This window comes from Alcanivorax borkumensis SK2 (assembly GCF_000009365.1).
Taxonomy (GTDB): domain Bacteria; phylum Pseudomonadota; class Gammaproteobacteria; order Pseudomonadales; family Alcanivoracaceae; genus Alcanivorax; species Alcanivorax borkumensis.
In genome coordinates this window covers 1,214,086-1,271,756 of sequence record NC_008260.1, presented here as the reverse complement: position 1 = coordinate 1,271,756, position 57,671 = coordinate 1,214,086, and the positions used below count along the sequence as shown (strand labels likewise).

Sequence of the window (57,671 nt, the reverse complement as noted above, 5' to 3'; positions counted from 1 at the left end):
TTGCCCAAATTACGCCCCACCGGGCCCGGAGCACTATTTCGCCTCCCTTTGCCCCTCGGACAACAGGTCAGTAATGACAGCAGTCGTCGAAGAAAAAACCGCAATCGAATTCAAGGGCCGCATGCTAATGATGACGGTCCTCCAGCTGAAAAACCTGGATACCAACGTGCTTCACCAGCAGGTGAGCCAACGTCTGGAGGATGCCGCCCAGTGGCTGCAGGATGCCCCTGTGGTGATTGATGTCAGCCCTGAGCTGGACAACGACCCTGTGGCTCTGATGGCGGCCGTAGACACCCTGCGTAGCTTGGGAGTCAACCTGGTGGCTCTGGCCCGCAGTGAACATATAGATGCAGATACCGCATCGATGCTAGGCCTAGGCACCCTAAGCCTAGCAGGCGGCCGTGATATACCCCGACGCACTGAACCTGCACCGGCCAGCAACGAGGACGCTCCCGAAGCCACGCCCGCAGCACAACACGTTGAAACCATGGTGATCGACCAGCCGGTCCGCTCCGGTCAGCAGGTTTACAGCCGTGGCGATCTGATTGTGCTGGCCCCGGTTAGCACTGGTGCCGAAATCATGGCCGACGGCAACATCCACGTTTACAGTAACTTGCGTGGCCGCGCCCTGGCCGGTGTTCGCGGCAACACCAGCGCGCGTATTTTTTGCCAGCAACTGAATGCCGAACTGGTATCCATTGCCGGCCATTACCGGGTAGCCGAAGACCTGCCCGAGTCATACCGTAACAAGCCTGTGCATCTATGCATGCAGGGCGATGCGATGCATTTTACCGCGCTGAACTAGCGTGTATGAAACATGAAGGTAAGGAGAAGAGCGTGACGAAGATCGTGGTCGTGACATCCGGCAAGGGTGGCGTCGGCAAAACCACCACCAGTGCAGCGCTGGCCACAGGCCTTGCCCTGCGCGGTTTTAAAACCACTGTGATTGATTTCGATGTAGGCCTGCGCAATCTGGACCTGATCATGGGGTGCGAACGCCGTGTGGTCTATGATCTGGTCAACGTGATTAGTGGCGATGCCAACATCAAGCAAGCACTGATCAAGGACAAGAAGGTGGACAACCTGTTCATCCTCCCGGCCTCTCAGACTCGCGACAAGGACGCCCTTACCATCGAAGGTGTGGAAAGCGTACTAAACGCCCTGCGTGACGACATGCAGATGGATTACATCATCTGCGACAGCCCCGCCGGCATCGAAAAAGGCGCCCTTATGGCCGCCTATTTCGCCGACGAAGCCGTCGTCGTCACCAACCCGGAAGTCTCCAGCGTGCGGGACTCCGACCGCATCATCGGCATCCTTGCCAGCAAGACTCGCCACGCCGAACAGGGTGATGGGGATATCCCTGCCCGCCTGTTGCTGACCCGCTACTCCCCGGAACGGGTGGAAAACGGGCAGATGCTCTCGGTGGAAGACGTGCAGGAAATCCTTGCCATCGAGTTACTCGGCGTAGTGCCGGAATCCCAGGCCGTACTCAATGCCAGTAACGCTGGTAGCCCGGTAATTCTGGACACGGATTCCGATGCAGGAAAAGCGTATAGCGACGCCGTGGCCCGTTTCCTCGGCGAGCAATTACCGCATCGCTTTATCACCACGAATAAGAAAGGTCTATTCGGCCGTCTGTTTGGAGGCTAACGGATGAGCATCTTTAGTTATTTGCTTCCCAAAAAGCAGAACACGGCATCAGTGGCGAAAGAGCGCTTGCAGATCATTGTGGCCCGCGAACGCTCCACACGCGGTGGCCCAGATTATCTGCCGCAGCTTCAAGAAGAGCTGCTTCAGGTGGTCCGCAAATATGTTCCTGTGGACCAAGACGCCGTGAACGTCCAGGTAGACCGGGAATCCGGGTGTGAAATTCTAGAGTTGAATATCACCCTGCCGGAAGGCTGATTCCTAAAGCAACCGCCCCTGTTGTAGGCTACTACTACTGCACAGGGGTGCTCGCTACTCGCGTCTCCCTGCCCTGTTTACTTTCGACGAAACCGCTAAACCTTTCTCGGCGGCAACACCTGCCACTGCGGCTCGTCGTACTCGCCGATTACGCTGACCTCAACCACCTTGGCGTGCTTTTCCAAAATCGCTTTTACCTTTGCGCTACGGCTATCGTCTTTAGCATCACGGTGTGCCTTGCTCTCCCAATGAGCGATGGCCAGCACCGTATCAGAGTGGCCAATTTTGCGGTGCAGGTAAGTCCCTTTTGCCCCAGCACTTTGCTGAATAATTTCACTGGCCTCCACCCAACCCTTAGCATACTCATCCACGCTAAAGCCAGGCTTCACCCTCACTTCGAATATAAACTTCATTATCGCTCTCCCTGCCGATAGAACTGGGCCAACAAGCGGTACAGCGCCGGCCAGTCCTTGTAAAGCTGATCCGGCCCTTCAAAAAACGCCTCGCTACACACCGCAAAAAATTCACCCGGGCCGGTCAACGCATAGGCATCCACCGGCATGTGCCGGTGGTGCTGATAATCGCTCAGCAGCTCTTCCCAGCATGCGGTAAAGGTTTCATGCCATTGCTTCGGGTTCATCCCGGTATGCAGTGGCGGCCTGCCGTTGGCACCATTGCGGCGCATATCCAGTTTGTGGGACATCTCGTGAATCACCACATTACTGGCTTGATTGCTCGGGGCACAAGCCTCCTCAATCGCGTCCCAAGAGAGAATAACCGGCCCCTGGTGCCAAGCCTCTCCAGCCAACACCGGACCTCGAGTATGAACAACGCCATCCTCACTGAAATGAGGGCGATTAGGAATGAACGCGTCCTCATACAAAATCACCGTGTACCAACCGTCATACCAGTCCAACCCTAGGTAGAGAATCGGCACGCAAGCCATGGTGGCCACTTTCAGGCACATGGCATCGGTATAGGCAAAGCCGCCGCCAGACGCAATGCTTTTGCGGGCCAGAAAACGCAGCGACAGATCAAACAATGCCTGCCGCTCTTGCCCCTCAAATCGAACCATTAATGGCCAGTCCGCCACAGCGGCCTCCCACTCCTCGCGGGTATAGCCCATTTTCTTAACGCGTCGGGCATCACGCCAGTTTTTCCAGGCTGCAAACATCCATTGTCCTCGTACAATCGGTCATTTGTGTTGTGCGACGCCACCTACTCTGACCATCAAAGCGACATTTCACCAGCCATTACCCGCCAACACGCCTGTGCTACCATCGCCGGTCTGTCTCAACTGCGAACCCTGCTCAGTGACTATCCGCCAAGCTTATAAAGCCGACCTGCTGCTTCTAGTGGTCACCCTTCTGGCTGCCATCAGCTGGATGTTCTCCAAAGAAGCCGTACTGGCCATGCCTCCCTTGTTGTTCATGTCACTGCGCTTTCTGCTAGCCTCTGTGCTGCTAGGCTGCATAGCCCATCGCCAGCTGCGCCGGCTGTCGCGCCAGCAGCTGATACGCAGCGCGCGCGTGGGGCTGGTATTCGGCACCGCGATGAGTTTCTGGATTGTCGGCCTAGCGGTGGGTGATCACGTGGGCGAAGGCGCCTTCCTGACCAGCTTGGGAGTGGTGCTGGTGCCAGTGATTGCCCGTATTGTCTTTGCCGAAACGGTGCCCACCAGCACTTGGCTGGCCTTGCCTGTCGCTGCCGGAGGCTTGGCCCTACTATCACTTGAGCAAGGGTTGCATCTAGATGTGGGCCAGCTCTGTTTTGTGGCCGCCGCGACCATCTTTGCACTGTACTTCAACCTCAATACTCGCGCGGCCAATACTATCGCCATCCAATCAGCCAGCGGTGAGAGTATCGAACACCCACGTATACCGGCCATGGCACTGACTACCGTCGTGTTGGCCGTGGTGGCTCTGGTGACCGGTACGCTGTCAGCCTTCAGTGAACCCTGGGTTCCGGTGTTTACGTCGATGACCCCCACTCTGGTGATGTGGATTGTGCTCAGTGCCAGCATTGGCACAGCGCTGCGTTTTCTGGTTCAGACCTATGCACAAAGCCTTTCCCTAAACAGTCACGGTGTAGTGATTATGGTGCTGGAACCCATGTGGACAGCATTAATTGCGGCAGCCTGGTTCGGCGAACACATGACCTGGATCCAGCTGGCGGGGTGCGCTTTAATTTTTATTTCCTTGCTGGTCAACCGTTGGCGGAGGGTACGGACTTTGCTGAAATCACTGATCGCACCGAAATGCCCCTAACAGGCGCTCGAATGCACCTAGCGTGCTCAACCTCTATGCGCCAACGTCCGACGCTAGAAGCACAACACCCTGAAAAGACCCGTTAGCGGGGTAAAAACGTGGACAAATACTTGGCCGCGGGATGTGCAACGGGTTACGACAAAACAAACCCTAAAGGCAATACAGGCTAGGGAATAGCGGATGGTGAGTGCATGACGCACTCACCACGGTAAGCAATCAGCTTTTATGGCTTTTCAACAAAGCGTCCACCTTGTCGATATATTTGCCTTTGGCTTCGTCCGCACTCAACCCTTTCAACTTGGCCCAAGCGTCATACTTGGCACGTCCCACCATATCCATCATTCCTGGGCGCTTGCCAGACACATCGCCCGTGCTGCCCTGCTTGAAATGGGCATAAAGAAACAGCAAGTCATTATTGGACGGTTTGCTATCAAGGGTTTTAACATCTTTCTGGGCTTGTTCAAATCGGGCAGTATCGGTCATGATGTTTCCTGTCAGATGTGGGCATTGTTGTATAAGGTAGCACTAGGGAGCGATTAAAAAACCCATAGTATGCGCCTTGATTCCAGTGGAAATAGTGCGCTGTGATCGTATCGGAATCAACATAAGCGCGGGCAACAAAAACATAACAAAGAATAATCAGGTTACGTCATGAACGACGCAGAGCAATTCCAGACCGATCAGACCATCGACCCACAACAGGAAAGCATTCTTCGCGATGCACTCAATACCTTTATGGTTCAGTTTGATCGCGACCTAGAACAACGCTATAAGCAACACTCTCATGACCGCACACTGGATCTGATCAATCGCTCAATCTATCTGATGCTTGGCCTTTACCTGCTCGTGGTAGTGCCCGTTACCCTAATAGTAAAAACACCGGAAATGGCAGCCTGGCGCAATTATGGTGTGTACCCCATTGCCGTGGCTTTGGTAGGCCTCTGGTCCTGCACCCGTTTAGACTGGTTGCGCCCCTACGCCATTATCGTCATGTATCTGGCTTTGTGGTTGTCACTCTCAGGCACCATTCTGGGGGGCATTCGCTTCAATAGTAGCTTCCCAGGGCAAGTTTCATCCTTTGAAAGCATCTACCTACTTATTATCGCGTTCTCTATTCTACGCTTGCCACCACGGCAAACCTTAATTACCGCCATCATCGCTGCGGTGTTTGCCCTCGCGATTAGCGTGATTACAGCGCTCAACATTCATCTTCTGTTAATAATGCTATCCTTCTCCATTCCACTGATGATCTGCACAGTGAACGGTTATATTCTCGACATCAGCGCCCGGCGTAACTTCGCCAACAATTTGTTGCTAGCACACGAATCTGCACAACTGAACCGCTGGCGCGCACAGGCAGAGAAAGACGCCAACCGACAGCAGCAGCTCAATCTCTTTATGGGGCAAATCGCCGGTAATCTGACTCCCTCGCAATTACTCGAACGGGTGCTGGGCTATTTAGTACAGCACGTAGGTGCGAAAATTGGCGCAGCCTACATGCTTGAAGGTAATCAGCTTATTCGCAAAGCCAGCTGGGCCTTAAGTGGCGAAGCGCAGGCCAGAGAGGTAGTACCCTCCGATGAAGGGCTACTCGGCGCCGCTCTGAATCAACGTTTGCTCATACAACAACATCAGGTCCCAAAACATTATCTGGATTTGGAAACCGGGCAGGGGAAAAGTCCTCCAGGAGCTGTGCTACTCTGGCCACTGATCCAAGGAGACCACCCTCTGGGCATCATAGAAATTGCCAACTTCGAAGGTTTCGATCAGGAACAGCAAACACTTATCAGCGAACTACATCACCCCCTATCCTTTTCGCTACAATCCGCCCAGCACCGCCAGCATCTCCTTGATCAGTCCGGCAAAACTGCCAACGTCTGAATCAATCAATGCCGCGAGCAGCTTTTTCCGCTTTCAGCGGGGCGGATAACTGCGCAGGTTTGCGCGGAACAATATCCGCCAACGACGCGGTCATTCGCGCCATATCAGCATCAATATCGCCCGTCGGCAGAAAGCAATCTACAATCCGGACCTGCCGGCGCCGGTAACAGAAACCTAACACGACAATCGGCACCTGCATTTGCTCAGCAATACGGTAAAACCCGGTTTTCCAACGCTTGGCGCCTTTACGCGTCCCCTCCGGCGTTAGCCCAAGCCAAAATGGTGTTTCCCCCATCACCGACGTCGTCTGGTCCACCACATCCCTGGCACTTTCTCGATTCACAGGGATGCCGCCCAGCCAGTACATGAACCGCCCAAGACGACCTTTAAACAACGTGTGCTTACCCATGAAGCGCACATCCAAGCGCAAAGACTGAATAGCACTGATACCAATGACCCCGTCTATGTTCGACGTGTGTGGCGCCACCGCCAAAACTGCCCGAGGCGTATCGGGCAAATCACCAACAATACGCCACCCCATAACAGTCAAAATCAGCCGCCCTAGCGCCGCCAACAGCCAGTGCCCACGACGAGGCACTTGCTTACCTAAAGTCCGCGCCGTGAGTGGCACCAGTTCCGATTTCATGCAAATACCGTAAAGGTTTGTCGACTCAACGCCACAGCCTTACCCGCAGCATCCCAAACCACCGCCTGACTTTGACCATAGCCATCACTGCATTGGTCCGTGTTTACCCGATATTGCCATAAAGTCTCCGGCGAGTGGACACTAGGGTCATCCAAGAGCTCCATGGTCCAGGTCAAGGAACTGGCGGGTGCTGGCCCTTTGAGCAGAGGTAAAACTGAAGGCGCCCAGGTATCCACCAATGCAATCAGCGCTGCGGTGCTCATGGTTTCCGGCGGCACAGTAAACCCCATGTAACCACCGTAATCGGGCTCAGAACTGCCACTGAACGGCGGCATGCCTTCTGCGTAATGGATATTAAAATGGGAAAAAAAATCCGGCGTCAATCCTTTGATAAACGGTACCGAAATACTCTGCTCTGGAGATTTCATCACTGGGGCCGATGGCCCTTCTACCACTACACTGGATTGGCGACTGGCCCCAAAGCTGGCCAACATAACCGCCACCACCTGCCCTCCTTGACGGGCGGAGACCATGGCCTGCATAACGGATTTGCCTTCCCGAAACACAGTCTCGTCTAGTGCCACCGGACCCGGCACCGCAGGGGCGACAAAAGAGAGAGAAAAACTACGTAGAAACCTCCCGCGAGCCACGGTTTTTTCTAAATGTTCAAACAGCACCGCCCCCACCAGGCCACCAAATAAGGTCCGGCCCTGCCCCCACCCTTCTGGAAACGTGGCGTTACCCTGGCCATCAATCGTGGCTAGAATCTCATCGAATGTCATGGTCTCTCACTTCTGCGTGTTTTGAATTTGCGGTGCTTTATTTACCATTCCTGCGAAGCCAGTAAAAGTCATTATGCCGGCTCAAAGAGGATTAACGGCGCCATAACCAGCAACAATGCACATAAAACAGCCAAAAAATGTGTTTTCCCATGCGCTTGTTCCTCCTTGCCGGTAGCATAGGCGCCCCTTTTTTAGTTTCGCCAGTATGGAGACAATGACATGACCTGGTTGAAATCCCGACGTCTGCAGTATCTGCTGGCCATCACCGCCCTCTTTTTCTCGTTGATGGTTGTACTACGTGTCGTCTTTTATTTTGGCTTTTCAGAAATTCCATCATCAACGACCGTAGACTCTGAAGCCGTGCTTAGCGCCTTGGGCATTGGACTGCGTTTTGACTTGCGACTCGCCCTGCTGATAATGCTGCCGTTAGCCGCCTTGGCATACCTGCCACGGTTTAACATACTAAACAGCGGCCTGATGCGGTTTCTTGCCCATAGCTACCTGATCATTGTTTTGGTCCTGCTCGGTCTCACCTACGTTCTTGATTTTGGCCACTATGCCTATTTAGGCGAACGGCTCAACGTGACTGCCCTGCGTTTCTTGCAAGACACTCGAGACTCCACCTTGATGGTCTGGGAAAGTTATCCGGTAATCTGGATCACCTTGGGCTTAATTGCCGGCGTGGCGGCTTGTTATTGGCTTGCCAGAATAGCCGAACACAAGTTACTGCAACGACCCGCCACAAAAATTTCTTGGCTACAGGCCACTGCCGGGTTTTTGGTTTGCTTCACTCTTTTCTTCTTTGCCATTCTTGGTCGAGTCAGCAACATCAACATTCTCAACCCGATTCCGCTTCGCTGGAGTGAAGCCTTTGTCTCCGGAGACCGGGCTATCGGCGCCTTGGGTCTCAATCCTGTTCTCTACTTTCGCGACACGCTGGTCATTCCTGTTTCCCCCTTTGATGAGGATAAAGTTACCGAGTATTACCCCCTGATTGCCGATCACCTTGGCATCCCCGAACATCAACGTCAGGATTTGAATTTTACGCGCATGATGGATGTACAGAGTCACAAGCTTGATTATGACCGCCCCCCTAATGTGGTCTTCATCATGCTTGAGTCACTGGGCGCCAGCCGTGTAAGCAGCTACGGTTTACCCGTTGAGAGCACCCCGAACCTAGATCAACTGGGCCACGATGGCTGGCGTTTCGAGCATTTCTATGTCCCAGTAACTGGCACCGCCAAAACGATATGGGCCACGTTTACCGGTATCCCAGATGTGGCTCCAATTGAAAGCGCCAGTCGCAACCCTCTGACCAGTCACCAACGCACAGTGCTGAACGCATTTGAGGGATACCGAAAATTCTATTTCATTGGCGGGAATGCCGGCTGGGCAAATCTGGATGGCTTCGTACAGCAAACCATCGACGGACTCGAACTGCATGAAGAAGGTGACTGGCAATCCCCGGACGTGGACGTCTGGGGCATTTCCGACCTGAACCTATTCCGGGAATCTAACCAAATTCTCGCTGAGCTACCGGAAGATCAACCCTTCTTTGCCTTTATCCAAACCGCAGGCAACCACCGGCCTTTCACCATTCCTGAGAATAACGGTGACTTCCAAGCCCGCACGGACCTATCCGATGAAGAGCTGGCCAAATTTGGCTTCCGAAGCGCAGCCCAGTTCAACGCAGTACGCCTGTTGGATTACAACGTGGGTAAATACATGCAATGGGCCAAAGAAAGCGATTACTTCGACAACACCATCTTCGTATTCTTCGGCGATCACAGTAATCGAATCACCACCTTGCCACACATGCCGGCCATGGATCAGCTGGAATTAGAAAGCAACCATGTGCCACACATCCTGTATGCCCCCAAGTATCTTAAACCCAGGGTCATCAAGGAATCGGTAGGCCTAGTGGACGTGCTCCCCACCATAGCCGGTATGCTAGGGCTGCAATATCCAAACACCACCCTTGGTCGGGACTTCCAAATTCCTGCTCCCGAAGGCGATCGCGCCAATTTTGTGGTGCTGAGGGAAGGCCCCAGTCCAATCTACGGCATGGTGACAAAAGATTTTCTAGTCCGGATGAATGCTGATGGCAGCAATGCCACCTTGCATGATCTGCATAGTGACACCCCCAGCCATGACGAAGCCGCGCAACATCCTGAAGCCTTTAAGCAACTATTTGATCTTGCCCGAGGCCAATACGAAACAGCGCGCTACATGTTTTACGATAATGTGGATAAGTGATAGGCAACACTCATCCAACATGCAACATCTGCAATAAATGCGCGTATTAATACTAAGAAGCCGCACCCAAACCAGGGTGCGGCCATCTCTATTTCGCTTTTTGACCACGCCAGTCCCCCACAGCAGGACTCCCCCTCGCCATACTAGGGTCAGGTTTAGCCAGTAATCTCAGCCAACCCTCTTCTGAAGTGTAGCCCAACGCTTTCTTGCTGCAGACGTGTAACTGTATTCGGGGTGCCTCTGGAAAATGGTTTGTAGGCTCAATCCGATGACTTACCACTGCACATCGGGCAAACAAGAAAAAGCTTCCCGTAGTCCTTGCGACCATGCCTCACCCAGGGCGCGAAAATTCGCATCGTTCTCCGTAACATTGTGGTGATTATTCAGGCTGAGGCTGTCTTTCTGGTAGAGCAACACATCAAGGGGTAAGCCAACCGATAAGTTAGAACGGATAGTAGAATCCAAGCTAATAAGTGCACATTTTGCTGCATCTTTTAGCGAAAGCGAATAGTCCACCACACGGTCCAAGATTGGCTTGCCATACTTGGTTTCACCAATCTGGAAATAGGGAGTATCCCGAGTGCTCTCAATAAAATTGCCTTCCGGATAAACAAGAAAAAGGCGTGGAGCTTCGCCTTGTATTTGGCCTCCAACAATGAAACTGCTGCCAAAATTTACGCTGCTTTGGCTTTGCCCAGAATCACGCATAATCACTTCCCGGCACGTGCTGCCCACCACACTGGCAACATCATACATGGAAGACACGCCATGAAGATTAGGCCGATCACTACCCAAACGCATATTAAGCAGGCTGATCACACTCTGAGTCGTTGCCAGATTGCCCGCGCTGAGTATCACAACAGCGCGCTCGCCTGCTACTTCAAACTTGTGAAGTTTACGGTAGGTAGCGATCTGATCTACTCCGGCATTGGTTCGTGAATCAGCCGCAAAGACCAACCCCTGCTCCAGTCCCATGGCCACACAATACGTCATGCCGAGCTACTCCGTGTCATCACTGAGATTGTGAAGGCACGGTCTCGCTAACCCATGCCACAGCTTCGAGCGACTCTACCCCACCCCCGAAGCGGACGCCACGAACAGGACAAGCATCTAGGTAATCCATGCCCACCGCCAGTTTCAAATGCTGGCGCGGCAAACAGGTTTGATTGGTAACATCGAAGGTATGCCAACTGTCATCATGCCAAACTTCAGCCCATGCATGGCTAGCCACATGCTCTGAATCGCGACTATACAGATAACCGCTAACGTAACGCGCAGGCATTCCCAGTGCACGGCAACACGCCAAAAATACGTGGGTATGATCCTGGCACACCCCTTTCTGCAAGCTCCAGGCGTCACTGGCACGGCTTCCTACGTGTGTTGCCCCTGGTGTAAAAGGCATGCCACTAAGTATTGCTTCGCTCAGATTTTCCAAATGGCGCTCCGCTGACATGCCATCATATCGGTGAGCTAGCTCTTCCAGACAATCATCCGCCTTTGTCAACGAGGTATTACGTGTAAAGACCAGCGGAGAAAGGCGCTGATCGGCATCTTCGCTATCCTCATCCGTAATCTCAACCTGTCCATGTACCGTCAGATTAATAGCCTGGTGGGGCCTATCCAGAGTAAGCACGTGGAGGATATTGTTATACCCATCGGATACTTTCTCCGCATGTTCAGGCAAGTCCATTGTCCAGTTCAGCACTTTTTGTCGTAGCGAAGGTCTGGGGGTCAGCCGCAGGTACTGGGTACTGTGCTTAACCCGTTCCGAATAACGATATTCCGTGCTATGTCGTATTGTTAATTCCATACCAGCTCCAGGTATTCACTCTGAATGGTGTCAGCCAGTTCATTAATCCGGCGCAAGAAATCAGTCAGGTAGTTATGCAGTCCAATCTCAAGAATATGCCCCATGTCGCCATATTGAAGACGAGCAAGTTGCACAGCAGCTAAGCGTTTAGCCTCAAGTCCCGCCTCTCCTTCAATGGCAGGCAGAAGCTCACACAACATTTGCAGACACGATAACAACGACCGGGGAACTTCCGGCCTGAGAATCAACAACTCGGCAACGCGCTCGGCATTAATAGTTTCACTAAACATTTCGCGAAAAGCTTCGTACCCTCCCAATGAACGTAGCAAGGCATGCCAACGGTAATAATCCACCGTGGAGTCACTCTCCGATTCTTCTTCCCGGTGTTTAACATCGAGAATACGAGCGGTGTTATCCGCCCTTTCAATAAAGGTCCCCAAGCGTAAAAAACGAAAAGTATCGCTTCTCATCAGGGTGCCATAGGTAGCCCCACGGAACAGGTGTGATCGATTTTTCACCCACTCAAAGAAAGCGGTTTCGCCATAATTCTGCAGCCCGGTTTGACTGATTTCCTTGAGCTCTAGCCAAGTACCGTTAACGCTTTCCCACATTTCTGAAGTGATTTTTCCTCGCACCGCATGAGCACTGGCTCGGGCCTGGCGAAGACAGGAATAAATGCTGGCTGGGCTGTCAGGGTCAAGGGTAAAAAAGTACAGCACATTATTCGTGGTTACCTTGCCATAACGGGCGCTATAGTCATCCCAGGTACCGGTAATGGACAATGGCGCCGTAATTTCCTGCTGGGTATCGACCGCGTAACGAATCAGTGACAGATTCCACACCACGTCCAGCACCCGGGCGGTATTTTCTGCCCGTTCGACGTCACGTGATAGCCAGTATAGGTCGGATGCCGTACGACTCAGCATGTGCTGTCCTCCCCGCTCTCCAAAACCCAAGTATCCTTGGTACCACCACCCTGTGAGGAATTAACAACCAAGGAACCGGGCTTAAGCGCAACCCGTGTCAGCCCACCGGGTACGACTCGGGGTTCGTTACTGCTGAGCACAAAAGGTCGCAGGTCAATGTGTCGAGGGGCAATACCTTCGTCAACAAACACCGGGCATGTAGACAATGACAAAGTGGGTTGTGCAATGTAATTATCGGGATCCGCTAACAGCCGCGCTCGAAACGATTCAATTTCTGTTTGACTGGCTGCTGGCCCCACCAACATCCCGTAACCACCGGCGCCATGAACCTCTTTAACAACCAGTTCCGGTAATTTTTCCAACACTACCTTCAGATCGTCCTGTTTTCGGCATTGCCAAGTAGGGACATTGGAGAGAATCGGTTCCTCATCAAGATAGAATCGAATCATATCCGGCACATAGGGATAGATAGATTTGTCATCGCCCACTCCGGTACCCACCGCATTGGCCAGCACCACGTTCCCCTGACGGTAAACCGAGATCAATCCGGGAACGCCGAGCATGGAATCCGAACGGAACGCGAGTGGATCAAGAAACGCATCATCGATACGCCGATAAATCACGTCCACCTTCTGCGGGCCCGCGGTAGTCCGCATATAGACATAACCATTCTTTACAAACAGATCAGCGCCTTCTACCAATTCGATACCCATCTGCTGGGCCAAAAAGGCATGCTCAAAATAAGCACTGTTAAACTGCCCCGGGGTAAGTAACACAACGCAGGGATGGCTGTGAGTGGCGCTTTGCTGCAATGTCTCCAGCAACAATGCTGGGTAGTGCTCAACTGGCGCCACGCTCTGCCCGGCGAACAATTCAGGAAAAAGGCGCATCATCATGCGCCGGTTTTCAATCATGTAGCTTACCCCCGAAGGGGTACGTAGGTTGTCCTCCAATACAAACCAAGATCCTTCACCATCCCGAATAAGATCGACCCCGCTGATTTGCGAATAGACCTGATTGGGGAGGTCAACATCCTGCATACAGGGCTGATATTGGGCATTACCAAAAATCTGCTCTGCGGGAATACGCCCGTCGCGAATAATATTCTGGTCGTGGTAAATATCATGCAGGAATAGATTCAGTGCCTGAACACGCTGAATAGCACCGCGTTCCAACAAACTCCACTCACTGGCAGGTAAGACACGCGGCAGGGTATCAAACGGGATAAGTCGTTCGGTGCCGCTCTCCTCGCCGTAAACATTGAACGTAATCCCAACACGATGAAACTGCAGCTCTGCTTCCTTGCGCTTACGTAGCAGTAAGCTTCGGTCCTGTCGGAGCAACCAATCATGGTAGCTCGTGTAGTGAGGTCGCACCTCACCGCCCGGCGCTATCATCTCATCGAAACCGGGCACTGCCGGCAACTGTAATGAACGCATGGCATCGTCCCTGTTAATGAAGCACGCTAAAAGCATCGTCCTTTTTGTATTGCTAATGCATAAAGCAGCAAGTCCTGTGCCAAAACATGCCCCCATTAGCCTGTAAAAAATCACCACAGAGGCTTACCAAGGGCCAATAAAGTGCAAAGCAAAAAAACACATGGCTTTAATGCACTATTCTGGCCACCATCATCACCATTACCAGGCTGGTGGCGAAGTGATTGATGCGGGCTCTATACCCCTTCGAACTCGCTTAAGGCCTGGCTGTGGCTAGGAGGCAACGCCCTGCCCTGCTCCATCAAAATTGCTAGGAACAAGATAATCCCTGCCGCGGTACAGGAAACGGCGAGTTGAACCGAAAATTCAAGGAACCACACTACATCAACGCCATGACAGGGAGATATCAGCGAGCGTGCAAGACACACAATGGTGATCACGCAAACAGTAACAACGGAACGGGATCTGACTCAGCACCGGTAGCGTGAGCGTGCTGCATAGCGAACACTCCCGCATTGTCGATAGCCACCCCCTTCGGCAGAGTAGCTTTGCCCAAGAGGCACAAGAGGTGTCGCGCTACTCAAAAGTAGCGCGAAATTGCTCCCGGGCCGAAGAAACGGCCCAGGGACTGGGTGGCCACACTGGCACAGGTTAAACGTGCTGCAATAGCGATAAGCTGGTCGCCAGCCAACGCGCTTAACCTTTGCCCAATCTCCTCCAAGCTAGCAGCATACCGGACACCAGTGCGGCAAGGATCAGCAACACCAGAACCACCATTACGGCATCTCGCTGCGGGGGGGATAGGCCTAGGCGGCCCACGAAATGGTACTTATGTAAATTGATGAAATGCAGTGCACGTAGAATGGAAGAAGGAGTGACTTCGTTAGCCATATGGCCACTGCGAGTTTCCACCAGCATGGCCAGCTGCGGCTGATTCACCAACGACAACTTGCGCACCGGTAAACGCTTGTAGACACTAGGATAATCAAAACGAAATTTCGTAAGTAGCTCTGTGTCTCGGACCTCAACGGACTCACCCACAAAGCGCTCTACCAGTTTCTTCGCATAGGCTTCATCGGCACCGGTCACCTTCTCGCCCTTCACGGCATTAACATACTGCAGTGCCGTCACGCCGTTCTCACCCTGTTGTTGGAATTGCCACAACACGTCGTCACCCACTTGCACCGGCCGTACCGCCACTGCACGATCCATTAGCATCAGCGGATTCGTCGCCAATGAAGATACTGCTATTAGCGTGTCATCCCGAAAATCTATCCATTGCGGCGGATTCAATTTATCAATCGCCACATGTACACCACTGCTGGCAAAGCCAAACAAAGAGAGCCCACCGACCAGAGTCAACCAGCGATGCCAACGACGCACGCCATTGCCCTTGTTTAAATGGCGCCAGCGCCGAACGAGCAGTATCAGCCCCCCCAGTGACATCAATAGCAAGGGAACGGAAAACAGCAGCACCACGGGAGTACGCGCGGCGTGCGGCAACCAGTGCCAGCTATGGAACCAAGAAAATGCCTTGAGCGCTTGTCGCCGACCCCAGGTAGCCGCACTGGCTAGCCGCTGCTGCTCCGTATCCAAGTACAGTGTTAATCCGTCCTCACGCTCTAGTGCCACCCGCCAAACGGGCAACAGACGGTTAACTTCACGGTATTCATTGCTGAACTGCTCTAACGGTATGGCAGAAAGAATGCCCGCATCAGGATCATCCACCAGCATTCTGGCCAGCCAGATGGCGTGCAAACGATCTCCATGGGCGATTTCTTCACTGCTATCGGCATGAAAGTAACGCGGTTGAGTATGTCCCGCCTCCACTACCCGGTATTGCCAACCTCCGTCGATTTGTTGCAGCTGAACATTCGTGACCGCATCAATGTCCTTCTCCTGCAGCAAAACATCAACCGGCCTGACCTCAGCCGCGCTAGGCAGCAAAGGCCTAACAATTTGGTGGCCCTCCATAGGCGGCTTCAACACCCACGCCATCAAGGGATGTAACAGCCCGCTCAGTAACCATAACATCAATGGCACCGCGACTAACCAGGCTGCGCGGCGATGCCAAGTCATCAGAAAACGCATCACAGACGATACTCCGCGCCGACATAAAGTGAGCGGCCAATACCGGGGGTAACGCTGGCCACTGGGTTGGGATTAAACGGAGAGGCTAACGCCGGTGCCGTGCTGATACTGCCGGTGCTGGCATACACTTTATCGCCCAGATTGCGGCCATCGAAATATACTTTCAGACCGTTGTTGAACTCACGACTCAAGCGCAACCCCCAAACCGAATAGCCCGCGGTTTCCCAATAGCGGCCACCGCTGTTGGTATAGGTGAGCGGATAACCACTGACATAACGCAGATTCGGCTCAACCAAAACCTGGGCAGAAGGGCGCCACTGCAAGGCGGTAAAAATAGTGTGCTCAGGAATGCCGGGTAGTTGATTGTCTCCGTAAATCGGATCGTCATCAAAGGTGAAATCGGACCAATTGTAGACCGTCTGCAGCGCCACATTTTCTTTGCCGGGAAGGCGCCAAGTGATACCCGCTTCGAGCCCTTGGTGAATTGTATCAGTGGGGGAATTGAACAATGCTGTCACATCGTTTACTTCAATATTAAGCAGCTCATCTTCAACATTGGCGTGGTAAAGCACCATATCCCAGTCCAGCACATCACCCACGCCACGCCAACCAAGCTCGATGGTGGTGGCTTCCTGCTGCTCCAAGCGTAATCCGGGCACAGGCTGTGCCCCTAGCTCTGAGCCGGAGGGCATACCGATACTCTGTGCTACCTGAACGAACAGGGTTTGCCCTGCTAACGGGGTAAAGCTTAAGCCCAGCTTCGGGGAAAAGCCCCCCATATCCACCGTATAACTGTCGTCCACAGCCTCACCGGAAGGCTGCGGAAAGAATGGGCAGTTACTGCACAATGGCGGCACGCTGGCTTGCAGATCATCCAAACTACGTTCGGACTCGACCCATTGCGCCCCCAGCGCTACCCGCCAGCGATCGCTGACTTGCCATTGCTGTTCAGCATAAGCCTCCACCTGTTTCACACGAAACACATCATCGAGGAACTGATTTCCCTTTTGCTTACCGTTCTGTGCATGTTGGAAGCGAGTGTTATCGTCATGGCCATAGGAATATCGCAGCCCCGCCAGCAAGGTATGCCCTTTGCTCCAGTGCTTTCGATAATCCACTGCGCCACCAATAGACTCACTGCTGTTATCAATAATCCCCACAAAAGGGGTCGGCAAATGATCAAGGTTAGTCCGGTTATAAAAGACACTGGCCACAAGTTGTTGATCCCCCGCCAGAGGAATCAGAGTACGGTTGGCCAAACGGATTGCGCGCCAGTTTCGATCCGTATCGAACGATTTATTAAATGCCCCAGCCTCCTGACTATCGTCTTCAAGGCGGTCTCGGCGGATACTGCCAGGCAACTCCAGCTGAGCGTCATCCGAAGAAAAATAGGTCCGGTTTTCGATACCGTTATCGAAAAGCACACCGAAGTTACCAGAGGCACGTTTGTTATACTGGCTGGAGTGATCGCGGTAACCCCGGTAATCAGACTGACTCAAGGACAGGTAACCATCCATATTGCCTTTCTTGCCCCCGAGGGTAATGCGGTTGGCCCGCCAGCCGTAATCACCCAATTCGGTACGCAACCGAATACCCGGTGCGGTGCGGCCTGTCTCACTGACATAGTTAATAGCACCACCCAGAGCCGATGCGCCAAGCGTCAGTGCACTGGCGCCCCGGTACACTTCCACATAACGGTAAGACAACGGATCGATTAACTGGTTGGTCGTGCCATTATCCAGCCGTGATAGGGGCACCCCATCCTGATAGCTAACGATACCCCGGCCAAAACTGGTCGTGGACAGCCCTGAGCCCCGGATAGACAGAAACACATCATCGCCGCCATTCTGATTAGCAACCCAAACACCAGGGGTCCGCTTGAAAAGGTCTTCCTGATTAGCCACATGGCCATCTTCAATGCTCTCCACATCCAGCACCCCCACTGAACGGCTTTCTACAAACAACTCACTACGGCGAACTTCAGGAGAGACAGAAAGCGTATTGTGCTCTGGCTGGTCATTCACGAGCACGGGATCCAGCTGGTTAGCCCAAGCGGGTGCCGTAAGGCAAAATAATAATAAAAACGGCTTTCTCATGACCTTCCCCGAAATAACAGTAGGTCGCGAGTATAGTGGTTCATAAGGAGGGTCTAATGCGGCGAATTGTCGCGGCAGAACGGTTGTTGTCGCGATTAGCGACGCAACAAAAAACGGGACAAACAATGCCTAAACCTAGCGATGACGCCCCATCACACTGCCAGCAAGTCGAACCGCCCAACGTTCAGGCAGGCAACGTGTTATGAACGTCATTAAACGGTAAAGCCAGCCGGGGATCACCACCGCCTTCCCTTTGGCAAGGCCTACCAAACCGGCACGAGCCACCGGGCTCACTGCCATCATGGTTCTCTGCAGCGACGGATCCATTTCCCCACGGGCCTTGCTGGAAAATTCGGTGCGGGTACCACCTGGACTCAAGGTAGTGACGACAATCCCGCAAGGCTTCAATTCTTCGTGTAAAGCACGGCCCAGTGTTTGCACAAACGCCTTACTGGCAGCATAAGTCGCCATACCAGGAATCGGAAACCAAGCAGAGACAGAACTGATATTCAAAATCCATCCCTCACCCCTCTCCGCCATGGGCTCAGCAAATAACCGGGTGAGAGCCAGCAAAGCGCGGTCGTTCACCTCTAGCATGCCGAGTGTTTGTTCCAGCGATAACTCCAACAGGTTTTTCTGATACCCATAGCCCGCATTATTAATCAGAATATCCACCTTCAGACCACGGCGGGCCACCTCATCAAACAGCTGCTGTGGCACCAAAGGGTCGGCCAAATCTGACGTAATTACGCAAACAGACACCCTGCATAATTCAGCCGCAAGCGCTTCCAACCGCTCAGTACGGCGAGCCACCAAAATCAGGTTACATCCCATCGCCGCAAGCTGACGAGAGAGCTCCTGACCAATGCCGCTGGAGGCACCGGTGACCAGTGCCGTTTTTCCATTGAAAATTTGCATTGCTTTGCTCTTGTAGCTTTCAACCTGCCCAGAAGAATGAGTTCAAGATTCAAAAACGCGAAACCGCCTTACGGTATGTGGGTGTTCCGCCCACATTCATACTGTTATTTATAACGAGCAACAATATTGAATCTGAAATAACCAATAACCGTTGTTCACACTTTTGGATCCAATAGCCACGATTGTATTTTGCCCAACGTCAAAAACAAAAAACCCGGCACAAGGCCGGGTTTTTTTTGGTGCGGAAGGCGCGCTTTACAGCTTGCCGTCCAGCTCCGGTACTGCTTCGAACAGGTCAGCCACTAGGCCGTAGTCCGCCACCTGGAAGATGGGGGCTTCTTCGTCCTTGTTAATAGCAACGATGACCTTAGAGTCTTTCATACCGGCCAAATGCTGGATGGCACCGGAGATGCCCACAGCAACGTACAGGTTCGGCGCAACGATTTTACCGGTCTGACCGACCTGCATGTCGTTAGGAACGAAACCTGCGTCAACGGCGGCACGGGATGCACCCACGCCAGCGCCCAGCTTATCAGCCAGCTTGTACAGAATTTCGAAGTTTTCGCCGTTACCCATGCCACGACCACCGGAGATTACGATCTCGGCAGAGGTCAGCTCAGGACGATCAGACTTGGCCAGCTCTTCACCCACGAAGGAAGAAATGCCAGCGTCTTTAGCAACGTCGATGTTCTCAACAGAAGCAGAACCGCCTTCTGCTGCAACGCCATCGAAAGAAGTACCACGCACGGTGATCACTTTCTTGGCATCGCCACATTTAACGGTCGCAATGGCGTTACCAGCGTAGATCGGACGCTTGAAAGTATCCGCATCGATCACGTCGGAAATCTCAGAGATCTGAGCCACGTCCAGCAAAGCCGCCGCGCGAGGCGCGAAGTTCTTACCGGTGGTAGTGGCAGCAGCCAAGATGTGGCTGTAATCGCCAGCAACTTCAGCAACCAGATCGCCAATGTTTTCAGCCAGCTGATGCTCGTAGGCATCGTTGTCTGCGCACAGCACTTTGGAAACGCCATCAATTTTAGCGGCTTCCTCAGCAACAGGGCCACAGCCTTTACCAGCTACCAGCACAGTGATGTCGCCGCCAATTTCTTTAGCAGCAGCAACCACACTCAGGGTGACCTTGTTGAGCGCGGCGTTATCGTGTTCGGCGTAAACTAATACACTCATCAGATCACCTTCGCTTCGTTCTTCAGTTTCTCGACCAGCTCGTCAACGGAGCCAACGATAATGCCAGCCTGACGCTCAGCCGGAGCTTCCACTTTTTCAGTGGTCACACGCGGAGTCAGGTCAACGCCCAGATCAGCGGCTGTCTTGGTGTCCAGCGGCTTTTTCTTGGCTTTCATGATATTCGGCAGAGACGCGTAACGCGGCTCGTTCAAACGCAGGTCAGTGGTAACCACTGCCGGCAGGCTCAGCTCAACAGTCTGCAGGCCACCGTCGACTTCACGGGTAACCTTCACTTTACCGTCAGCCACATCCACTTCAGAAGCGAAGGTGCCCTGCGGCATGCCAGCCAACGCAGCCAGCATCTGGCCGGTCTGGTTGTTGTCGCCATCGATAGCCTGCTTGCCAAGAATAACCAGCTCGGGCTTCTCTTCATCAACGATGGCTTTCAGTGCCTTAGCAATGCCCAGAGGTTGAACCTCTTCATCGGTTTCGACCAAGATGGAGCGGTCGGCGCCCAGAGCCATGGCAGTACGCAGCTGTTCCTGAGCGGCCTTAGGACCGACGGTAACGGCAACAATTTCGGTAACCACACCCTTTTCTTTCAGACGCACTGCTTCTTCTACAGCGATTTCACAAAAGGGATTCATGGCCATTTTAACATTGGCGAGATCAACGCCAGAGTTGTCGGCCTTCACGCGAACCTTGACGTTGTAATCAACGACTCGCTTGATGGGTACAAGAACCTTCATAGGATCCTCGGAATGTTCCATTGGGTGACTTGTAGAAGGAGGCGACATGACGCCGTTGCCGGGTCCACCCCCGCGAAAGAGCCGCTATCTTGAACGCTCGCCCACAACAGGTCAATAGCCCAAAAATCCGTAAGGAGATGATTTTGCTGCAAATAGACCACATACATTGTCGGCTTTTCGTGACCTGCCAGTCGGTGATTTTCTTGTAAATCAACCATCTAGCAAGAGATAATCTAAACACTTGTTTGAAAGTGCCCTGCGCCGGTTCAAAAGTTGACACAAGTTAAGGTCCGCAGGGTCAACCCCAGTAGTGGTGTGGTTTCTTCTATCTCTATATACTCCGCGCCACCCTAAGATAGGTCTCGGCCGGCCATTGAGAAAGATTTTCTGTTACCGCAAATGTCAGAACATCTTTCTCAGTGGCTTGCGGGCCAAACACGCAATTGATAGTGAGGAGACAGGCTGTGGAACGCGAATCTATGGAAGTCGACGTAGTCATCGTTGGCGCCGGTCCTTCCGGTCTGGCAACCGCCTGCCGTCTGGGGCAAATTGCCCAGGAAACCGGTCAGGAAATCAGTGTTGTTGTTGTAGAGAAAGGCTCTGAAGTCGGTGCCCACATTCTTTCCGGTGCCGTGCTTGAGCCACGCGCCTTGAATGAACTGTTCCCCAACTGGCAGGAACTGGGTGCGCCGGTGAACACCAAGGTCACCGGTGATGAAATCTTCTTTCTCACCGGCCCGGAAAAAGCACAGAAAGTACCCAACATGTTCGTTCCCAAAACCATGCACAACGAAGGGAACTACATTATTTCCCTGGGTAATCTGTGCCGCTGGCTGGGTGACCAGGCCGAAGGCCTTGGCATCGAAGTATTCCCAGGCTTCGCCGCTAGCGAAGTGCTATACAACGAAGATGGCTCTGTAAAAGGTATTGCCACCGGCGATTCCGGTATCGGCCATGATGGCGAGCACAAGCCCAGCTACACCCCTGGCATGGAGCTGCACGCCAAGTACACCATATTCTCGGAAGGCTGCCGTGGTCACCTGGGTAAGCAGCTGCAGGAAAAATTCAACCTGCGCGAAGGAACCGATCCGCAGCACTACGGCATCGGTATCAAAGAGCTGTGGGATATCGATCCGGCCAAACATCAAGAAGGCCTGGTAGTTCACACCGCTGGCTGGCCGCTCACCGAATCCGGTTCCCCGGGTGGTGCGTTCCTGTATCACATCGAGAACAACCAGGTTGCCCTGGGCCTGATCACCGACTTGGCCTACTCCAACCCGCACGTCTCGCCGTTCGACGAAATGCAGCGCTGGAAAACCAACCCGGAAATCAAAAAGCATCTGGAAGGCGGCAAGCGTGTTTCTTACGGCGCCCGTGCTATCTCCAAAGGTGGCCTGCAGTCTCTACCCAAGATGACCTTCCCCGGTGGTCTGCTGGTAGGCTGTAATGCCGGCACCCTGAACTTTGCCAAGATCAAGGGCACTCACACTGCCATGAAATCCGGCATGATTGCCGCTGAAATTCTGGCTGAAGCACTTAAAGGTGGCCGTGGCAGCGACGAGCTGACCGAATACAAAGACGCCTTCGAGAAAAGCTGGGTTTACGAAGAACTGCACGCCCAGCGTAACTTCGGCCCGGCCCAGCACAAGTTCGGCAACCTGATCGGTTCCGCCTTTGCCTTTGTGGACATCAACTTGTTCAACGGCAAACTGCCCTTCACCATGCGCGATACCACCCCGGATCACGCCACCCTGAAGCCGGCGGATCAAAGCAAGAAGATCGACTACCCGAAGCCGGACGGCAAAATCACCTTCGCCAAACTGGACAGCGTATTCCTGTCCAACACTAACCACGAAGAGGATCAGCCCTGTCACCTAACGCTAAAAGATCCGAGCGTGCCGCTGGAAGTTAACCTTCCTAAGTGGGACGAGCCGGCTCAGCGCTACTGCCCGGCTGGTGTATACGAAGTGGTGGAAGACGAGAACACCGGCGACAAACGTTTCCAAATCAACGCCCAGAACTGTGTTCATTGTAAGACCTGTGACATCAAGGACCCCACCCAGAACATCAACTGGGTGGCACCTGAAGGTACCGGCGGCCCCAACTACCCGAACATGTAAGTTGGGCTCACACGGTTTCCGTGTCGCAAACAAAAAAGGCGCCTTTTCAGGCGCCTTTTTTGTTATGGCCGCAGCAGCCACCTTCATTCAGGTTTCAGGCTAGAGGACGTTGTAACCGCTGAATAATCTGAGCACGGTGCTGCGCGCGGTTCTTGCGCAGGCGATACCACGCCAAGCGGATGCGGTAATCCAGCGCATCCATCATTGCCAACGGTGGCATAGCAGGCATGTGCAAGTCTGGCTTGCGCGATTGAGTCCTTACCGGGGCTGCAAGCCTCTGGGCTTCGTTATGCTTCATGGTCTCCTCCCTGTCCGATGACAATATGGCGTGGCTAGGCTGTGATTGGCCCCCATGATGCAATCGGGTTTATGATCAGTAAATCGAAAAGAACTGCATCCACTGTTCAAAATTTCTGAAAGGTCAGCCATGCCGTCCCCTGCCCCCCTCCAACCCTTACTGGATACGGAAATCCTGCGCAGCTTCGTGGCCATTGCCGAAACCGAAAGCTTCACACAAGCCGCCAGCGAGGTCTTTCGCACCCCCTCCGCCTTAAGCATGCAGATCAAGCGGCTGGAGGAACAGGTGGGGCAGCGGCTGTTCCTACGCGAAGCGCGGCGGGTCAGCCTAACGGCAGAGGGCGAAGCCATGCTTGGCTATGCCCGACGTCTGTTGAAACTGAACCAGGAAGCCATTAGCCACTTCACTGCCCCGGAGCTGGAAGGCACCGTGCGGCTAGGCACACCCGATGATATTGGTACCCGCATCTTGCCTCAGGTGCTGACACAATTTTCTCGTTCTCACCCCGCCGTTCAAGTCAATGTGCTGGTTGGCCGCAGTGCCGACATGCTGCAACAATTCGATGCCGGAAAGCTGGATTTGATTATGGTAACGACGGGTAAACAAGGGCGGCCAGCCCGAGGGGAGGTGGTGCATAACGAACCTCTGGTATGGGCCGGAGCACAAGGCGGCATCGCGGTCACTCAGAGTCCTTTGCCCCTGGCGCTGGCCAGCCAGGGTTGTCCGTGGCGCAAGATAGCACTGGAGGCGCTGGACCACAGCCAACACCGCTACCGCATTGCCTATATCAGCGAGCACTGTGCCGGCCAGGAGGCTGCCATGCAGGCTGATTTGGCCATTGGCCCCTTTCCTCTCAGCCTGACCCAGCCACCGTTGCAGCAACTAGGTGACGAATACGCCTTACCCGCACTAGGCGACTACCAAATCGCCATGCTGTACCGCGGCGAAGAAGGGTCCGCCACCCAAGTACTGGCTGGCCACGTCCGCGCAGCTTTCCGCGCGCGGCGACGCTAACAGCAACCTCCTGCCCTGACACAACCTCAAGACAATGCAGGCGAAACACACTCACGGCTCAAGCCAAAGACAACCGCACTTTACTCCACTGGCTCTGGATCTAAAGCCGTTTGCTGCTCTGCCTGGGTCAGCTCCCGGCTTTCCCCCGGTGCCAGGTAAGCGTCCAACTGAATGCGGCCTACGGCCAAACGGTGCAGCGCCGTTACCTTCTTCCCAGTACGCCCAAACATTCGCTTAATCTGGTGATACTTGCCTTCGTGAAGCCATACATCCGCTTCAAAAGAAGAACGAATCGTTAGCCTGGCCGGCTGGGTGTAAATTTGCTCGAAGTCGAACCACATACGTTGCGAAAATGACACTACATCTTCATCGCTCAACGGTTTATCAACACTCACCCGGTAATGTTTCCAGAGGCCCGTTTCCGGCAAGCTCAAGCGACGCGACCAGGCACCATCATTGGTCAGCAACACCAACCCTGTGGAATTAAAATCCAACCGCCCGGCCAGATGCAGCCCTTCACGCTGGCCCCTTGGCAGCAGCTCCAGCACCGTGGGGTGGTGCTCATCTCGGGTAGCGCTGACGACCCCCGCAGGCTTGTTAATCATCAAATAACGCGGCCGGTTCGCCTGCAGAATTTCACCATCGCACACCACCGCATCAAAAAGGCCAATTCGCCGCTGCCGATCCCGCTCCACCTGCCCGTTTACCCGCACGCGCCCGGCAGCCAGCAACAGCCGCAGATTGCTTCGGCTCATTTGCAGTCGGGCGCTGAGAAAACGGTCTAGGCGATGGTGTCGAGAAGTCATCAACACATGATAACCGAGCACACAGATTTCCCGTAGCCGGAAGCGACATACCCATGGCTGGCAAGCTCAATCAAGCATCACTCTTACACTTTTCTCACGCTGTCCTCTGCGCTGTTACGGCCACTCTCAGCGTCACACTGATAACGCCCGATGATCCGGTAGCTAAATAAAAAACCGATTCTCAAAGCGTGCACCGCGCTGCTGTTATCGACGGCCAGCGAGTTGCCTATCCGCCATCTTGCCGTCTTGCTGTCTTGCTGTCTTGCTGTCTTGCTGTCTGGGAGACCTGAGCGGGCGCCTAGCGACTGCGCTGTACTTTTATCGCAGCGCAACTCAATGCCCAAAAGCCATCCACAAAAAAAGGGGCAGCTTAGGTTGCTGCCCCTCGTTCACACATTAACGCAAGCCTCCCTCAGGCCTCTACTTCTACCTCCGCCTCGGCTTCGGCATCGGCATTCGCGCACACAAACTCATAATCCGTGGACTGCACGTTGCGCGTTTCCAGCCAGTAGCGCAACGTGGAGCCCGGCCACAGAGCGAAATTCTTACCATCGTCCTGTTGATACCAGCTGGTACAACCGGAGGTCCAGGTGGTGCCTTGCAGGCGGCGCTGCACGTTGGCATTAAAAGCTTGTTGCGCTTTGGGCTTCACATCCAAATAATCCGCGCCCTCCTCTCGCAGCAGCGCCATGCATTGCAAGGCGTATCTCACCTGGCACTCAATCATGAACAGAATGGAATTATGGCCCAAGCCAGTGTTTGGCCCCACCAGCATATACAGGTTCGGGTAACCACTGACGGTAATACCATAATGTGCTTCAGCAGATTCGGCCCAGTCCTTATTCAGATCATGGCCCGGCAAACCGGTCAGCGGAAAGTCTTTCATGTAGATACGTGGATCCACCACAAACCCTGTGCCGAGAATAATACAATCCGCGTCATGCTCTACCCCATCTTCCGTCACCACACTGTTGGCTTTCACCTCGCGGATACCGGCAGTAACCAGCTCCACATTGTCACGGTTGAACATGGGGAACCACTTGTTGGAAATCAGTACCCGCTTGCAGCCGAAGGTGTAATCAGGTGTCAGTGCCTTCGCCAGCCTCTTGTCTTTCACTTGCAGGCGGATGAACTGTTTACAAAGGGCACCCAGCAGCCGTGCGGCTTTAGGGCTGGAGGCTGGCGCCACCCGAGACTCATTGCCCCAGTAAAGGCGCGCCCGGTGCAGTTTGCGCAGGGTCGGGAAGCGCTTGAACAACCGCCGTTGAATACCCCAGTAACCGCGTTCATCACGGGGAATAACCCACGCCGCGCTACGCTGGAACACCGATAGCTTCTTCACCTTGGGGGCAATTTCCGGGCAATACTGAATGGCGCTGCCACCCGTACCGATGGACACCACCTTCTTGCCCACCAAGTCATAACCATGATCCCATTCGGCTGAATGCATCACCTTGCCTTTGAAACGCTTGAGTCCCTTGATGTTCGGCACATTCGGCACATGTAACGGACCGGAGGCGAGCACAAAGTGGCGACAATCAATGGTCATGCCCGCGGCGGTGCGCACCGTCCAGCGGCCAGTGGTTTCATCAAAATGGGCTTCGTTAACTTCCTGGTTAAACTGGATAAAGGGCCGTAGCTGATACTGCTCCACGGTATCGAGAATGTAGTTCTCAATTTCGTCCCGAGGCGCATAACGCTTGGTCCAATCCGCCTTGGCGGCGAAGGAAAAGGAATACAAGTGCGACTGCACATCGCAGGCGGCCCCCGGATAGCGATTGAAATACCAAGCACCGCCCACCTGCGCAGCCTTCTCCAAAATAACGAAATCCTCATTGCCCGCTTCGCGCAGCTTGATCGCCATGCACAGCCCGCCGAAGCCAGCCCCTACAATGGCCACATCCACCGACACCGTCTTGGCGGGAATCTTGGCTTTACTAGTCATGTCACTGCCCTCCTCAGGCGGCTTTCAGCCGGTTGACGCGAAAGGCGGCGACTTCCTCAATCAGCGCCTCGGTCTGGTTTAAAAATTCTCGGTTATCATGCATCCAGGGGTGAAAGCCTGGGCGGAAGAAATCCAGCCAATCCGGTATAGAGCGTCGCAGCACCCCCGGCCGACCCAACGTCAGGTTGACCACCTTCCTCCAGCCGTTCAGGTTCAGCAGGCCGCCCCCCTTCGCCACCATTATCGTGTAGAAGGGCACGTAGAGACTCCAGAACAGCGCATTAACCAACAAGAACGCTCCAGCACGTAACCCATAGGCTTTGATGCCTCTGCCCAGCATTTGCTCGAAGGCATCGAAACAGACCGCTTTATGTTCGGTTTCCTCAATGGCATGCCAACGCCAGATCGCCGAATAATGTGGGTCCACTCCTTCCAGCAATTCGGGGTTACGAAGCACCATGTCACCCAGCACTGCGGTAAGGTGTTCCAGCGCCACCGTGGCCGCCAACTGCACCGAGCGCGGCGCCTTCTTCACCAGCTCCAGCAACCGCACCACCAGCGCATCCAGAGCCTCAACAGGCATCCCTTCCGCCTGCAATGCGTCGTTGTATTCCTCATGCTCGCGGGTGTGGAAGCCTTCCTGGCCGATAAAAGCCGAGATCTGCTCCTTCAGTTTCGGATCAGTGATTTCCTTAGCGTAGTTGCGCACACTCTGAATAAAGAAGCGCTCCCCCGCCGGAAAGAAAATCGACAGGGTGTTATAGAACTGTGAAACATGCAGCCCGCCGGGGTTCCAGCTCAATGCCTTGCCGGCGGGCAGCCCGAATTTGAGATTCCGGCGTACCGGATCAACCTGAATTGTCATCATCTTGCCCCTTAAGCAGATCGAATTAATCGGATGCTAAGGCCACAAAGGTGACACCCTCAACGGTTACATTGAACAATGTAACCGTATATTGATATGGGTCAAATTGAGCAAGAAATAGGATACAAAGAAGAAAACTTTGTTTACTTTAAAAAATGAAACGAGACCGGCACCCTCGACTTCAGCGCTCCCCCGAGAGGAAAGAGCCCCCCGGTGGGAATAAACACATACGTCACCCAAATATCAGACCCCATACCCATAGCGGCCCGACTACCACAAGCGTGCTAACCCCTACTCATGCAGGCAGTTAAAAATGGGGGGATTACACAGGCAAGAAGTTAAAAAAGCACCAAGCAGAGGGCTGGAGGCTCGCTCGTACAAATCTGCTCTAATTGACTTTGATATATCTTCTAGCATATTCGTCAACTGATTCCTGTAAACGACTTGGTCTCGCGCTTTTCGCGTGTACCTACTTGTTATTTTTCGGACGCTTCAGGTGCACTGCAGCGTGTCAAAGTAAAGAATTAATTGCGTGGCGTAATCTTCACCTATTGGCACAGAAATCCACTCATAGTTATTTATCGTATATGCATTAGCTTTATCAGCAGCGACCCATTCATCAACACCTACGGCACCGTTCTTAACATCTCCATGCACAGTCAAGCCAATTGGAGCGACATACTTTCTGTCTTTCACCATGATATGACATTTCCCGTCACTTACCGCTGCCTCGGCGGACGGCTTTGAGTAATGCTTAGAGGTAGTGGCTCTGGGGAAATTCTCACCAAACTGCGCCGGGCTCATTGACGTGGCGCAAGCAGTAATTAGCGCCATCAAGCCTGTGACTATGATTAATCGACTCACTTTACGCCCCACTGACATTCCAGATTCTGGAAACATAACAAGCATTAGGAAGCCCGCTCGAATATCCAATGAACGCGCCGACTTTATATCCCATTTATCAAATTTGCATAACCACCGATAAAAGCAGAAACCTCAACAGGTTACAACGGCGCCCTTTCCAGGCGGCTGTGATATGAGGAAGGCGGCATTTCCTTATAGGCGCTTGGCGCAGGCTTCTTTTTTACCTGTCTGGGCACAGTTGTCTAGCGAGGGGGCGATTTGGGCGAGGTTGTTCGCGGCTCAAGCGCCGTATTCGCTTCGCTCACCCTTCGGGCCGCACTACGTGCGTTAGTTCGCTACGCTACGTTCCTACAGCATACTTCTGACCGGGAAGTGCAGGCAGGGCCGGGCGGCCCTGCCCTGAGGGTTTAGTCTTTCTTTTTCCAATCCAAGCTATAAAGATCATCCCGACGATCGCGCAGGTTGGTTACCGAGCCTTCCCGGTGCAGCAGCTTCAGTTTTTCCAGATCCACATCGGCAAACATCAGCATTTCGGTATTGGGGACCGATTCACTGATGATGGCATCGTGGGGAAAGTAGAAATCGCTGGGGGAAAATACCGACGATTGTGCGTACTGGATATCCACCGCATCCACCCGGGGCAGGTTGCCCACCGAGCCGGAAATGGCCACGTAGCATTCGTTTTCGATGGCGCGGGCCTGGGCACAGTGACGTACGCGCAGGTAGCCGTTTTTGGTGTCGGTCCAGAACGGCACGAACAGGATGTCCATTTTCTCGTCGGCGAGAATCCGGCCCAGCTCAGGGAATTCCACGTCGTAACAAATCAGGATACCCACCCTACCTGCGTCGGTATCGAACACCTGCAATTTGTCACCGCCCTGGATCACCCAGTCACGGCGTTCGTGGGGGGTAATGTGAATCTTGTACTGGGATTCCACCGAGCCATCGCGACGCATCAAGTAGGCCACATTGTAGACCTTGTCATCTTCAATCACCGGCATGGAGCCGCCAATGATGTTGATGTTGTAGCTCACGGCCATATCCGCCAAGGCATCGCGTACTTCTTCGGTGAAGCTGGCGAGGAAGCGCACCGCTTCCACGGAGTTCAATTCTGGCCGTAGCCCCATGAGCGGCGCGCTAAAGAATTCCGGCAGCACGGCAAAGTCGGCGCGGTAATCGGATAGCGCATCAATAAAAAACTCCACCTGATTGAGCAGATCTTGCACGTCGCGGGCAGCACGCATACGACGCTGCACTACGCCCACACGAACCACGGTGCGGCGTGGCCATTCGGCGTCGTCGTCTTCCGGTTCGTAGAGAATGTTGTCCCATTCCAACAGCGTGGCATAGCCGTGAGAATCTTCATCTTCCGGCAGATACGCCTTCATAAGACGTTTCACGTCGAAGCCGTTGGAAAGCTGAAATGACAAGATAGGATCGTAGATGGCGCGGGCTTCTACCTGCTCGATGTATTCGGTCACCGGCATCTGGTCAGCGTAGTTGGTATACCCCGGCAGGCGACCACCCGCCAAAATCGCACGTAGATTCTCTTCCCGGCACAATTCTTTGCGAGCTTCGTACAAGCGGCGGCCCAGGCGATAGCCGCGGTATTCCTTGTCTACAAATACATCTAGGCCGTAAAGCGCATCGCCCTTGTTGTCGTGGGAGCGCACTTTGTCGTCGGTAATCAGGTCTTCGTAGCGATGCGGGTTGGAGAACCGGTCGTATTTAACTTTGATAGTCAGTGCCGTGGCCACCAGTTCGCCGTTGTCTTCAATCACCAGCTGCCCGTCTTGAAAAATGCGGATCAGGGTTTTGATGGTGTCTTCTGGCCAGGCGCCACCAATATCGTGATACACCTGATTCATCAGGCGCGCCAACGCGGGATAATCCTCGTGCGTCAGCGTTCGCAAACGTAACCGAGTGGTTTCTTCTGCCATGAATAACTCCTTGTGTTGACGCTTCACGCACCACGGCGCAACGCGAAAAAACGCTACTGCCTTCACCACCGCATCCCCGTTTCAGCAGGCTAGTCTACGGTGGGTTTGCTTTATCGTGATGCGCGGTTAAGCATTAAGCGGCGGAAAGGAAATCAGCCAGCACATTTGTTGATTCTGCAACGCATGCATGCCACTGGGATAGAGGGCCACGCCATCCGGGCGAATAAAGAGAACCCCGCCTTCATTCAAGCCAACAAACCCGGATTGATGCTCTTGAACAAAACCACATTCTTCGCTCCATTGCGGCTGCAATGGCGCTGGAATGGTTTCGTAGCCAATGACACCATTGGCCAGAGGGTCGTCGATGGCGACCCGATCGCGATACAGGCCAACGGCGTCCTCGCCCACCAACAACACCATGCCCTGATGAAAATGCAGCAGGGTCACGTTGCCGCGCGGGGGCAGGCTAAGGTTTTCCTGTTGATCGATAATGGTGTCCATAGAGGCTTCCAAGAATAGGGGTGTAACGGGATACAGGGTACTTAAATGGCTGAAAACATTGTAATACTTACTGGCGCCGGAATCTCGGCGGAATCGGGTATCAAGACCTTCCGAGCAGCAGACGGCCTGTGGGAAAACCACCGGGTAGAAGATGTCGCCACCCCCGAGGCGTTCTTGCGTAACCCCCTGCTGGTGCAAAACTTTTACAACCAGCGGCGCCGGCAATTACTCACAGGGGCAATCAGGCCCAATGCAGCCCACCAGGCGCTGGCCACGTTAGAGAAAGCTTTGCCGGCGGGCAAGGTGTTGTTGGTTACCCAGAATATCGACAACCTCCACGAGCGCGCCGGCAGCCGTAACTTAATCCATATGCACGGCGAGCTACTCAAAGGGCGCTGCCAAACCAGCGGCGGCCTGGTCGATCTGGACCATGACCTAACGGTGGCCCTGCCCTGCCCGTTGTGCGGGGCAAAGGGCTGCCTGCGCCCCCATGTGGTCTGGTTCGGTGAAATGCCCCTGCAAATGGAAGCGATCTACCGCGCCCTGTCTCAATGCGATCGTTTTATCAGCATCGGCACCAGTGGCAATGTCTACCCCGCCGCCGGCTTCGTGGAAGAAGCCAACCGGCACGGGGCGCACACGGTGGAATTGAATTTGGAGCCCTCCCAGCAGCTCACCGCTTTTGCCGAACATAGGCGTGGGCTGGCTACTGAACTGGTGCCGAGGTATGTGGAAGAACTGATCGCCGGGGTATAATCCCGTTCGTCATACTTGCATCACGAAAGACCGCCAGCATGGCTCCCCGCCCTAGGTATGATTGCCCCACCCTATGGCGCAGACAGGCCCCTTGATATTTCTATAGCCGCCTGATTCCGCTAGACTGCTGAACCTCTACAAAAGGAGTGTCAGCCAGAGCCCGCCGCGCAAAAATAGGGCACGGGGCCTCCAGCAACTACAGGTAGCAAAGCACATCATGACCGACAAGCAGGTAGACGACCTTAATATCGCCTCGCAGGACGTATTGATTACGCCCAACGCGCTGAAGGAAAAACTGCCCCTCAGCGATAACGCCCGCCAAACCGTCATCAGCGGCCGCGAGACTATCCGCAATATTCTGGACCGCAAGGACCACCGCCTGTTTGTGGTGATCGGCCCCTGCTCGATCCACGATACGGACGCCGCCATGGAGTACGCCACCCGGCTGAAAAAACTGGCCGACGAGGTGAGCGATACTATCTACTTGGTGCTGCGTGTTTATTTTGAAAAACCGCGTACTACCGTGGGCTGGAAGGGCTTGATCAACGACCCTTACATGAACGATTCCTTCAAGGTGGAAGAGGGCCTGCATATCGCCCGTAAGCTACTGCTGGATGTGGCGGAACTTGGCTTGCCCGCCGCCACCGAAGCGCTGGACCCGACCACCCCGCAATACCTGCAGGACCTAATCGCCTGGAACGCCATTGGCGCGCGCACCACCGAAAGCCAGACACACCGGGAAATGTCTTCCGGCCTGTCCAGCCCTGTGGGCTTCAAGAACGGCACTGATGGCAGCCTGGATGTGGCAGTGAATGCCATGCTCAGTGTGCAACATCCCCACCGCTTCTTGGGCATCGACCCGGAAGGCCGCGTGGCGCTAACCACCACTAAAGGTAACCAGTACGGGCATGTTGTGTTACGCGGTGGTGGTGGCAAGCCGAACTACGATTCCGTGTCCGTTGCGTTGGCCGAGCAGGCATTGGAGAAAGCCGGTGTGTCTACCAACATCATGGTGGATTGCTCCCACGCCAACTCCAACAAGGACCCGGGCCTGCAACCGCTAGTGATGGAAAACATTGCCAACCAGATTCTGGAAGGGAATGAATCCATTCTCGGTTTGATGGTGGAATCGCACCTGAAATTCGGCAACCAAAAGATCCCGCCGAACCTGGATGATTTGGAATACGGTGTGTCCATCACCGATGGTTGTATTGCCTGGGACACCACCGAAGAAGCCATCCGCAGCATGGCCGACAAACTGCGCGACGCGCTGCCCAAACGGCAGAAATAACGCCCCGCAGTATATAAATACGCCTTAAGGGCTGCTGTCCTGTACGTTTGGGCCGCCACAAATAGAGCCTCATTTGAGGCTCTATTTTTTTGTCTGGCCGGTTACGCTCGCGCTGCTGGAAACACCCTGGCCATGACTAAAGCCCCCCGGCGATGTTGAGTAACGGGTGAGGTAAAGTAAGGCTCTGTGAGGGATTTTGGCTTAAGTAGTCATCACTGCCTGAACAAGCCACAATATGCCCGGCTTTGTTCATTCATGCTTAAGGACACAACCCACGTATGGAAAACCTGCGGCAACGCTGGCAGCACATTATCTTCGGCACCGACACTCCCGCCGGGCAGCTATTCGATATTCTATTGATTGTGGCGATTCTGGGCAGTGTGGTCGCGGTCATGCTCGACAGTGTGGCCAGCCTGCACGAACAATACGGCGAAGCACTGTACGCCGCAGAATGGTTTTTCACTATCCTGTTTACCATTGAATACAGCGTTCGGTTATGGGTTAGCGAGCGGCCATTGCGCTATGCCCGTAGCTTTTTCGGCATCGTAGACCTGTTATCGATTATCCCTACCTACCTTAGTTTGCTGGTTCCTGGCTCCAATTACTTGCTCACTATCCGTGCTCTGCGAGTACTGCGTGTGTTCCGGGTAATGAAGCTGGCCAAGTTTATGGGCGAGGCGAACCAGCTGGGCATCGCCTTGATCCGCACTCGGCGCAAAATCGCTGTGTTTATGTTCTCCGTGTTTGTGGTGATTATTATTTTTGGCAGCCTGATGTATGTGGTGGAAGGCCCGGAGCACGGCTTTACCAGCATCCCTCAAAGCATTTACTGGGCTATCGTGACTATTACCACGGTGGGCTACGGAGATATTTCACCGCAGACCGGCTTTGGCAAAATGATTGCCTCACTGGCCATGATTACCGGTTATGCGATTATTGCGGTGCCCACCGGGATCGTCACCGCAGAGATTTCTGCTGCTCGGGTGAGCATGCGTTATGAACGTGAATGCCCCAACTGCTACCGGCATTCCCACGACCCCGACGCCCGCTTCTGTCAGCAATGCGGCGAAGAACTGCCCAAGCTTTCCCTGAAAGGGCCGGATGATTAAAGACAGCGGCAGATTGCCAGCTTCTAGCTCGTAGCTAGAAGCTGGCCCCTGCTGTTAGCCGTCAATCAGCCCTTTCTCTTTTAACACTTGAACAAACAACGCCGGTTCCGGGCGTATTCGGTAATTATCGGTTAAGTGTTGATACACTAGGCGCCCTTGTCCATCGACGATTAACACCGTGGGCATCACCGTATCGCTGTCATAACCCAACGCTTCCAGGCCAGCGGGAGTGCCCCCTGCATCAATAATACCCAAGGCGCGCGCCGCACGATTATCGTCATCGCGAAGGTACTCAAAATCCACATCAAACTGCTTGGCTAAATCCCCAGATTGGCTGTGAGACTGCGGGCTAATCAACGCCACCCGAACCCCCTGGGACTGCAACGACTGGTATTGTTCAGCCACTTCACGAATCTGCGCCATACAAAGCGGGCACCAATTACCCCGGAAGAACAACATCACCAACGGCTGCCCCGCATAGCTCGCCACCGTTACCGGCTTAGCATTCAGATCGCTAAAGGTAACGTCAGGCAGGGGCTCACCTATCACCACATTCGCTTGTCGCACACCGTAACGGCTGTACCAACGAATATAGGCGTGCACACCAAGCAAGTTAATAATAGCCAGGCTGACCATCACCATACTGGCTTGCCCAGCCAGCGCCAGGCTGATCACCGCGAGTGAGCCAAGCAAGGTCGGCCAGAAGACGCCTGGCAGGTTCGCACTGGTGCGGGCAGGCTTGAACAGAAACAGATAACTGAAGAACAACACCGAGGGTACACAGGTGAACAACAACACCGCCCAGGGCCAGCCGCCACCGGTAAATAACTGCCAAAACGCTATGCTGGAGGTACACACCGCCAAGGCAATAAACCCGGAGATAAACAAAGATTTGAGGCTTTTCATCATCATTCCTATTTCGAATCAGATATTAAGATGCGAAATAAACGCCTACGTTACAACCTCACTCGCGCAGGCAGCCAAATAACCCTCATGTGGTACACGTTTCCAATAGGCCGCGCAGTTCCGGAATGCAGGAGCCACAATTGGTGCCTGCCTGGCAGCATTGACCAATGGCCTCCACACAGTCGGCACCCTCCTCCACAGCGCCCTCAATGGTCTTCTGGCGGACCTGAAAACAGCTACAGATAACCGGCCCCAGGTCTGGGCCAGCATCGGCAGGTTGCCCAGCGAGAATGGTCATGTGTTGAATATCGGCGCCCTGCGTAAAACAGTCGGCCAACCAATCCACATCGCACAGCGGCAGGGTTTCGCCAATCGCCAGCCAGGCCAGTAAACGGCCATCCTTGTCCAGCGCGGCACGCCGGTAATGGCCCGTGGCAGGATCGTTGAGCGCCAGCCACTGCGCGGCCTGGGGCAACCAGTCGTGGAGCTGTTGTTCGGTTAGGTCCGCATCGCCGGCCAGCCGATAACGCTGTACTTGGCCCGCCTGCAAAAATGCATCTACAGGAACGCGGGCCCAGTACTCCACAGCGGGTGGAGACGCCGCCGTGAACAACCAGCCATGCCAACGGGGTTGCCAGTCGCTGACATTAACCGGCGTATGCTTGAACGCTGGCTGGCCGGAATGCGGATCTAAACGTGCCGGCACGAGGGCATCCACCCGAGCGCGGCGAGAAAATTGATCGGTCCAGTGCATGGGCATGAACGCGGTACCCGGCCGCTGCCCGGTGTCGCGGGTCACCCGCACGAGGGCATCACCGACACGGCTGGTCAGGCGTACAAAGCCCCCCTCCTGCAGTCGGTAACGCTCAATATCCTTGGGATGCAAGGCCGCAAAGGGCTCGCTAAGGTGGGCAAACAAACGCCCGGCACGGCCGGTGCGCGTCATGGTGTGCCACTGGTCTCGGATCCGCCCGCTATTGAGGATAATCGGGAAGGCATCGCCAATGACGCGCACCGGCGGATTCTCGCAGGCAATGAAACGGGCGCGCTCACTGGCAGTAGAAAAGCGGCCATCGCCATAGCATCGAGGGCCACTATTGAGTGGCCACTGCTGTGGTTGCCACTGAGCATATTGGTCGGCGGTCAGGTCCGCAGCGGCGGTCAGATCCAGCCGTTTGCCAAATTGGCCCGCCAGTGCGGTAAGCGCCGAGAACTCGGCAAAAATTTCGTGCTCATGCTGGTAGGGAAAGGCATCGGCAAACCCCATGCGCTGGGCAACTTGGGTAATAATCCACCAGTCTGCGCGGGCCTGGCCGGGAGCAGTAACAAACGGGCGCTGGCGCGACATGCACCGCTCAGAGTTGGTGACCATGCCGGATTTCTCACCCCAGCCCAGCGCGGGCAAACGAATATCCGCACAGGCCAGGGTGTCACCGCTGGCCACGCAATCGGACACCACCACGGTGTCGCAGGCCATTAGGGCTTGGCGTACTTTATCCGCTTCCGGCAAGGAATCCACCGGGTTGGTAGCCATAATCCATACTGCTTTCACTTTACCGCTGGCCACCGCCTGAAAAAGATCCACTGCGGTGAGGCCATTCTCTTTGGCCAATGCCGGCGCCTGCCAGAAATCGGCCACCGCCGCGTGGTGTGCTGGGTTATCGATATCCAGATGCACCGCCAACTGATTCGCGAGGCCTCCCACTTCCCGGCCGCCCATGGCGTTGGGCTGGCCGGTGATGGAAAAGGGGCTGGCGCCAGGCTTGCCAACCCGGCCAGTGGCCAGATGCGCATTGATGATGGCATTGCCCTGATCCGAGCCGTTGCGGGCCTGATTCACGCCCTGAGAAAAGACGGTTACGGTGCGGTCGCAGGCAGCAAACCAGTGATAGAAGGTGGTCAGATCCACCTTGCTCACGCCCATGTGCGTGGCCAACGATGCCCAGTCATTGCCCTGGCTGCGGGCTGTATCCAGTGTGGACTCAAACCCTTCGGTATGGGCGTCAATGTACGCTTGATCCAATGCATTGTTATCGTCGAGCCAGGTGAGCAAACCATTGAATAAGGGCACGTCCTGCCCGGGACGAATGGCCAGGTGCAGATCAGCCAAGTCACAGGTGGCCGTGCGGCGGGGGTCGATCACCACCACTTTCATTTCCGGGCGCGCCTGTTTCGCCGCAGCAATGCGCTGGTACACAATAGGGTGCGCCCATGCCGTATTGGAACCGGTCAGGATGACCAGGTCCGCAAGCTCCAGGTCCTCGTAGCAACCGGGCACCACGTCTTCACCGAAAGCGCGCTTGTGGGCAACCACCGCACTGCTCATGCACAGCCGGGAATTGGTATCGATATTGGCGCTGCCGATGTAGCCCTTCATCAGCTTGTTGGCCACGTAATAATCTTCGGTCAACAGCTGGCCGGACACATAAAAGGCCACCGCATCGGGGCCGTGTTCGTCCACAATACGCCGGAACCGCCCAGCGACCTCATCCAGTGCCTGATCCCAGGACACCACATCGCCCTCCACTTCTGGATTGAGCAGACGATCCTGGTCTCCCAAGGTTTCCAGCACAGAAGAACCTTTGACACAAAGCCTACCGGCATTGGCCGGGTGCAAGGTATCGCCTTTCAGGGACGTGCCATCGGTGCTGATACCACAACCCACACCACAATACGGGCAGGTGGTACAAATGGGCCGTTCGGTGTTTTTTGCCATATGTTTTCCTGCACGGTTTTCTCCGACATTGCCGGCTGCCACTTCCGCCTTCACGCCGCCACTCCCTCTGCATTATCACCCTTGTCACCGGGGCGCTTGCAGAACGCCTCACCCAGCAACAGGGTTTCGCGCAGGGCGCTAATATCAGTGCTATCACGCCATAACGTTTCGAAAAACGGGGCGTCAGACACATCGCCATACAGAACCATGCCGACCACACGGTTATCGCGAATTTGCAAGCGGCGATAACTGTCAGGCAAGCTCAATTGCAGTGTCTCACCCTGTTCGATTTCATTCCTTTTCTCGCCGAGAAAATCCCCGCAGGACACCAGGTCGATACCGGAAATTTTCAGCCGGGTGGCAGAGTCGGCGTAGAGATAACGACGATGACCCATTTCCGCCAAGTGGCTAGCGCAGACCGAGGCCTGTTCATACAGCGGAGCAACCAAGCCAAAGGTACGTTCACGGTGCTCCACACACTCACCAATAGCGTAGATGGCCGGATCAAAGGTCTGCAGGGTATCGTCAACTCGCACTCCCTGATTTACGGTCAGGCCAGCCTGAGCGGCCAGCTCTGCCCGCGGCACAATGCCCACCGCCTGGACCACATAATCCGCCGGCAAACGCTGGCCATCCGCCAGATGCACTGCGGCCACACGGTCGGAGCTGTAGCTGCTTGAGCCTTTTTTATCCTCTTTTTTTTGAACAGAACAACCTTCAATTGACTGGGTACGCGCGTGCATCACGAACTTGATCCCGCGGGCTTCCAGGTCCTTCTGCAGGCGATGGCCAGCCGCCTCATCCAGCTGCTGGTTGAGCAGGTGCCCGCGGCTGTGTACCAAGGTGACGTCGTGCCCCTGCTTCACCAAAGCGTCTGCCGCTTCCAGCCCTAAAAAACCGCCGCCGACCACCACCACCCGTGCCGCCGAAAGCGATAACAAGCGTCGAACGTCATACAGATCACGAAAACTGACAACGCCTTTCAAACCAACGCCGTCCACCGGTAACTGGCGTGGCCCCGCCCCTGTGGCCAGCAATAGCCGGTCATAATCGAGCACGTGCCCGGCGGCGGTTTCCACCTGGCGGCGGCCGCGGTGAATGGCCACGACGGGGGTGCCGGTGATCAGGCGAATACTCCGCTCCCGATACCACTGGTGAGGATGCGTGGTAATAGTATTTTCATCCGTGCTACCACCCAACAGGGGGGACAACATGACCCGGTTATAGCCGGCAAAGGGCTCATCCCCCACCACCGTGATCTGATACAGATCCGGTGCCAGGCGGGTCAGCTCTTCCAGTAAGCGGCAAGCCGCCATACCGTTACCCACTACAACCAGTCGTTTCATTACTGCATCACCCTCTCGATTCGCTTCAGGCCGAGGTGGCCAGCTCAATCACATCACCGACCACGCGCACCGGATAGACCTTAAGCTTGACGCTGTCGTCTTCGATGCACTGCCCGGTTTCCAAATCGAAGTGCTGCTTATAGAGGGGTGAGGCAACCACCCGTTTGTCACCCAGCGAGCCCAGCAGGCCCCGGCTAATCACGTTGGCATGGCTAAACGGGTCCATGTTGTCTAGCGCATAGAACTTTCCGTCCCTAGTACGAAAGAGTGCCGCCTGCCCCGTGGCCAGGCGTACTCCCACTCCGGTGCCGGGCAACACATCGTCGACGCTGCAGATTGTTTTCCATTCAACCGCTACTGCATTGTTCATGGCTTACGCCTCCTCAACCAGCTCGATACGTTCATGCTCGTAGGCGGGACGTCGCTGGCCACGTTCACGCACGTAGGTCAGGTTGTCATCCGCTTCAGCGGTATCATTGATAAAGTGATTGAAACGTTTCACCGCTTCGGGATTTTCGATGGTGGACTTCCACTCACACTGGTATGTCTCGATCACGTGTTGCATCTGTGCTTCAAGCTCATCGCCCATGCCCAAGGAATCGTTGAGGATCACGTCTTTCAGGTAATCCAACCCGCCTTCTAAGTTTTCCAGCCAGACACTGGTGCGCTGCAAACGATCCGCTGTTTTGATGTAGAACATCAAGAAACGATCAATGGTTTTAATCAGCTGTTCATCGGTGAGATCGGAGGCAAACAGATCCGCATGGCGCGGGCGCATACCCCCGTTACCGCACACATACAGGTTCCAGCCTTTCTCCGTGGCAATTACGCCCACGTCTTTGCTCTGAGCTTCTGCACATTCGCGGGTACAGCCACTCACCGCCATTTTGATCTTGTGCGGGCTACGCAGGCCTTTGTAGCGGTCCTCCACTTGAATAGCGGTGCCCACGGAATCTTTCACCCCATAACGACACCAGGTAGAGCCCACACAGGACTTCACCGTGCGCAGGGATTTACCGTAGGCGTGCCCAGTTTCAAAACCGGCATCGACCAAAATCTTCCAGATTTCCGGCAGCTGCTCCACACGGGCACCGAACAAGTCCACCCGCTGGCCACCCGTAATCTTGGTATAGAGATCGTATTGCTTGGCCACCTCGCCCAGCACAATCAGTTTGTCCGGCGTGATTTCACCGCCGGCCACCCGGGGCACAATGGAATACGTGCCGTCGCGCTGCATGTTGCCAAGGAAGTAATCATTGGTGTCCTGCAGGCCAGCATGGGGTTTGTTGAGCACCCAGTCGTTCCAGCAGGAAGCCAGCACGTTGGCCACGGTCGGTTTACAGATGTCACAACCATCGCCGCTACCATGGGCTTCCAGAAAGGCATCAAAAGTGGTGATCTGGCCGACGCGTACCAGGTGATAGATTTCTTGACGGGAATACGGAAAGTGTTCGCAGAGATGGTTGTTCACTTCCACACCGCGTTTTTCCAGCTCACTATCCAGCACCTGTTTCACCAGCGCGGAGCAACCCCCACAGGTAGCCGATGCCTTGGTGCAAGCTTTCAAGTCACCCACGGTCTGGGCGCCATCGTCGATGGCCGCACACAGGTCGCCCTTGGAGACGTTATTACAGGAACAAATCTGCGCCGAATCGGGCAATGCATCGGCGCCCAGCAGAGGCGCGCCGTCCGACACCGGTGCCACCAGGGCCGCCGGATCACCGGGCAAGTCCATTTCATTCAGGCAAAGTTGCAACAAGTTACCGTAATCGGCAGCATCACCCACCAACACCGCACCCAACAGTTTCTTGCCACACGCGCTGATCACCGCTTTTTTGTAGATACCCGCGGTTTGATCCATAAACACGGTACTGCGGCAGCCCGGCGTGCTGCCGTGAGCATCTCCGATGGATGCCACATCCACGCCCATCAGCTTCAGCTTGGTGCTCATGTCCGCACCGGCAAACTGCTTTTCTGCTTTTCCTATCAGATGTTCTGCGGCCACTTCTGCCATCTGGTAACCCGGCGCCACCAGCCCGAAAATGCGCCCTTCCCATAGCGCCACTTCACCGATCGCATAAATATGCTCGTCGGAAGTGACACATTGGTTATTGACCACAATGCCGCCGCGCTCGCCGATGGCCAGCTCACAAGCCCTGCCCAATTCGTCCTGAGGACGGATCCCGGCGGAGAAAACAATGACATCGGTTTCCAAATACTTGTCGTCACCGAAGTTCATTCGATGAGTGCAGGTTTCACCGTCGACAATATCTTGTGTACCGGTGCTAGTGTGCACGGTGACACCCAGCTCCTGAATCTTGTCTTTCAGCAAGCCGCCGCCAAAATCATCCACTTGCACCGCCATCAGCCGGGGAGCGAATTCCACCACATGCGTTTCAAGCCCCAAGTCATGAAGCGCCTTAGCCGCTTCTAAACCCAGCAACCCTCCACCGACCACGGCGCCCACCTTGCCGTTCTTGCTGGCAGCAATCATGGCATCCAGGTCATCAATGGTGCGGTACACAAAGCAGTTGTCGCGGTCGTTGCCGGGAATCGGCGGGATGAAAGGATAGGAGCCGGTGGCCAGCACGACCTTGTCGTAAGGCAGGGTTTCACCCGTATTGGTGGTGACCGTTTTGCCCGCGCGATCAATCGCGTTGACCTTGGTGTTAAGTTTCAGCGTGATGCCGTGCTCTTCGAAAAACCCTTCCGGCACTAGCGACAGGTCGTCGGCGGTCTTGCCGGAAAAATAACTGGTCAGCCCTACTCGGTCATAGGCCGGCAGCGGCTCGGCACACAGTACCGTAATATCAAAGTGCTCTCGGCCACCCAGGGCTACCAGAGACTCTAGATAACGTTGTCCGACCATCCCGTGGCCGATCAGAAGAAGTTGTTGCTTTGCCATAAGGCTCACCCTCGCGGTGCGTAACTGACACCACCACTACAGCAAGCCTTATGCCAACTAACTAACCCATTGAAATAAATAAGGTTATTTCCTTTTTTATCAAGTAATAACAAAAGCCCTGCTTTCTTTTAATGCGCCGGTGCACGAGAAAAAGGCACTTTCTTGTGCACCGTATTGACCCAAAAACGCTCCCCTTTTGCGCACATATTTTCTAATCGCCTCTCTCTACCAAGAAATACTCTATTAAAAACATGAACTTAATCACATGGCACAGGAGTTGCTCAGGCTCTCTTATCGTTAATCGCCCATGCATGGAGATTTCATGAGCGCTCAAAACCTGAATCTATTGAACCTGTCCCAGCCTCGTATACGGTTACTGCACCTAAGCTGGGTTGCCTTCTTTATTACCTTTGTGGTGTGGTTTTCCCACGCCCCATTAATGGGGCACCTTCGCGAGGCTTTCGACTTGAGCGCGGAACAGGTCAAAGCATTGTTGATCCTTAACGTGGCATTGACCATCCCGGCCCGGGTGGTTATTGGCTCCCTGGTCGATCGCTTCGGGCCACGCCGGGTGTTTGGTCTGCTGCTGATACTGGCGGCCTTCCCCTGCTGGGCATTCGCCCTATCCACTACCTTTGAACAACTGGCCGTTACACGTTTGCTTATGGGCTTTGTTGGCGCTGGCTTTGTGGTCGGCATTCGCCTGATTAGTGAATGGTTTCCTGCCCGGGAAGTCGGCCTAGCAGAAGGCGTTTATGGCGGCTGGGGTAACTTTGGTTCTGCAGCAGCAGCGATTACTTTACCAACCATCGCCATGCTTTTTGGGGGCGAAAACGGCTGGCGCTGGGCCGTTGCCAGCACCGGTGCGGTAGCAATGCTATACGGTATCTTTTTCCTGTGGTTCGCCCGCAATACTCCCGCTGGCTCCTCCTACTTCAAACCCAAGAAAGCCAGCGCTCTTGAAGTCAGCACGCGAAAAGATCTGTTCTTTTATCTCTTGATGAGCCTGCCACTTTATATTGCCCTGCTGGTTATTGTCTGGCGCCTTGGGCCAACCAATCTTGATCTGTTCGGGGGGACTACCCAAATTCTACTGGCGGCGTTGATTATCAGCCTTGCGATTGTGCAGTTAGGCCAAGCCTGGCGCGTGAATCGCGACCACTTGAAAGAAGGCGTTGCCGAGCACGATCGCTACAGTTTCAAACAAGTGGCCATTCTCGACCTGTCTTACATGGTGACATTTGGCTCTGAACTAGCGGTGGTTTCCATGCTGCCGCTTTTCTTCAGTGATACGTTCAGCTTGTCTGCGGTTACCGCTGGCCTGCTGGCATCCGGTTATGCGTTCATGAATCTGGTTGCACGGCCCGGCGGCGGCTGGGTATCGGACAAATTCGGCCGCAAAAAGTCTTTGGCCATCCTGTTGTGCGGGTTGATGGTAGGTTATGGCCTGATGAGCCAGATCTCCGGCACCTGGCCCATCGCCCTAGCCGTTATTGCCACCATGTGCTGTTCCTTCTTCGTTCAAGCTGGCGAAGGCGCGGTCTTCGCCACCGTACCGTTAATTAAACGTCGCCTCACCGGCCAAATTGCCGGCATGGTAGGCGCCTATGGCAATGCGGGTGCGGTGATTTTCCTTACCGTGCTGACCTTCGTGGAACCGTCTACTTTCTTTCTGGTCATTGCCGCCAGTGCCGCCGTTGCCTTGGCCGCCGTACAATTCCTAGATGAACCCAAAGGTCACATTGCAGAAATTGATGAAAAAGGCGAAGTGCAGCTCATCAAAGTGAGTTGATGACACCCTTTGAGTCCGGGCACGCGGGAACTCCTGTTTGCTCGGACCACCGCTCACAACACGCTATCGGTATAGGAGCACAAGAATGGAAGTGTCCACCGGCCCCGCTGGCAACGCCGACACCATGGTCGAACCCGAGTTGCACCCCCGCGTACGGATCGGGCAATTCAGTGACAGCGGCCCCAAGCTGCACAACCAAGATGCCTTGGCTATGCAGGTACCGGAAGGGTCACTGCTGCGCACCAAAGGCATTGTCGCAGCCCTGGCAGACGGCCTATCCAGTGCCGGTGCCGCTCGAGAGGCAGCAGAGTCCTGCGTGCTGGGTTTTATCAATGATTACTACGCCACTCCATCGTTATGGAGCGTACCGCGCTCTGCGCAACGTGTACTGGAAGCCCTGAACCGTTGGTTATGTCGCCAGACACTGGCTGGCGACAGCCATCTCTGTACACTTTCTTTGCTGATTTTACGCTCGCGCACCGCGCACATTTTTCAGGTTGGCGATTCCCGCGTATGGCGCATGCGTCACAACAGGCTAGAATGCCTGACTCGCGATCACAGCCGCCGAATCGGCGCAAACCGGCAAGTGCTCACCCGCGCCATGGGAGGAGATACTCGTCTGGACGTGGACTACAGCAGTGTAGATTTACAGGTGGGCGATATTTATCTCTTGTCCAGCGATGGTTTACACGGTTTCTTGGCCCGTTCACGGATGCAAAACATTTTGCGCGAAACCAACCAACCAGAACTTGCTGCCAAAACGTTGGTGCAAGCTGCGTTGGCTAACGGCAGCGACGATAACGTAAGCTGTCAGGTAATACATGTTGACGGGCTACCGGACGCCAGCGCCGATGAAGCGCTGAAACAACGTGGTAGCCTGCCACTCCCCCCTCCGCTTTCCCCCGGCATTAAAATTGACGGCTTTACAGTAAAGCGTGAGCTTTACGCCAGCGTACGCAGCCACCTTTATCTGGTGGAAGATAAGAAAGGCAACGCCTCGGTACTGAAAACACCATCGATCAATCTGGAAGATGATCGTGATGCACTGGAACGCTTCGTCATGGAAGGCTGGGTGGGTAACCGGCTACGCAACCCGCATTTATTACACGCCTTGCCGCTACCCGAAAATACGTCCTGCCTTTACCAACACCTGGAATTTATCGACGGTGTGACACTGCAACAGTGGCTCAGGGAACACCCGGACGCACCGGTTGAAGAAAAACTATATTTAGCAGATCAACTGCTCAACGGGGTGCGTGCCCTACACCGTGCCGATGTGATTCATGGTGACCTGAAGCCAGATAACATTATGGTAGACACTACTGGATTGGTGCGCATTGTGGACTTTGGTAGCTGCCATTGTCGTGGAATGGAACAAACTGCCGCCAGTATTCCTTTAGGCACCCTGCATTACAGCGCGCCAGAACTGGCAGAAGGCGAAGCTCCAAGCGAGCAAAGCGATCTATTCTCCATCGCGGTGATCATTCATGAAATGCTGACGGGCACCCTGCCTTGGCAAGGTCGCTATGAAAAAGCCTCACACCTGCCCCTTCCTCCATTGCAAAGCCATAACGCGTTTATCCCGCTATGGATCAACAACGTGCTAGAACTTGCGCTACAACGGCAGCCTAAGCTCCGCTTTACCGATGCAGCAGAATTTCGCGATGCTCTGCGCCGCCCCGTTCGTAGCAATAAACCTGTGGCAGACACTAACACCCAGCAATTAAGAATGTGGAAAGGCGCCGTAATCGTACTGGCTGTGCTGTTGCTGATCAGCGTAACACTACGCTGATCAGTCAAGAGTGGGGTGTAATCAGATTTGGCTACGGGGCTCACCCGATAATGTTTACACGAGAGGTCAGCGGTTAATCTGCCAAGCTACCCAGAGCGAACGTTTTACCGTTGCTGCGTACTTGCAGGATATCGCCCTGTTGCTCGGCCCAATCGACCAACTGATAAAACGCTGAACGCCCAATCAATGCCGTCAGATTGTCACGCACACACAGGTAAGGGGAAGGCTCACCGGTCTCGCTATCGGTGTTAACCCAGAGGGGATGGTCGTCTCCGGCAACCACATGGCTGCCCACATTGGTGGTAAACACTAATTTTGTGGTGCCACCTTCTTCTACTTGCTGCACTTGCGTCGCAACAAACGGCGCATCATCGACCTGAATACGTAACTTTTCCACCGGGGTAATCAGAAAATAATCGTCTTTTTCGCGCAACATAATAGTTGAAAAAAGCGCCACCATTCTGGGCCGCTCAATGGGTGAATCTTGATAAAACCAAGTGCCGTCCCGGGCGATACGCATGTCGATGTCCGCATGACGTTCCGGGTTCCATTGATGCACCGGCGGCAGGCCGGTTTCATCATCGGCCGCTTTTTCCAGTAACGTAAGCAGCGCCTCGGCTTGTTTCATCGCGGACCTCGCTGCCCTTTGTTCCCCATACGAATACCAATTTCAATAAGGAAGTCGAGAAAATCATCCTTGTCATCAATCAGTTTTTGATAAAACGGTGATTCCATCAATGCCGCCGCACCATGGGCCAGCGCCCAAGCAGAGCAAATGTGATAGATGGCCGGCACCTCTTCCAGCGACCCTTCTTCCATTCTCGCCTTCACAATCTCGGTGAGCCGAGCAAAGTTGGCTTTGCGGATGCTGTGTAGTTTCTCCACCAACTCCGGCAGCGCGTGGTCCTTGATCACCTTGTTTTCCAACCGATCAAACAACTGGTATCGCTTAGGATCAGATATCCGGAAACGAAAATACTCCCGGGCTAACGTTTCCTTATTATCGACATCGGAAATCTTTTGAAAGACCCCTGCCAAGTCTTCTTCGTAGCGCAGCATCAGCAACAGGTAAATTTCGTTCTTGGTTTCAAAATGCTTGTAGATGGTTCCTTTGCCGATACCTACCCGGTCCGCAATCATTTCCACGGTTACTCGGTCTTCGCCTTCTTCCAGAAAAAGGGCCAGAGCGGCATCGAGAATTTCACGTTCTCGCTGACGAAATTCCTGTGCTTTACGCGTGGCTTTTTCCAGATCACCCATCTTTTTCTCCTTGCGTCCACCTCCGTAGCGGACTGAACAGTCGCAATTCTAACGTATTCCCTTTTGCGCGCCTATCCGCTAAGCCCACTGCAACCTCTCAAAACACAAGGTGGCTATGCTGTTCATGGAAACCCAACGCCGGTTAGCATAGCGTCATGGTGTACATCACCGCTCCCCTACCCACCTTCCCCCAACACATGGAGGCAACATGGCCCATACAGACCGCTCTCCACTGGACATTGCAACACAATTCCCCCAGCAGGACGGCTTGCTCTACTTGAACCACGCGGCTGTAGCGCCCTGGCCTCTGCGCACTCAAGCGGCGGTGAGCGAGTTTGCACGGCAGAACGTACACATTGGCGCCCGGGATTATCCACTCTGGCTAAAAGTAGAGCAGCAGTTGCGTGAGCGTTTGGCCTGGCTAGTGGGAGGCGTCCATATCGACGAAATCGGCCTGCTGAAGAACACTTCCGAGGGGCTATCTGTTATCGCCCAAGGTCTTGAATGGCACACCGGTGACCAAATCATCATCAGCGATCAAGAATTTCCGTCCAACCGCATTCCCTGGCAGGCCCTAGCCAACCAAGGCGTAGACGTGATTGAAGTGAATCTGGAGGGCGACAACCCGGAACAGAATGTCATTGACGCCATGGGGCCGCGTACCCGCCTGGTGTCACTGTCGGCGGTCCAGTATGGCTCAGGCCTGCTGATGGACATGGCCCCCATCGGCGCCGCCTGCCGAGCACAAGGGACATTATTCTGTGTGGACGCCATCCAGATACTCGGCGCATTGCCGTTTTCTGCAGAGCGGGTACAAGCCGATTTCGTGGTAGCCGATGGCCACAAGTGGATGCTTGGCCCGGAAGGGCTCGCCCTATTCTACTGTCGCCAGGCAGTCCAGGACCAACTGACCCTGCGCCAGCACGGCTGGCATATGGTGACTGATCCGGGCAATTACACCCGCAAGGACTGGCAACCCGCCATCACCGCCAAACGCTTTGAATGCGGCAGCCCAAACATGCTTGGCGCCCATGCCCTGAATGCCTCCCTTTCGTTACTTCAAGACACCGGGATGGATGTGGTAGCTAACGCGCTGCAGCAACGGGTACAGCGACTGATTGATGGATTACATAGTAAAGGGGCCACATTGCTCAGCCCCACTGCCAGGGAACGCCGGGCTGGCATTGTGACCTTCCGCTTGCCACACGAAGCCCCCAACGAGACCTTTCAACGCCTGAAAAATGGCGGAGTCGTTTGTGCTGAGCGGGGTGGCGGCGTTCGCTTATCACCACACTTCTACACGACCAATTCGGTCATCGACCAAGCTCTGGACCTGCTGTAAGCTCCTGAAACTCGTACGTGCCTCGTTATGGATACCGGAGCCTCACACATGAACCGACAGCTGGCCTTTTATCAATGGATCTGCCGCCGCTTGCAGCGTGATGAACAGTTCAGTGGCCAGCCCAGTGCTGATTTGGGAAGCCTGCGCACGGTACTGAGGTCTTGTGATGTGCTACTTGTTGCCGGTCATAGCACCGTAGACCGAACTTTCAAGGTGATTGGCGATAGTCGCTATGCTCGCGCAGTGCTCTACATTGGGCGGCTGCACGATGTGGCGGACCCTGCCCTGCGTGCGCTGTTAGCGGATTACACTCCCTGCGAACCGGATACCCAATTGGTCATTGACGCCCGCCTAGAAAGAGGGCTGATCGTGGAACCCTTGTCATCACTAGAAGGCCGCCATATTCGCGTATGCCGGGCTCAGGGCCTGAGCGACAATGAAGCTCAGGATGTCCTGCGCTACGCCATCAGCCGTATTGGCGTCGGCAGCACCCAATCCTGGGGGGCGCTAGCCATGATGGCTCTGCTGCCTTGGCGCTTGCTGCCCCTGCGTTGGCGTGCCAGGCTGTTCCGCCGCTGGGCCGGTGAACTGGTCAAAGCCCTCAGCGGTACCGTGGTGGCAGATGCTTTCAGCTTTGTGCAGTTCCCGGTAATGCCGTTGGTAAAGGAAAGCGAGCCCACTGCCCGCTTGCTCAGGCTGCAACCTCGCGCCATTACCGCTGCAGACTTCGACCACTCCCCCTATTTTGAGATTATCAAGGCGCCTTTCCAGATAAATGCTATCCCCAAAGGGATTGATGCTCTTCCTTGGAAAGGCAATCAGGGCGCGCTGGCGCCAGAGCGCCAACGCCACCTGACACTAGTGGAGCCGACGAACGGAAACCACGGTTAACAGCGCCAGTAACCACCAGGACAGACTCCCGCCACCACCACCACTGCCACCAGCACTTCCTCCGGCACTTCCACCGCTGGACGCTTTACGCGCCTGCGCCGGTTGAGTACTAGCGGTGTTATCGTTCGCCGGATAGTCGCCATTATCGGTCCACACCCGCACCCACAGGTTCTCGTTACCCTGACCTTCTAGTAGTAATTGCTGAGAGGCCTTTTCGCCAGGAGCCATATCACCTAGAGCACATTGCACCGAGTTCGTGCCGAAACAATTCTCCGGCAATTGCGCCGTACTCCACCCGGAGGGAAGAGCAAAACTCACACGCACCCGCGCGGCTGTTTGGTGAGTCGCCACATTGGTCACCTGGGCATTAACACGCACCAGGTCATCACTGCCACGCTGAGTGGTCAGGCTAAGCACCACATCCGGCTCATCGCTGAAAACCAATTTCAGGTTTTCGCCCAAGCTAGAGAAGTAGTCATGAGAAGTACTACTAATCGGATCAATACGGATGTCGTCTGACCAGCGATTACTGGCGCTGAGGGTAATACTGTAAGTGGCACTTTCTTGCCCCAAAGCCAGATCAGTATTACCGAGACAGTCGGTATAGCCGATATTAGCGACACAGTTCAGCCCAGGGACACGCACTGTCAGTCCATTTTTGTGTGCAATTCGCAGGCCCACATTACCGGCTCGTGTTTGCTGGCTGGTGTTAGCGATGCGAGTATGCAGCGTGGTAGATGCACCCGGATTAGTGTAGGTGTCAACGGCTTCACCGGTGAGCTCAAGGTCAACAAGACTTCCCAAAGTGGTTTGCTCAAGCCAATCCAAGTAGCGATCCACTCGGGTATATACCGCTGGAATGCCGGCGGTGGCGCACCGTTCGTGGCCGTAGCTAGTAATCCCAACCAGCCATTGTTGCCCAAGCTCACCATAAACTAGCGGTCCACCACTATCCCCACGACAGGTGTCCTGTGCGACATTCAAGGGATTCATTTCACCCGCGCAGATTTGATTACCGGTTAGGTTCCCCCACTGGTTGGCGCAAGTACTGTTTGGCACATAATCCACACTAGCTTCACGCAGGGAGTTGGAAAGGCCATTGCCGCTGGGAGAGGTGGAACCCCAACCCGTTATCTGCAGCGCTTCGTCATGACTTCCGCGTGCCAGCGCAGAAACCGTCTGGGGTTTAGCCAAATTAAGCGGGGTGGCCTGACTGTCAGAAGACAACCGTAGCAATGCCAAATCATTGTGAAAGGTAACCGCACGATAGTTCGGATGGACTCGCACCGCTGAAACAGACAAACGCTCAGGAGGGTTTGCCTCTGTTCGATCTAGGCTTCCCAGCGCCACAAACAATTGACTGGGTTGCAAGGTGGTGCCGCTGGGAGTTACCACACAGTGTGCGGCCGTCAACACCCAGCCCGGAGCAACCAACGTTCCACCACACAGCGTGGCAGCATAGGCGGAGTTTCCAGATAGGCTAACTTCCACTTCGGCCATCCACGGCCGGACTGTTACTACATCCTGTCCCCCGATAATACGAGGTTGAGCGTCAAGCGCCGATACCGCTTGTGCCAAACCCATTACCAATAGTAGGGCGAACATCAAACGACACATAGAACCACCTTTAGTTAGATTGAGTTACAAGACTCATACTAACTAAGGCGTTTTCATTACCTGTGACGCAGTTCTAATATTATTAAACTAGCACTATGGCACTAGATAACTATTATTTTTGATTATCAAAGTCGTCACTTTACCCTATATTTTGTCGTCTTAAGCGACACACCCTATCAGACATAAAATAATTGAAATGCACTTATTTTATGTGCAATACCTTTTATATTGAGCAGAAATATCGTACTTTCCGTGCATTCTGACGGACTGATGAGCCTTTTTTCTTATGATTCCCCTTGCTGTTCATCAGCGGGGGCGGGTAACGCTCTACGCGCTTTTGCCCCCAGCTCTTTGAGTTGTTGCGCCTGGCGATATAGGTTGCCACGGCCACTACTGAGACGCTTAAAAGTGGTATCCCACGCAGATTGTGCCTTACCGATTTTGTCACCGAGATCATCCATGGAATCGCCAATCAGCGACACCTGATCACAAATTTTCCCGGCACGATCAGCGATATCTAACGCATTCTGGTTTTGGTACTCATAACGCCAAATATTCTGGATCGTGCGCAACGTTACCAATAACGTAGTTGGACTAACCAATACTATGTTGCGAGAAAAGGCGTCAGAATAAAGGCGATGATCTTGCTCCATGGCCACCATGAACGCTCCCTCAATGGGAATAAAAAGCAGCACAAAATCCAGGCTCCGAATACCTTCCAGACCGCTGTAATCCTTCGCATCTAAGCCTTTAATATGACTGCGTAGGGAGGCCAGATGGTCGCGTAATGCCTGTTCGCGCTCCTCCGCCGTAGAGGCAGAAGAAAGCCGCTCATAGGCCACCAACGATACTTTCGCGTCGATCACCACATCCTTATTTTCCGGCAGGTGCACAATAGCATCCGGCAGCCGTCGCTGGCCGCTCTCATCCTTCAACGTAACCTGGGTTTCGTATTCACGGCCCCGGGTCAGGCCGGAAGACTCTAGCACTCGCTCCAAAATCATCTCACCCCAATTACCCTGGGTCTTGGACTGGCCTTTTAAGGCGTCGGTGAGATTGCGCGCATCTTCATGCATCTGCTGATTAAGGCTTTTCAAATGGCCCAACTGTTCGATCAGGGATGCCTGAGCACGGGTTTCGTCGCTGTGAATTTGATCCACCCGACGGCGAAAATCCGCCAGCTGCTCACGGAACGGTTTGAGCATGCCATCAAGGCCCTGCTGGTGTTGCTCCTGTAATTGCTTGCCGCGCTGCTCCAGTACTTTCCCGGACAGGTTCTCAAACTCCTGCTTCAGCTGATTTCGGCTTTGCTCGGAGAAGGCCAACTTTTCCTGCTGCCCAGCCAGCCGTTCTTCCAGCCGGGCCTTATCGGCTCCCAACTGCTGTAGCTGTGCGTCCGTGTGCTGCTGCCGTTGTTGCTGTTCTTGTAGCTGCTGCTTGAGCAGCGGTACCTGGGCCAGCGGCTCGCTCAGAGCATTTTTCTCGGCCAGCAATACGGCTTCACGCGCAGCCGCTCGGCGCCGCTCCAGCAACGCCACAAGCAACGCTGCCACTACACCACCACCTAGCGCTGCCAGCGCCAGCATTGCATACAGGTTCATGCTTGTGCCTTGTTGAACAGAGAAAAGAAGTTATTCGTGGTGGCCGCCGCCAGAGCATCCACACTGATCCCCTGCAGTGCTGCCACACATTCAGCCACCTGAACCACATAGCGCGGCTCATTGGGCTTGCCACGAAAAGGAACTGGAGCGAGCCAGGGGGAATCGGTTTCGATCAATAAACGCTCCAGAGGTAACTGCCTCACGGTCTCCCGCAGGGCCTGCGCATTGCGAAACGTGACAATCCCAGAAATGGAAATGTAGAAACCCAGCTCTATGGCCTGTCGGGCCATGTCCAGGTCTTCAGTGAAGCAGTGGAGCACGCCGCGAACTTCCCCCCTACCGTGCTCGCGCAACAGCGCCAAGGTATCCTCCTTGGCGCCGCGCGTGTGCACAACCAAAGGCAGGCCGGTTTCACGAGCAGCCTGAATATGGGCAATAAAATAGCGCTGCTGCCACTCTCGCTCTTCCTTTGCATAGAAGTAATCCAGCCCGGTTTCGCCAATAGCGACAACCTTGGGGTGGGCCCCACGCTCAATCAGCTCCTCTACAACGGGCTCACGGGATTCCTTGTAAAGTGGATGCACCCCGACGCTGGCAAAAACATTGTCATATTGTTCAGCCAGCGCCTGCACTTGCGGAAAGGTTTCTAGATCCACACCGATGCACAGCATGTGGCTGATCCTAGCCTGCGCGGTGGCCGCCATCATCGCCGCGAAGTCGCCATCATGGGCGTCAAGATTCAGACGATCTAAATGACAATGGGAATCCACAAAAGAGGTAGCAATCACAACAAGCTCCAACGTTAAAAACGCAGGCATTGTAGCGTAGGGAGCGCCCAGCACACACCACGCGGCACACACAGCACCGGCTAAAATGATCGCATCTGAAATACAGAAGGCCGCGTCCTAAAAAAGAGGCGGCCTTCTTATTTGACAGCCAGAACCCAACACGCTTGCGTTGTTGCACGCAGCGCAATACGAGTCAGCCTCTCACATGGTATACGTAGGACGATCCGATTCCAGTGAACCGGCCAGATGATTCTCGATGGTAACGCGGGCGGTATCGTCCTGATCGGAGAATTGCACACCGATCCCCGCACTACGGTTCCCTTGAGCCCCTTTGGGGGTGATCCACACGACCTTGCCAGCCACTGGAATCTTATCGGCTTCATCCATAATGTTCAGTAGCAGGAAGATCTCTTCCCCTAACGTGTATTGCTTTTCAGTGGGAATAAACAAACCGCCGTTGGTAATGAACGGCATGTAAGCCGAATACAGCACCGCTTTATCTTTGATGGAAAGCGACAGAATGCCATTGCGACCTACCGGCATCTTCATGAACCAACCCCTTACGAAATTATTATTAATCTATAATCAAGGTTAGTGCGCCGCCGCCGCAGCGTCAACGCCCACCAACACCAACAACCACTGCTCGTAGAGCAGCTCCTTATTGGGGTTGGCTCCAGACAACAAGGCGCGGCGACCTTCCAGCACACGCTGGGCGGCCCGTAACAGACGAGCCGGAGGCACAGCCTTATTAAGGCGCTCTAGCAGCGGCGCCAGCAAGGCATCGGAGCTCTGCTGACCAGAAAAACGTTGATTCAAACTCCGCGATAGCCATCCGTAAATCACACTAGCCATTTCCGTGGGGTCATGCTTGGCCAGCACCGGGGAGGCCTGCGCTACCGATTGGCGCCCTTCTGCCACCCTGACTAGGGTATCCAGCAAACGGGTCCGATCGGCGAACCACTCCGCTTGCTCAAGAGCCAGTGCCCGCAAAGGCGCCCCCTGAGCGGCATCCAGTAACGAGGCCGCGCTTTCTCCCACTTGCGACTGCAGCCACTGTAACGCATGTTCCTTTACCGGTAAGGGCAAGATACGTTGCTGACAACGGCTACGAATGGTTGGCAACAGCAGGGTTGGTTGGTCGCTAACCAGCAACAATAGGGTTTGTGTTCCAGGCTCTTCGAGGGTTTTCAGCAACGCATTCTGGGCGTTGCGGTTAAGGGCTTCAGCGGGGGAAATAATCGCCACACGATAACCACTGTATTGCGCAGTACGGGTGGCAAATGCTACCAACTTGCGCACCTGGTCAATCTTGATGGTTTTGCTTTTTTCTTCCGGGCTAAGTCGATACAAATCTGGATGGGTGCCTGCCGTGCTGAGCTGGCAACCTTGGCAATGACCACAGGGCAAGCCAGCGGAGGGTTTTTCACATAATAAAGTTTGCGCCAAAGACTCCGCCAGCCGCAATTTACCAATGCCTTTCGGACCGCTTAGCAACAGGGCATGGGGCAGCCGCCCCCGGGCGTGTTGATCAAGCAGCTGCGCCATAGCATCGCTGTGCCAAGGGCAAGGGACCTGAACTTTTGCACCGGTTACGGCCATGCCTGCATCTCCTCAACAATCCGGGCTAGTTGTTGCTGTACTGATTCCAGCGGCTGGCTAGCGTCTACCGTGCGAAACCGATTGGGCTCCTGGGCTGCCCGAGCCAGGTAACACTGGCGGATGCGATCAAAAAAAGCTCGATCCTCCTGTTCAATGCGGTCCAGTGCGGCACGCTTGCCCGCGCGCGCCATGCCCACCTCCACCGGCACATCGAACAGTATAGTCATGTCTGGACGGGTATCTCGAATAACGAGGGCCTCCAGTGCAGCAATGGCGGCGCTATCTAGTCCCCGCCCTGCTCCCTGGTAAGCCCAGGTGGCATCCAAAAATCGATCACACAAGACCCATTCGCCGCGCGCTAGTGCCGGACGAATCTTCTGCTCCAAATGCTGCGCCCGTGCAGCAAAGACCAGCAGTAATTCGGTATCGTCAGCCATGACTTCGTTACTGGGTGCCAGCAGCACTTCGCGAATCGATTCAGCCAGGGCTGTGCCTCCGGGCTCTCGGCTTACCATCACCGTCTTACCCTCGGCCCGAAGCGCCTCTGCCAACCAAACGAGGTTGCTACTCTTACCTGCACCCTCTCCGCCTTCTAGGGTAATAAAGCGACCGCTCATTGCCCTCCTCCCGGCGAAGACCGGTATCCTTCCCGGCGTCGTAATTGGTATTCGCGCACCGCTCTTCGATGTTCCGCCAGGGTCTTGGAAAAATAGTGGCTGCCATCACCGCGAGCGACAAAATACAGCGACTCGGTTGTCGCCGGCTTTACTGCCGCCAAAATCGCTTCATGACCGGGCATGGCAATAGGGGTGGGCGGCAGGCCATCAATCACATAGGTATTGTAAGGTGTCGCACGACGCAGGTCCGAGCGGCGAATATTTCCGTTATAGGCTTCACCCATGCCGTAAATCACGGTGGGGTCAGTTTGCAAGCGCATACCCTTATTCAAACGGTTGGTAAAAACGCCTGCAATTTCAGATCGCTCTTCTGGGACACCGGTTTCCCGTTCAACGATGGAGGCCATAATCAGCGCTTCATATGGTGTTTGCAAAGGCAAATCCTTGGCCCGTTGCTGCCAAGCGGCGTCCAGAATACGCTCCTGCCGCTCCAGTGCCCGGGCCAGGATAGTCAGGTCTGATGTGCCACGGGTATAAAAATAGGTTTCCGGTGCAAACCAGCCTTCGGGATGTAAATCAGGGCGACCGAGTTTCGCCATGACTTGTTCGTCAGTCAGCCCTTTCAGTCGATGTTCCAGGGTTTCCAGGGCAGCCAACCGGGCTCGCAATTCTCGGAAATTCCAGCCTTCGACTAACGTCAGACTACGTTGCAGTACATCGCCCCGATCCATTTTTTCCAACAACGACAATAACGAATCACCGGGTTTGAGTTGATACTCGCCCATGTGCATGCGCCCATCCATGCCGGTGAAAGCAGAATAAATTCGCGCACCCACTCGACGGCACCGGGCGTCAACCCCCTCACCTAGAATACCGTCACGTTTGAGGTTGTAGAGCACACGGCTCAGCCCCGCCCCTTTAGTCACCTCCACGGTAAATGTTTCAGAAATCGGTAACGGGCGATGTAGATAACTACTGACCCAGGCCCCCGCCACAGGAACAGCGACTATCAGTAGGACAACCAACAGTCCAAAAATACGGATTTTTTTACGCATAGTGGGGTTATTAGCCCTTCAGTGAGCCGGCCAAAAAGGTTTCTGTCGACTGTTGCAGTTCCCGGACCGATGCCAACACCGGCCAATGCCATTGCGCCAGTTTACGCACCGCGAGCACGCCGACAACACTGTTACACAAAAACAGGCCTTCGGCAGTACGCAGCTGTGACAGTGGCCGCAGATCGCAGACCACTTTTTCACCGCCATGGCGCAGCGTATCACGCAAGTGGCCTTGCATAACGCCCTCCACACCGGCACCCGCTGCAGCCAAATCAGGCATCCACCAGTGATCGGCGAAGCGGGCAAAGAGATTCATGGACGTAGCCTCCAAGGGCTGACGACGGGTGCTGAGTAGCAATCCTTCGTCCCACCCTTGCTGTGCCACTTCACGGCGGGCCATTACCTGTGCAAGGCGGTTAAGGTGTTTGTAGCCCGCCAACGGATCAGGGTACAAAGGAGTCTGGCACAATCCCAGCGCTAACCCTTCACGGCGTTGTCGCTCAGACCACTCTGGCAAAGTGCTCGTCTGCCACAGAACCGTAGGCTGCGCCGATTGCGGTGGCAAATAGCCCCTGCCACCCACGCCACGGGTAACCGTGAGTTTGACTACCCCCGGCTCGCCACCTAGCGCCGCAACGCCAGCATCCAGTGCTGCCTGCAATGTAGACTCGGAGGGTTGTGCGATGCCCAGCGTTTGTAGCCCACCATACAAGCGGGCGCGATGGCGAGCCCACAATGGCGACTTGCCGGAGGCGGTCACTCGCACGGTTTCAAACACACCATCTCCGTAAGCGAGGCCGCGATCACGGGGGTCTAGTGGCATTACACCTTCTTGAACAGCAAGGTGCCGTTAGTACCACCAAAACCAAAGGAATTGGACAGCGCGTAGTTGATGGTGCGTTCCTGAGCCTGATTTGCCACGAAGTTCAGGTCACACCCTTCATCCGGGTTATCCAGATTGATGGTAGGCGGAGCCACCGAATC

At 54.7% G+C, this 57,671-nt stretch carries 52 protein-coding genes (1 of these 52 running past the window's edge); 15 read left to right on the top strand and 37 right to left on the bottom strand.

What is annotated here, in order from left to right; all coding sequences use genetic code 11:
• Positions 1-73 precede the first annotated feature (73 nt).
• Genes minC through minE form a run of 3 tightly spaced genes read left to right on the top strand, consistent with a single transcriptional unit; the run spans position 74 to position 1,908 of the window.
• Positions 74-805 carry a septum site-determining protein MinC gene (minC, locus tag ABO_RS05790; RefSeq protein WP_011588403.1) on the top strand — a complete coding sequence of 244 codons (732 nt, stop codon included), beginning with the start codon at positions 74-76 and terminating at the stop codon, positions 803-805.
• 32 nt (positions 806-837) lie between these two features.
• Entirely contained in the window at positions 838-1,653 is an 816-nt protein-coding gene (minD, locus tag ABO_RS05785) for a septum site-determining protein MinD (protein WP_035458377.1), read from the top strand.
• Positions 1,654-1,656: 3 nt separating this feature from the next.
• On the top strand, positions 1,657-1,908 hold the full coding sequence (gene minE / locus ABO_RS05780) for a cell division topological specificity factor MinE (protein ID WP_011588401.1): 252 nt from the start codon (positions 1,657-1,659) through the stop codon (positions 1,906-1,908).
• Positions 1,909-2,003: 95 nt separating this feature from the next.
• Here minE and ABO_RS05775 read toward each other — a convergent pair whose 3' ends face one another.
• Positions 2,004-2,321 (bottom strand): antibiotic biosynthesis monooxygenase family protein, encoded by a 318-nt coding sequence (locus tag ABO_RS05775; RefSeq protein WP_011588400.1) that lies wholly within the window; start codon positions 2,319-2,321, stop codon positions 2,004-2,006.
• Entirely contained in the window at positions 2,321-3,082 is a 762-nt protein-coding gene (locus ABO_RS05770; RefSeq protein ID WP_011588399.1) for a zinc-dependent peptidase, read from the bottom strand. Before ABO_RS05770 ends, ABO_RS05775 begins: the two co-directional genes overlap by 1 nt.
• Before the next feature lie 139 nt (positions 3,083-3,221).
• Here ABO_RS05770 and ABO_RS05765 point away from each other — a divergent pair, with 139 nt between their 5' ends.
• Entirely contained in the window at positions 3,222-4,175 is a 954-nt protein-coding gene (locus tag ABO_RS05765; RefSeq protein ID WP_050731502.1) for a DMT family transporter, read from the top strand.
• A gap of 216 nt (positions 4,176-4,391) precedes the next feature.
• Here the strand turns inward: ABO_RS05765 and ABO_RS05760 are convergent, their stop codons facing one another.
• Positions 4,392-4,658, bottom strand: a complete 267-nt coding sequence (locus tag ABO_RS05760) for an acyl-CoA-binding protein (RefSeq protein WP_011588397.1) — start codon at positions 4,656-4,658, stop codon at positions 4,392-4,394.
• Positions 4,659-4,826: 168 nt separating this feature from the next.
• Between ABO_RS05760 and ABO_RS05755 the strand changes: the two genes are divergently transcribed.
• Positions 4,827-6,056 carry a GAF domain-containing protein gene (locus tag ABO_RS05755; RefSeq protein ID WP_011588396.1) on the top strand — a complete coding sequence of 410 codons (1,230 nt, stop codon included), beginning with the start codon at positions 4,827-4,829 and terminating at the stop codon, positions 6,054-6,056.
• A 1-nt stretch (position 6,057) separates the two neighbouring features.
• Here the strand turns inward: ABO_RS05755 and ABO_RS05750 are convergent, their stop codons facing one another.
• Positions 6,058-6,702 carry a 1-acyl-sn-glycerol-3-phosphate acyltransferase gene (locus ABO_RS05750; RefSeq protein ID WP_011588395.1) on the bottom strand — a complete coding sequence of 215 codons (645 nt, stop codon included), beginning with the start codon at positions 6,700-6,702 and terminating at the stop codon, positions 6,058-6,060.
• Complete coding sequence (locus ABO_RS05745) at positions 6,699-7,484, bottom strand: acyl-CoA thioesterase (protein WP_011588394.1); 786 nt, start codon at positions 7,482-7,484, stop codon at positions 6,699-6,701. Before ABO_RS05745 ends, ABO_RS05750 begins: the two co-directional genes overlap by 4 nt.
• Positions 7,485-7,703: 219 nt before the next feature.
• Here ABO_RS05745 and ABO_RS05740 point away from each other — a divergent pair, with 219 nt between their 5' ends.
• Positions 7,704-9,740: an LTA synthase family protein gene (locus ABO_RS05740; protein ID WP_011588393.1), complete on the top strand. Its 2,037-nt coding sequence runs from the start codon at positions 7,704-7,706 to the stop codon at positions 9,738-9,740.
• Between the two features lie 273 nt (positions 9,741-10,013).
• Here the strand turns inward: ABO_RS05740 and ABO_RS05735 are convergent, their stop codons facing one another.
• The 9 genes from ABO_RS05735 to ABO_RS05695 all read right to left on the bottom strand — a co-directional run bounded on the left by ABO_RS05735 (position 10,014) and on the right by ABO_RS05695 (position 20,951).
• Complete coding sequence (locus ABO_RS05735) at positions 10,014-10,733, bottom strand: proteasome-type protease (RefSeq protein WP_011588392.1); 720 nt, start codon at positions 10,731-10,733, stop codon at positions 10,014-10,016.
• 19 nt (positions 10,734-10,752) lie between these two features.
• The gene (locus ABO_RS05730) at positions 10,753-11,550 is read right to left on the bottom strand and encodes a transglutaminase family protein (RefSeq protein ID WP_011588391.1); all 798 of its coding nucleotides are present in this window, start codon (positions 11,548-11,550) and stop codon (positions 10,753-10,755) included.
• Positions 11,541-12,476 (bottom strand): alpha-E domain-containing protein, encoded by a 936-nt coding sequence (locus ABO_RS05725; protein ID WP_011588390.1) that lies wholly within the window; start codon positions 12,474-12,476, stop codon positions 11,541-11,543. Before ABO_RS05725 ends, ABO_RS05730 begins: the two co-directional genes overlap by 10 nt.
• A complete protein-coding gene (locus ABO_RS05720; RefSeq protein ID WP_035458388.1) occupies positions 12,470-13,915 on the bottom strand; it encodes a circularly permuted type 2 ATP-grasp protein in 1,446 nt (481 codons plus the stop codon). Before ABO_RS05720 ends, ABO_RS05725 begins: the two co-directional genes overlap by 7 nt.
• A 693-nt stretch (positions 13,916-14,608) precedes the next feature.
• Entirely contained in the window at positions 14,609-16,006 is a 1,398-nt protein-coding gene (locus ABO_RS05715; RefSeq protein ID WP_144412628.1) for a hypothetical protein, read from the bottom strand.
• Positions 16,003-18,099: a TonB-dependent receptor family protein gene (locus ABO_RS05710; RefSeq protein ID WP_011588387.1), complete on the bottom strand. Its 2,097-nt coding sequence runs from the start codon at positions 18,097-18,099 to the stop codon at positions 16,003-16,005. The genes ABO_RS05715 and ABO_RS05710 overlap by 4 nt, the downstream gene beginning before the upstream one ends.
• 135 nt (positions 18,100-18,234) lie before the next feature.
• Positions 18,235-19,017 carry an SDR family NAD(P)-dependent oxidoreductase gene (locus ABO_RS05705; RefSeq protein ID WP_011588386.1) on the bottom strand — a complete coding sequence of 261 codons (783 nt, stop codon included), beginning with the start codon at positions 19,015-19,017 and terminating at the stop codon, positions 18,235-18,237.
• 255 nt (positions 19,018-19,272) lie between these two features.
• Positions 19,273-20,202: an electron transfer flavoprotein subunit alpha/FixB family protein gene (locus ABO_RS05700; protein ID WP_011588385.1), complete on the bottom strand. Its 930-nt coding sequence runs from the start codon at positions 20,200-20,202 to the stop codon at positions 19,273-19,275.
• Positions 20,202-20,951 carry an electron transfer flavoprotein subunit beta/FixA family protein gene (locus ABO_RS05695; protein WP_011588384.1) on the bottom strand — a complete coding sequence of 250 codons (750 nt, stop codon included), beginning with the start codon at positions 20,949-20,951 and terminating at the stop codon, positions 20,202-20,204. The genes ABO_RS05700 and ABO_RS05695 overlap by 1 nt, the downstream gene beginning before the upstream one ends.
• Before the next feature lie 464 nt (positions 20,952-21,415).
• On the opposite strand from ABO_RS05695, the gene ABO_RS05690 reads away from it, so the two are divergent.
• A complete protein-coding gene (locus ABO_RS05690; RefSeq protein ID WP_011588383.1) occupies positions 21,416-23,071 on the top strand; it encodes an electron transfer flavoprotein-ubiquinone oxidoreductase in 1,656 nt (551 codons plus the stop codon).
• Positions 23,072-23,165: 94 nt separating this feature from the next.
• Here ABO_RS05690 and ABO_RS05685 read toward each other — a convergent pair whose 3' ends face one another.
• A complete protein-coding gene (locus ABO_RS05685) occupies positions 23,166-23,369 on the bottom strand; it encodes a hypothetical protein (protein ID WP_035458391.1) in 204 nt (67 codons plus the stop codon).
• A 129-nt stretch (positions 23,370-23,498) separates the two neighbouring features.
• On the opposite strand from ABO_RS05685, the gene ABO_RS05680 reads away from it, so the two are divergent.
• Positions 23,499-24,383: a LysR family transcriptional regulator gene (locus ABO_RS05680; RefSeq protein WP_011588382.1), complete on the top strand. Its 885-nt coding sequence runs from the start codon at positions 23,499-23,501 to the stop codon at positions 24,381-24,383.
• Between the two features lie 80 nt (positions 24,384-24,463).
• Here the strand turns inward: ABO_RS05680 and ABO_RS05675 are convergent, their stop codons facing one another.
• The 6 genes from ABO_RS05675 to ABO_RS05650 form a co-directional block, all read right to left on the bottom strand.
• Entirely contained in the window at positions 24,464-25,210 is a 747-nt protein-coding gene (locus ABO_RS05675; RefSeq protein ID WP_011588381.1) for a pseudouridine synthase, read from the bottom strand.
• Positions 25,211-25,601: 391 nt separating this feature from the next.
• Positions 25,602-27,134: a flavin-containing monooxygenase gene (locus ABO_RS05670; RefSeq protein ID WP_011588380.1), complete on the bottom strand. Its 1,533-nt coding sequence runs from the start codon at positions 27,132-27,134 to the stop codon at positions 25,602-25,604.
• A 13-nt stretch (positions 27,135-27,147) separates the two neighbouring features.
• Positions 27,148-27,999, bottom strand: a complete 852-nt coding sequence (locus ABO_RS05665) for a metal-dependent hydrolase (protein WP_035458395.1) — start codon at positions 27,997-27,999, stop codon at positions 27,148-27,150.
• A 492-nt stretch (positions 28,000-28,491) separates the two neighbouring features.
• Positions 28,492-28,932 carry a hypothetical protein gene (locus ABO_RS05660; RefSeq protein WP_148201432.1) on the bottom strand — a complete coding sequence of 147 codons (441 nt, stop codon included), beginning with the start codon at positions 28,930-28,932 and terminating at the stop codon, positions 28,492-28,494.
• A gap of 338 nt (positions 28,933-29,270) precedes the next feature.
• Positions 29,271-30,803 (bottom strand): bifunctional GNAT family N-acetyltransferase/carbon-nitrogen hydrolase family protein, encoded by a 1,533-nt coding sequence (locus tag ABO_RS05655; protein WP_011588378.1) that lies wholly within the window; start codon positions 30,801-30,803, stop codon positions 29,271-29,273.
• A gap of 126 nt (positions 30,804-30,929) precedes the next feature.
• A complete protein-coding gene (locus ABO_RS05650) occupies positions 30,930-31,304 on the bottom strand; it encodes a hypothetical protein (RefSeq protein WP_011588377.1) in 375 nt (124 codons plus the stop codon).
• Between the two features lie 45 nt (positions 31,305-31,349).
• On the opposite strand from ABO_RS05650, the gene cobB reads away from it, so the two are divergent.
• From cobB to ABO_RS05635, 3 genes are all read left to right on the top strand, one after another.
• Entirely contained in the window at positions 31,350-32,060 is a 711-nt protein-coding gene (gene cobB, locus ABO_RS05645; protein ID WP_011588376.1) for a Sir2 family NAD+-dependent deacetylase, read from the top strand.
• 217 nt (positions 32,061-32,277) lie between these two features.
• Positions 32,278-33,351, top strand: a complete 1,074-nt coding sequence (locus tag ABO_RS05640; protein WP_011588375.1) for a 3-deoxy-7-phosphoheptulonate synthase — start codon at positions 32,278-32,280, stop codon at positions 33,349-33,351.
• Between the two features lie 278 nt (positions 33,352-33,629).
• Positions 33,630-34,460, top strand: a complete 831-nt coding sequence (locus ABO_RS05635) for an ion transporter (RefSeq protein WP_011588374.1) — start codon at positions 33,630-33,632, stop codon at positions 34,458-34,460.
• A 54-nt stretch (positions 34,461-34,514) separates the two neighbouring features.
• Here ABO_RS05635 and ABO_RS05630 read toward each other — a convergent pair whose 3' ends face one another.
• The 5 genes from ABO_RS05630 to nirB all read right to left on the bottom strand — a co-directional run bounded on the left by ABO_RS05630 (position 34,515) and on the right by nirB (position 42,333).
• A complete protein-coding gene (locus ABO_RS05630) occupies positions 34,515-35,366 on the bottom strand; it encodes a peroxiredoxin family protein (RefSeq protein ID WP_035458408.1) in 852 nt (283 codons plus the stop codon).
• 85 nt (positions 35,367-35,451) lie between these two features.
• Positions 35,452-38,082, bottom strand: coding sequence for a nitrate reductase (locus ABO_RS05625; protein ID WP_041705316.1), 2,631 nt, complete (start codon positions 38,080-38,082; stop codon positions 35,452-35,454).
• Positions 38,083-38,132: 50 nt separating this feature from the next.
• Positions 38,133-39,428 carry an NAD(P)/FAD-dependent oxidoreductase gene (locus ABO_RS05620; protein WP_011588371.1) on the bottom strand — a complete coding sequence of 432 codons (1,296 nt, stop codon included), beginning with the start codon at positions 39,426-39,428 and terminating at the stop codon, positions 38,133-38,135.
• Between the two features lie 25 nt (positions 39,429-39,453).
• Positions 39,454-39,798 carry a nitrite reductase small subunit NirD gene (nirD, locus tag ABO_RS05615; RefSeq protein WP_011588370.1) on the bottom strand — a complete coding sequence of 115 codons (345 nt, stop codon included), beginning with the start codon at positions 39,796-39,798 and terminating at the stop codon, positions 39,454-39,456.
• 3 nt (positions 39,799-39,801) lie between these two features.
• A complete protein-coding gene (gene nirB / locus ABO_RS05610) occupies positions 39,802-42,333 on the bottom strand; it encodes a nitrite reductase large subunit NirB (RefSeq protein ID WP_011588369.1) in 2,532 nt (843 codons plus the stop codon).
• Positions 42,334-42,655: 322 nt separating this feature from the next.
• Here nirB and ABO_RS05605 point away from each other — a divergent pair, with 322 nt between their 5' ends.
• Positions 42,656-44,125 (top strand): NarK family nitrate/nitrite MFS transporter, encoded by a 1,470-nt coding sequence (locus tag ABO_RS05605; protein ID WP_035458410.1) that lies wholly within the window; start codon positions 42,656-42,658, stop codon positions 44,123-44,125.
• Positions 44,126-44,210: 85 nt separating this feature from the next.
• Positions 44,211-45,917 carry a bifunctional protein-serine/threonine kinase/phosphatase gene (locus tag ABO_RS05600; protein WP_011588367.1) on the top strand — a complete coding sequence of 569 codons (1,707 nt, stop codon included), beginning with the start codon at positions 44,211-44,213 and terminating at the stop codon, positions 45,915-45,917.
• A gap of 73 nt (positions 45,918-45,990) precedes the next feature.
• On the opposite strand, the gene ABO_RS05595 is transcribed toward ABO_RS05600, so the two are convergent.
• Both ABO_RS05595 and ABO_RS05590 read right to left on the bottom strand, forming a co-directional pair.
• Complete coding sequence (locus ABO_RS05595) at positions 45,991-46,545, bottom strand: DUF1285 domain-containing protein (RefSeq protein WP_011588366.1); 555 nt, start codon at positions 46,543-46,545, stop codon at positions 45,991-45,993.
• Positions 46,542-47,177, bottom strand: coding sequence for a TetR/AcrR family transcriptional regulator (locus ABO_RS05590; RefSeq protein ID WP_011588365.1), 636 nt, complete (start codon positions 47,175-47,177; stop codon positions 46,542-46,544). The genes ABO_RS05595 and ABO_RS05590 overlap by 4 nt, the downstream gene beginning before the upstream one ends.
• 208 nt (positions 47,178-47,385) lie before the next feature.
• Here ABO_RS05590 and ABO_RS05585 point away from each other — a divergent pair, with 208 nt between their 5' ends.
• Together ABO_RS05585 and ABO_RS05580 are read left to right on the top strand one after the other, a co-directional pair.
• Complete coding sequence (locus ABO_RS05585) at positions 47,386-48,519, top strand: aminotransferase class V-fold PLP-dependent enzyme (protein ID WP_011588364.1); 1,134 nt, start codon at positions 47,386-47,388, stop codon at positions 48,517-48,519.
• Between the two features lie 48 nt (positions 48,520-48,567).
• A complete protein-coding gene (locus tag ABO_RS05580; RefSeq protein ID WP_041704923.1) occupies positions 48,568-49,410 on the top strand; it encodes a hypothetical protein in 843 nt (280 codons plus the stop codon).
• Here the strand turns inward: ABO_RS05580 and ABO_RS05575 are convergent.
• The 9 genes from ABO_RS05575 to fabF form a co-directional block, all read right to left on the bottom strand.
• Positions 49,378-51,027: a S1 family serine peptidase gene (locus ABO_RS05575; RefSeq protein WP_011588362.1), complete on the bottom strand. Its 1,650-nt coding sequence runs from the start codon at positions 51,025-51,027 to the stop codon at positions 49,378-49,380. The genes ABO_RS05580 and ABO_RS05575 overlap by 33 nt on opposite strands.
• A gap of 284 nt (positions 51,028-51,311) precedes the next feature.
• Positions 51,312-52,628, bottom strand: a complete 1,317-nt coding sequence (locus tag ABO_RS05570; RefSeq protein ID WP_011588361.1) for a DNA recombination protein RmuC — start codon at positions 52,626-52,628, stop codon at positions 51,312-51,314.
• Positions 52,625-53,446, bottom strand: coding sequence for a TatD family hydrolase (locus ABO_RS05565; RefSeq protein WP_011588360.1), 822 nt, complete (start codon positions 53,444-53,446; stop codon positions 52,625-52,627). The genes ABO_RS05570 and ABO_RS05565 overlap by 4 nt, the downstream gene beginning before the upstream one ends.
• A 171-nt stretch (positions 53,447-53,617) precedes the next feature.
• The gene (locus ABO_RS05560) at positions 53,618-53,965 is read right to left on the bottom strand and encodes a PilZ domain-containing protein (RefSeq protein WP_011588359.1); all 348 of its coding nucleotides are present in this window, start codon (positions 53,963-53,965) and stop codon (positions 53,618-53,620) included.
• Positions 53,966-54,007: 42 nt separating this feature from the next.
• Entirely contained in the window at positions 54,008-55,015 is a 1,008-nt protein-coding gene (locus ABO_RS05555) for a DNA polymerase III subunit delta' (protein ID WP_011588358.1), read from the bottom strand.
• The gene (tmk, locus tag ABO_RS05550; protein ID WP_011588357.1) at positions 55,006-55,632 is read right to left on the bottom strand and encodes a dTMP kinase; all 627 of its coding nucleotides are present in this window, start codon (positions 55,630-55,632) and stop codon (positions 55,006-55,008) included. The genes ABO_RS05555 and tmk overlap by 10 nt, the downstream gene beginning before the upstream one ends.
• Positions 55,629-56,687 (bottom strand): endolytic transglycosylase MltG, encoded by a 1,059-nt coding sequence (mltG, locus tag ABO_RS05545; protein WP_011588356.1) that lies wholly within the window; start codon positions 56,685-56,687, stop codon positions 55,629-55,631. The genes tmk and mltG overlap by 4 nt, the downstream gene beginning before the upstream one ends.
• Before the next feature lie 10 nt (positions 56,688-56,697).
• A complete protein-coding gene (gene pabC, locus ABO_RS05540; protein WP_011588355.1) occupies positions 56,698-57,510 on the bottom strand; it encodes an aminodeoxychorismate lyase in 813 nt (270 codons plus the stop codon).
• On the bottom strand, positions 57,510-57,671 hold the 3' portion of the coding sequence (gene fabF / locus ABO_RS05535; RefSeq protein WP_035458431.1) for a beta-ketoacyl-ACP synthase II. The gene runs 1,077 nt beyond the window's last position; 162 of the gene's 1,239 nt are visible here — the last part of the coding sequence; the start codon falls outside the window, past its right edge — the gene reads right to left on this strand; the stop codon is at positions 57,510-57,512. The genes pabC and fabF overlap by 1 nt, the downstream gene beginning before the upstream one ends.

Bases quoted from the DNA above. Each gene is read 5' to 3' on its own strand.
- minC (WP_011588403.1), top strand. From the start codon at position 74: ATGACAGCAGTCGTCGAAGAAAAAACCGCAATCGAATTCAAGGGCCGC.
- minE (WP_011588401.1), top strand. From the start codon at position 1,657: ATGAGCATCTTTAGTTATTTGCTTCCCAAAAAGCAGAACACGGCATCA.
- ABO_RS05775 (WP_011588400.1), bottom strand. From the start codon at position 2,321: ATGAAGTTTATATTCGAAGTGAGGGTGAAGCCTGGCTTTAGCGTGGAT.
- ABO_RS05770 (WP_011588399.1), bottom strand. From the start codon at position 3,082: ATGTTTGCAGCCTGGAAAAACTGGCGTGATGCCCGACGCGTTAAGAAA.
- ABO_RS05760 (WP_011588397.1), bottom strand. From the start codon at position 4,658: ATGACCGATACTGCCCGATTTGAACAAGCCCAGAAAGATGTTAAAACC.
- ABO_RS05755 (WP_011588396.1), top strand. From the start codon at position 4,827: ATGAACGACGCAGAGCAATTCCAGACCGATCAGACCATCGACCCACAA.
- ABO_RS05750 (WP_011588395.1), bottom strand. From the start codon at position 6,702: ATGAAATCGGAACTGGTGCCACTCACGGCGCGGACTTTAGGTAAGCAA.
- ABO_RS05745 (WP_011588394.1), bottom strand. From the start codon at position 7,484: ATGACATTCGATGAGATTCTAGCCACGATTGATGGCCAGGGTAACGCC.
- ABO_RS05740 (WP_011588393.1), top strand. From the start codon at position 7,704: ATGACCTGGTTGAAATCCCGACGTCTGCAGTATCTGCTGGCCATCACC.
- ABO_RS05735 (WP_011588392.1), bottom strand. From the start codon at position 10,733: ATGACGTATTGTGTGGCCATGGGACTGGAGCAGGGGTTGGTCTTTGCG.
- ABO_RS05730 (WP_011588391.1), bottom strand. From the start codon at position 11,550: ATGGAATTAACAATACGACATAGCACGGAATATCGTTATTCGGAACGG.
- ABO_RS05725 (WP_011588390.1), bottom strand. From the start codon at position 12,476: ATGCTGAGTCGTACGGCATCCGACCTATACTGGCTATCACGTGACGTC.
- ABO_RS05720 (WP_035458388.1), bottom strand. From the start codon at position 13,915: ATGCGTTCATTACAGTTGCCGGCAGTGCCCGGTTTCGATGAGATGATA.
- ABO_RS05710 (WP_011588387.1), bottom strand. From the start codon at position 18,099: ATGAGAAAGCCGTTTTTATTATTATTTTGCCTTACGGCACCCGCTTGG.
- ABO_RS05705 (WP_011588386.1), bottom strand. From the start codon at position 19,017: ATGCAAATTTTCAATGGAAAAACGGCACTGGTCACCGGTGCCTCCAGC.
- ABO_RS05700 (WP_011588385.1), bottom strand. From the start codon at position 20,202: ATGAGTGTATTAGTTTACGCCGAACACGATAACGCCGCGCTCAACAAG.
- ABO_RS05695 (WP_011588384.1), bottom strand. From the start codon at position 20,951: ATGAAGGTTCTTGTACCCATCAAGCGAGTCGTTGATTACAACGTCAAG.
- ABO_RS05685 (WP_035458391.1), bottom strand. From the start codon at position 23,369: ATGAAGCATAACGAAGCCCAGAGGCTTGCAGCCCCGGTAAGGACTCAA.
- ABO_RS05680 (WP_011588382.1), top strand. From the start codon at position 23,499: ATGCCGTCCCCTGCCCCCCTCCAACCCTTACTGGATACGGAAATCCTG.
- ABO_RS05670 (WP_011588380.1), bottom strand. From the start codon at position 27,134: ATGACTAGTAAAGCCAAGATTCCCGCCAAGACGGTGTCGGTGGATGTG.
- ABO_RS05665 (WP_035458395.1), bottom strand. From the start codon at position 27,999: ATGACAATTCAGGTTGATCCGGTACGCCGGAATCTCAAATTCGGGCTG.
- ABO_RS05655 (WP_011588378.1), bottom strand. From the start codon at position 30,803: ATGGCAGAAGAAACCACTCGGTTACGTTTGCGAACGCTGACGCACGAG.
- ABO_RS05650 (WP_011588377.1), bottom strand. From the start codon at position 31,304: ATGGACACCATTATCGATCAACAGGAAAACCTTAGCCTGCCCCCGCGC.
- cobB (WP_011588376.1), top strand. From the start codon at position 31,350: ATGGCTGAAAACATTGTAATACTTACTGGCGCCGGAATCTCGGCGGAA.
- ABO_RS05640 (WP_011588375.1), top strand. From the start codon at position 32,278: ATGACCGACAAGCAGGTAGACGACCTTAATATCGCCTCGCAGGACGTA.
- ABO_RS05635 (WP_011588374.1), top strand. From the start codon at position 33,630: ATGGAAAACCTGCGGCAACGCTGGCAGCACATTATCTTCGGCACCGAC.
- ABO_RS05630 (WP_035458408.1), bottom strand. From the start codon at position 35,366: ATGAAAAGCCTCAAATCTTTGTTTATCTCCGGGTTTATTGCCTTGGCG.
- ABO_RS05625 (WP_041705316.1), bottom strand. From the start codon at position 38,082: ATGGCAAAAAACACCGAACGGCCCATTTGTACCACCTGCCCGTATTGT.
- ABO_RS05620 (WP_011588371.1), bottom strand. From the start codon at position 39,428: ATGAAACGACTGGTTGTAGTGGGTAACGGTATGGCGGCTTGCCGCTTA.
- nirD (WP_011588370.1), bottom strand. From the start codon at position 39,798: ATGAACAATGCAGTAGCGGTTGAATGGAAAACAATCTGCAGCGTCGAC.
- nirB (WP_011588369.1), bottom strand. From the start codon at position 42,333: ATGGCAAAGCAACAACTTCTTCTGATCGGCCACGGGATGGTCGGACAA.
- ABO_RS05605 (WP_035458410.1), top strand. From the start codon at position 42,656: ATGAGCGCTCAAAACCTGAATCTATTGAACCTGTCCCAGCCTCGTATA.
- ABO_RS05600 (WP_011588367.1), top strand. From the start codon at position 44,211: ATGGAAGTGTCCACCGGCCCCGCTGGCAACGCCGACACCATGGTCGAA.
- ABO_RS05595 (WP_011588366.1), bottom strand. From the start codon at position 46,545: ATGAAACAAGCCGAGGCGCTGCTTACGTTACTGGAAAAAGCGGCCGAT.
- ABO_RS05590 (WP_011588365.1), bottom strand. From the start codon at position 47,177: ATGGGTGATCTGGAAAAAGCCACGCGTAAAGCACAGGAATTTCGTCAG.
- ABO_RS05585 (WP_011588364.1), top strand. From the start codon at position 47,386: ATGGCCCATACAGACCGCTCTCCACTGGACATTGCAACACAATTCCCC.
- ABO_RS05580 (WP_041704923.1), top strand. From the start codon at position 48,568: ATGAACCGACAGCTGGCCTTTTATCAATGGATCTGCCGCCGCTTGCAG.
- ABO_RS05575 (WP_011588362.1), bottom strand. From the start codon at position 51,027: ATGTGTCGTTTGATGTTCGCCCTACTATTGGTAATGGGTTTGGCACAA.
- ABO_RS05570 (WP_011588361.1), bottom strand. From the start codon at position 52,628: ATGAACCTGTATGCAATGCTGGCGCTGGCAGCGCTAGGTGGTGGTGTA.
- ABO_RS05565 (WP_011588360.1), bottom strand. From the start codon at position 53,446: ATGCCTGCGTTTTTAACGTTGGAGCTTGTTGTGATTGCTACCTCTTTT.
- ABO_RS05560 (WP_011588359.1), bottom strand. From the start codon at position 53,965: ATGAAGATGCCGGTAGGTCGCAATGGCATTCTGTCGCTTTCCATCAAA.
- ABO_RS05555 (WP_011588358.1), bottom strand. From the start codon at position 55,015: ATGGCCGTAACCGGTGCAAAAGTTCAGGTCCCTTGCCCTTGGCACAGC.
- tmk (WP_011588357.1), bottom strand. From the start codon at position 55,632: ATGAGCGGTCGCTTTATTACCCTAGAAGGCGGAGAGGGTGCAGGTAAG.
- mltG (WP_011588356.1), bottom strand. From the start codon at position 56,687: ATGCGTAAAAAAATCCGTATTTTTGGACTGTTGGTTGTCCTACTGATA.
- pabC (WP_011588355.1), bottom strand. From the start codon at position 57,510: ATGCCACTAGACCCCCGTGATCGCGGCCTCGCTTACGGAGATGGTGTG.